At 54.6% G+C, this 57,371-nt stretch carries 55 protein-coding genes (2 of these 55 cut by a window edge); 18 read left to right on the top strand and 37 right to left on the bottom strand.

All coding sequences use genetic code 11. From position 1 onward, the window contains the following. A protein-coding gene (gene polA, locus FOV68_RS21940; RefSeq protein WP_143991543.1) for a DNA polymerase I crosses the window boundary here: on the top strand, positions 1–1,152 show its 3' end. The gene continues 1,635 nt to the left of window position 1, outside the view; the window shows 1,152 of its 2,787 coding nt (coding positions 1,636–2,787); its start codon lies beyond the left edge, outside the window; it ends in the stop codon at positions 1,150–1,152. Between the two features lie 417 nt (positions 1,153–1,569). Here polA and yihA read toward each other — a convergent pair whose 3' ends face one another. Then, on the bottom strand, positions 1,570–2,205 hold the full coding sequence (gene yihA / locus FOV68_RS21935; protein ID WP_010258448.1) for a ribosome biogenesis GTP-binding protein YihA/YsxC: 636 nt from the start codon (positions 2,203–2,205) through the stop codon (positions 1,570–1,572). 550 nt (positions 2,206–2,755) lie between these two features. Here yihA and yihI point away from each other — a divergent pair. Both yihI and hemN read left to right on the top strand, forming a co-directional pair. After that, entirely contained in the window at positions 2,756–3,280 is a 525-nt protein-coding gene (yihI, locus tag FOV68_RS21930) for a Der GTPase-activating protein YihI (RefSeq protein WP_031591925.1), read from the top strand. Between the two features lie 233 nt (positions 3,281–3,513). Then, positions 3,514–4,887 carry an oxygen-independent coproporphyrinogen III oxidase gene (gene hemN / locus FOV68_RS21925; protein WP_143991542.1) on the top strand — a complete coding sequence of 458 codons (1,374 nt, stop codon included), beginning with the start codon at positions 3,514–3,516 and terminating at the stop codon, positions 4,885–4,887. Positions 4,888–4,928: 41 nt separating this feature from the next. On the opposite strand, the gene glnG is transcribed toward hemN, so the two are convergent. From glnG to glnA, 3 genes are all read right to left on the bottom strand, one after another. Continuing rightward, positions 4,929–6,338 carry a nitrogen regulation protein NR(I) gene (gene glnG, locus FOV68_RS21920; protein ID WP_010258440.1) on the bottom strand — a complete coding sequence of 470 codons (1,410 nt, stop codon included), beginning with the start codon at positions 6,336–6,338 and terminating at the stop codon, positions 4,929–4,931. Positions 6,339–6,345: 7 nt separating this feature from the next. Beyond that, complete coding sequence (gene glnL, locus FOV68_RS21915) at positions 6,346–7,395, bottom strand: nitrogen regulation protein NR(II) (RefSeq protein WP_008926971.1); 1,050 nt, start codon at positions 7,393–7,395, stop codon at positions 6,346–6,348. 139 nt (positions 7,396–7,534) lie between these two features. After that, positions 7,535–8,944, bottom strand: coding sequence for a glutamate--ammonia ligase (glnA, locus tag FOV68_RS21910; protein ID WP_010258434.1), 1,410 nt, complete (start codon positions 8,942–8,944; stop codon positions 7,535–7,537). Between the two features lie 438 nt (positions 8,945–9,382). Between glnA and typA the strand changes: the two genes are divergently transcribed. The 5 genes from typA to fabY all read left to right on the top strand — a co-directional run bounded on the left by typA (position 9,383) and on the right by fabY (position 14,324). After that, entirely contained in the window at positions 9,383–11,206 is a 1,824-nt protein-coding gene (gene typA, locus FOV68_RS21905; protein WP_010258429.1) for a ribosome-dependent GTPase TypA, read from the top strand. A 210-nt stretch (positions 11,207–11,416) separates the two neighbouring features. Continuing rightward, positions 11,417–12,013, top strand: a complete 597-nt coding sequence (yihX, locus tag FOV68_RS21900; RefSeq protein WP_039387160.1) for a glucose-1-phosphatase — start codon at positions 11,417–11,419, stop codon at positions 12,011–12,013. A 3-nt stretch (positions 12,014–12,016) separates the two neighbouring features. Next, positions 12,017–12,886 (top strand): virulence factor BrkB family protein, encoded by an 870-nt coding sequence (locus FOV68_RS21895; RefSeq protein WP_010672108.1) that lies wholly within the window; start codon positions 12,017–12,019, stop codon positions 12,884–12,886. Further along, the gene (dtd, locus tag FOV68_RS21890) at positions 12,883–13,320 is read left to right on the top strand and encodes a D-aminoacyl-tRNA deacylase (protein WP_022624890.1); all 438 of its coding nucleotides are present in this window, start codon (positions 12,883–12,885) and stop codon (positions 13,318–13,320) included. Before FOV68_RS21895 ends, dtd begins: the two co-directional genes overlap by 4 nt. Before the next feature lie 56 nt (positions 13,321–13,376). Next, positions 13,377–14,324: a fatty acid biosynthesis protein FabY gene (fabY, locus tag FOV68_RS21885; RefSeq protein ID WP_010258423.1), complete on the top strand. Its 948-nt coding sequence runs from the start codon at positions 13,377–13,379 to the stop codon at positions 14,322–14,324. A 33-nt stretch (positions 14,325–14,357) separates the two neighbouring features. Here the strand turns inward: fabY and FOV68_RS21880 are convergent, their stop codons facing one another. The 7 genes from FOV68_RS21880 to gmk all read right to left on the bottom strand — a co-directional run bounded on the left by FOV68_RS21880 (position 14,358) and on the right by gmk (position 23,492). Then, complete coding sequence (locus tag FOV68_RS21880) at positions 14,358–16,037, bottom strand: AsmA family protein (RefSeq protein WP_143991541.1); 1,680 nt, start codon at positions 16,035–16,037, stop codon at positions 14,358–14,360. A gap of 118 nt (positions 16,038–16,155) precedes the next feature. Next, on the bottom strand, positions 16,156–17,529 hold the full coding sequence (locus FOV68_RS21875) for an NCS2 family protein (protein ID WP_010258420.1): 1,374 nt from the start codon (positions 17,527–17,529) through the stop codon (positions 16,156–16,158). A gap of 104 nt (positions 17,530–17,633) precedes the next feature. Continuing rightward, complete coding sequence (gene recG, locus FOV68_RS21870; protein ID WP_010258417.1) at positions 17,634–19,712, bottom strand: ATP-dependent DNA helicase RecG; 2,079 nt, start codon at positions 19,710–19,712, stop codon at positions 17,634–17,636. Beyond that, on the bottom strand, positions 19,709–20,407 hold the full coding sequence (gene trmH, locus FOV68_RS21865; RefSeq protein ID WP_031591913.1) for a tRNA (guanosine(18)-2'-O)-methyltransferase TrmH: 699 nt from the start codon (positions 20,405–20,407) through the stop codon (positions 19,709–19,711). Before trmH ends, recG begins: the two co-directional genes overlap by 4 nt. Positions 20,408–20,409: 2 nt before the next feature. Further along, the gene (spoT, locus tag FOV68_RS21860) at positions 20,410–22,518 is read right to left on the bottom strand and encodes a bifunctional GTP diphosphokinase/guanosine-3',5'-bis pyrophosphate 3'-pyrophosphohydrolase (RefSeq protein WP_010258411.1); all 2,109 of its coding nucleotides are present in this window, start codon (positions 22,516–22,518) and stop codon (positions 20,410–20,412) included. Positions 22,519–22,538: 20 nt separating this feature from the next. Beyond that, positions 22,539–22,814 carry a DNA-directed RNA polymerase subunit omega gene (rpoZ, locus tag FOV68_RS21855; protein ID WP_003851346.1) on the bottom strand — a complete coding sequence of 92 codons (276 nt, stop codon included), beginning with the start codon at positions 22,812–22,814 and terminating at the stop codon, positions 22,539–22,541. A 54-nt stretch (positions 22,815–22,868) separates the two neighbouring features. After that, positions 22,869–23,492, bottom strand: coding sequence for a guanylate kinase (gene gmk / locus FOV68_RS21850; protein ID WP_143991540.1), 624 nt, complete (start codon positions 23,490–23,492; stop codon positions 22,869–22,871). A 239-nt stretch (positions 23,493–23,731) separates the two neighbouring features. On the opposite strand from gmk, the gene ligB reads away from it, so the two are divergent. Next, complete coding sequence (gene ligB, locus FOV68_RS21845) at positions 23,732–25,483, top strand: NAD-dependent DNA ligase LigB (RefSeq protein WP_143991539.1); 1,752 nt, start codon at positions 23,732–23,734, stop codon at positions 25,481–25,483. On the opposite strand, the gene FOV68_RS21840 is transcribed toward ligB, so the two are convergent. The 7 genes from FOV68_RS21840 to FOV68_RS21810 all read right to left on the bottom strand — a co-directional run bounded on the left by FOV68_RS21840 (position 25,421) and on the right by FOV68_RS21810 (position 32,015). Continuing rightward, a complete protein-coding gene (locus tag FOV68_RS21840) occupies positions 25,421–26,038 on the bottom strand; it encodes a trimeric intracellular cation channel family protein (RefSeq protein WP_010258398.1) in 618 nt (205 codons plus the stop codon). The genes ligB and FOV68_RS21840 overlap by 63 nt on opposite strands. Before the next feature lie 432 nt (positions 26,039–26,470). Then, complete coding sequence (locus FOV68_RS21835) at positions 26,471–27,115, bottom strand: oligosaccharide flippase family protein (protein ID WP_143991538.1); 645 nt, start codon at positions 27,113–27,115, stop codon at positions 26,471–26,473. 82 nt (positions 27,116–27,197) lie between these two features. Then, the gene (locus FOV68_RS21830; protein WP_031591902.1) at positions 27,198–27,461 is read right to left on the bottom strand and encodes a hypothetical protein; all 264 of its coding nucleotides are present in this window, start codon (positions 27,459–27,461) and stop codon (positions 27,198–27,200) included. A gap of 434 nt (positions 27,462–27,895) precedes the next feature. Continuing rightward, positions 27,896–28,291, bottom strand: coding sequence for a hypothetical protein (locus tag FOV68_RS21825; protein ID WP_031591901.1), 396 nt, complete (start codon positions 28,289–28,291; stop codon positions 27,896–27,898). 136 nt (positions 28,292–28,427) lie between these two features. Continuing rightward, the gene (locus FOV68_RS21820; protein WP_143991547.1) at positions 28,428–29,570 is read right to left on the bottom strand and encodes an alanine racemase; all 1,143 of its coding nucleotides are present in this window, start codon (positions 29,568–29,570) and stop codon (positions 28,428–28,430) included. A gap of 234 nt (positions 29,571–29,804) precedes the next feature. After that, positions 29,805–30,728, bottom strand: coding sequence for a kdo(2)-lipid IV(A) palmitoleoyltransferase (gene lpxP, locus FOV68_RS21815; protein ID WP_031591897.1), 924 nt, complete (start codon positions 30,726–30,728; stop codon positions 29,805–29,807). 423 nt (positions 30,729–31,151) lie between these two features. Beyond that, the gene (locus FOV68_RS21810) at positions 31,152–32,015 is read right to left on the bottom strand and encodes a YicC/YloC family endoribonuclease (RefSeq protein WP_010258384.1); all 864 of its coding nucleotides are present in this window, start codon (positions 32,013–32,015) and stop codon (positions 31,152–31,154) included. 155 nt (positions 32,016–32,170) lie between these two features. Between FOV68_RS21810 and FOV68_RS21805 the strand changes: the two genes are divergently transcribed. Beyond that, complete coding sequence (locus FOV68_RS21805) at positions 32,171–32,596, top strand: DUF3574 domain-containing protein (protein ID WP_031591889.1); 426 nt, start codon at positions 32,171–32,173, stop codon at positions 32,594–32,596. Between the two features lie 38 nt (positions 32,597–32,634). Here the strand turns inward: FOV68_RS21805 and FOV68_RS21800 are convergent, their stop codons facing one another. Further along, positions 32,635–33,819, bottom strand: a complete 1,185-nt coding sequence (locus tag FOV68_RS21800; RefSeq protein WP_069025530.1) for a NupC/NupG family nucleoside CNT transporter — start codon at positions 33,817–33,819, stop codon at positions 32,635–32,637. Between the two features lie 150 nt (positions 33,820–33,969). On the opposite strand from FOV68_RS21800, the gene rph reads away from it, so the two are divergent. Together rph and pyrE are read left to right on the top strand one after the other, a co-directional pair. Continuing rightward, positions 33,970–34,686, top strand: coding sequence for a ribonuclease PH (gene rph / locus FOV68_RS21795; protein WP_143991537.1), 717 nt, complete (start codon positions 33,970–33,972; stop codon positions 34,684–34,686). A 49-nt stretch (positions 34,687–34,735) separates the two neighbouring features. Then, the gene (gene pyrE / locus FOV68_RS21790) at positions 34,736–35,377 is read left to right on the top strand and encodes an orotate phosphoribosyltransferase (RefSeq protein ID WP_143991536.1); all 642 of its coding nucleotides are present in this window, start codon (positions 34,736–34,738) and stop codon (positions 35,375–35,377) included. A 35-nt stretch (positions 35,378–35,412) separates the two neighbouring features. Here the strand turns inward: pyrE and slmA are convergent, their stop codons facing one another. The 3 genes from slmA to coaBC form a co-directional block, all read right to left on the bottom strand. Next, a complete protein-coding gene (gene slmA, locus FOV68_RS21785; protein ID WP_010258372.1) occupies positions 35,413–36,009 on the bottom strand; it encodes a nucleoid occlusion factor SlmA in 597 nt (198 codons plus the stop codon). A gap of 120 nt (positions 36,010–36,129) precedes the next feature. Beyond that, positions 36,130–36,588, bottom strand: coding sequence for a dUTP diphosphatase (gene dut, locus FOV68_RS21780; RefSeq protein WP_069025529.1), 459 nt, complete (start codon positions 36,586–36,588; stop codon positions 36,130–36,132). After that, complete coding sequence (coaBC, locus tag FOV68_RS21775; RefSeq protein ID WP_031591883.1) at positions 36,566–37,786, bottom strand: bifunctional phosphopantothenoylcysteine decarboxylase/phosphopantothenate--cysteine ligase CoaBC; 1,221 nt, start codon at positions 37,784–37,786, stop codon at positions 36,566–36,568. Before coaBC ends, dut begins: the two co-directional genes overlap by 23 nt. Before the next feature lie 180 nt (positions 37,787–37,966). On the opposite strand from coaBC, the gene radC reads away from it, so the two are divergent. The 4 genes from radC (at position 37,967) to mutM (ending at position 40,167) form a co-directional block, all read left to right on the top strand. Continuing rightward, on the top strand, positions 37,967–38,623 hold the full coding sequence (gene radC / locus FOV68_RS21770) for a DNA repair protein RadC (protein WP_031591882.1): 657 nt from the start codon (positions 37,967–37,969) through the stop codon (positions 38,621–38,623). A 241-nt stretch (positions 38,624–38,864) separates the two neighbouring features. Continuing rightward, positions 38,865–39,101 (top strand): 50S ribosomal protein L28, encoded by a 237-nt coding sequence (gene rpmB, locus FOV68_RS21765; protein WP_006121249.1) that lies wholly within the window; start codon positions 38,865–38,867, stop codon positions 39,099–39,101. Positions 39,102–39,120: 19 nt separating this feature from the next. After that, positions 39,121–39,288 carry a 50S ribosomal protein L33 gene (rpmG, locus tag FOV68_RS21760; protein ID WP_003024094.1) on the top strand — a complete coding sequence of 56 codons (168 nt, stop codon included), beginning with the start codon at positions 39,121–39,123 and terminating at the stop codon, positions 39,286–39,288. A 69-nt stretch (positions 39,289–39,357) separates the two neighbouring features. After that, a complete protein-coding gene (mutM, locus tag FOV68_RS21755; protein ID WP_031591878.1) occupies positions 39,358–40,167 on the top strand; it encodes a bifunctional DNA-formamidopyrimidine glycosylase/DNA-(apurinic or apyrimidinic site) lyase in 810 nt (269 codons plus the stop codon). Here mutM and coaD read toward each other — a convergent pair. From coaD to rfaD, 11 genes are all read right to left on the bottom strand, one after another. Next, positions 40,164–40,643, bottom strand: coding sequence for a pantetheine-phosphate adenylyltransferase (gene coaD, locus FOV68_RS21750; RefSeq protein WP_010258279.1), 480 nt, complete (start codon positions 40,641–40,643; stop codon positions 40,164–40,166). The two genes, mutM and coaD, sit on opposite strands and share 4 nt — an antisense overlap. After that, positions 40,640–41,416, bottom strand: coding sequence for a glycosyltransferase family 2 protein (locus FOV68_RS21745; protein ID WP_031591873.1), 777 nt, complete (start codon positions 41,414–41,416; stop codon positions 40,640–40,642). Before FOV68_RS21745 ends, coaD begins: the two co-directional genes overlap by 4 nt. Beyond that, positions 41,416–42,690 (bottom strand): lipid IV(A) 3-deoxy-D-manno-octulosonic acid transferase, encoded by a 1,275-nt coding sequence (gene waaA / locus FOV68_RS21740; protein WP_031591872.1) that lies wholly within the window; start codon positions 42,688–42,690, stop codon positions 41,416–41,418. Before waaA ends, FOV68_RS21745 begins: the two co-directional genes overlap by 1 nt. 92 nt (positions 42,691–42,782) lie before the next feature. Continuing rightward, positions 42,783–43,916 (bottom strand): glycosyltransferase family 4 protein, encoded by a 1,134-nt coding sequence (locus tag FOV68_RS21735; RefSeq protein WP_143991535.1) that lies wholly within the window; start codon positions 43,914–43,916, stop codon positions 42,783–42,785. Beyond that, positions 43,909–44,985, bottom strand: coding sequence for a putative lipopolysaccharide heptosyltransferase III (gene rfaQ, locus FOV68_RS21730; protein WP_143991534.1), 1,077 nt, complete (start codon positions 44,983–44,985; stop codon positions 43,909–43,911). Before rfaQ ends, FOV68_RS21735 begins: the two co-directional genes overlap by 8 nt. A gap of 73 nt (positions 44,986–45,058) precedes the next feature. Next, a complete protein-coding gene (locus FOV68_RS21725) occupies positions 45,059–46,045 on the bottom strand; it encodes a glycosyltransferase (protein WP_227028388.1) in 987 nt (328 codons plus the stop codon). Positions 46,046–46,372: 327 nt separating this feature from the next. Beyond that, positions 46,373–47,377 (bottom strand): glycosyltransferase family 8 protein, encoded by a 1,005-nt coding sequence (locus tag FOV68_RS21720; RefSeq protein ID WP_115758615.1) that lies wholly within the window; start codon positions 47,375–47,377, stop codon positions 46,373–46,375. Positions 47,378–47,386: 9 nt separating this feature from the next. After that, positions 47,387–48,463 (bottom strand): glycosyltransferase family 9 protein, encoded by a 1,077-nt coding sequence (locus FOV68_RS21715; protein ID WP_143991533.1) that lies wholly within the window; start codon positions 48,461–48,463, stop codon positions 47,387–47,389. Then, positions 48,460–49,437 (bottom strand): lipopolysaccharide heptosyltransferase RfaC, encoded by a 978-nt coding sequence (rfaC, locus tag FOV68_RS21710; RefSeq protein WP_010258262.1) that lies wholly within the window; start codon positions 49,435–49,437, stop codon positions 48,460–48,462. Before rfaC ends, FOV68_RS21715 begins: the two co-directional genes overlap by 4 nt. Beyond that, on the bottom strand, positions 49,425–50,480 hold the full coding sequence (gene rfaF / locus FOV68_RS21705; protein WP_143991532.1) for an ADP-heptose--LPS heptosyltransferase RfaF: 1,056 nt from the start codon (positions 50,478–50,480) through the stop codon (positions 49,425–49,427). The genes rfaC and rfaF overlap by 13 nt, the downstream gene beginning before the upstream one ends. 17 nt (positions 50,481–50,497) lie before the next feature. Next, positions 50,498–51,430 (bottom strand): ADP-glyceromanno-heptose 6-epimerase, encoded by a 933-nt coding sequence (gene rfaD / locus FOV68_RS21700; protein WP_010258257.1) that lies wholly within the window; start codon positions 51,428–51,430, stop codon positions 50,498–50,500. 230 nt (positions 51,431–51,660) lie between these two features. Between rfaD and FOV68_RS21695 the strand changes: the two genes are divergently transcribed. Both FOV68_RS21695 and tdh read left to right on the top strand, forming a co-directional pair. Then, entirely contained in the window at positions 51,661–52,857 is a 1,197-nt protein-coding gene (locus FOV68_RS21695) for a glycine C-acetyltransferase (RefSeq protein WP_143991546.1), read from the top strand. Positions 52,858–52,867: 10 nt separating this feature from the next. Further along, entirely contained in the window at positions 52,868–53,896 is a 1,029-nt protein-coding gene (gene tdh, locus FOV68_RS21690; RefSeq protein ID WP_143991531.1) for an L-threonine 3-dehydrogenase, read from the top strand. Positions 53,897–53,924: 28 nt separating this feature from the next. Here the strand turns inward: tdh and FOV68_RS21685 are convergent, their stop codons facing one another. The 4 genes from FOV68_RS21685 to envC all read right to left on the bottom strand — a co-directional run. Then, positions 53,925–54,836 carry a hypothetical protein gene (locus tag FOV68_RS21685; RefSeq protein ID WP_143991530.1) on the bottom strand — a complete coding sequence of 304 codons (912 nt, stop codon included), beginning with the start codon at positions 54,834–54,836 and terminating at the stop codon, positions 53,925–53,927. Next, the gene (locus FOV68_RS21680) at positions 54,829–56,058 is read right to left on the bottom strand and encodes a glycosyltransferase (protein WP_010258244.1); all 1,230 of its coding nucleotides are present in this window, start codon (positions 56,056–56,058) and stop codon (positions 54,829–54,831) included. The genes FOV68_RS21685 and FOV68_RS21680 overlap by 8 nt, the downstream gene beginning before the upstream one ends. A 104-nt stretch (positions 56,059–56,162) precedes the next feature. Continuing rightward, positions 56,163–57,065: a divergent polysaccharide deacetylase family protein gene (locus tag FOV68_RS21675; protein ID WP_052259213.1), complete on the bottom strand. Its 903-nt coding sequence runs from the start codon at positions 57,063–57,065 to the stop codon at positions 56,163–56,165. Between the two features lie 3 nt (positions 57,066–57,068). After that, positions 57,069–57,371, bottom strand: partial view of a murein hydrolase activator EnvC gene (gene envC / locus FOV68_RS21670; protein WP_064703044.1) — the end only. It continues 999 nt past the right edge of the window; the window shows 303 of its 1,302 coding nt (coding positions 1,000–1,302); its start codon lies off the right edge, out of view; it ends in the stop codon at positions 57,069–57,071.

The raw sequence follows: 57,371 nt of genomic DNA, 5'->3' as shown, positions 1-57,371 counted from the left end.
ATCGATCAGTCTATTCTGGCGCAGCACTCGAAAGAGCTGACGGCCCGACTGGCTGAGCTTGAGTTAAAAGCGCATGAGCTGGCGGGGGAACCCTTTAACCTCTCATCCACCAAGCAGCTTCAGGTGATCCTGTTTGAAAAACAGGGCATCAAACCCACGAAGAAAACACCAGGCGGCGCGCCGTCAACCAGCGAAGAGGTGTTAGCCGAGCTGGCACTTGATTATCCGTTGCCCAAAGTGATTCTGGAGCATCGCGGCTTATCCAAACTTAAGTCTACTTACACGGATAAATTACCGCTGATGATTAATCCGATCAGTGGCAGGGTACATACCTCTTATCATCAGGCCGTCACCGCAACCGGACGCTTATCCTCTGCCGATCCGAATCTGCAAAACATTCCGGTGCGTAATGATGAAGGACGCCGAATCCGTCAGGCATTTGTTGCGGCCAAAGGCCATCGCATTGTGGCGGCAGACTATTCACAAATCGAACTGCGTATCATGGCGCATCTCTCTCAGGACAAAGGATTGCTGGACGCTTTTGCCCAGGGCGAAGATATCCACCGCGCGACGGCATCCGAAGTGTTTGGCGTGGCGCTGGATAAGGTCAGCGGCGAACAGCGTCGCAGCGCCAAAGCGATCAACTTTGGTCTGATTTATGGCATGAGCGCCTTTGGTCTGTCGCGTCAGCTGAATATCGGTGCGGGTGAAGCGAAAAAGTATATGGATCTCTACTTTGAACGCTATCCGGGCGTCCTGCGCTATATGGAGAACACACGCCAGCTGGCGGCGAGTAAAGGCTATGTCGAAACGCTGGAAGGCCGTCGGCTGTGGCTGCCCGATATTAAATCCGGTAACGCCATTCGCCGGAAAGCCGCTGAACGTGCCGCGATCAATGCGCCGATGCAGGGAACGGCAGCGGATATCATTAAGCGGGCAATGATTGCCGTGGATAACTGGCTGGAACAGCAAAACGACAATGCCGTCAGAATGATCATGCAGGTTCACGATGAACTGGTGTTCGAAGTTAAAGCCGAGGCGGTTGAAGAGGCGAGCCAGAAAATCAGTGCGTTGATGGAAGGTAGCGTACAGCTCGACGTACCTTTACTGGTTGAGGTCGGTGTGGGTGACAACTGGGATGAAGCCCACTGATTCGATGCGTGTGGTCGGTTCTGAAGAACAGAATCGGCCCTGAATCAGGTATAAGAAAATCGTTTAGTTGACCGGTTTAGCGCGGTCAACGCTGGCACTGAGAGAAAGCGCTTTTCTAACTGCTTATCTGCTAAACACTTTTTTCGTCATTAAACTACATCACAACGCTATTTTTGTGACGTGCATGGTAAAAAAAGTCCTGTTTGATGTAAGTAAGCAACAAAAAAGCCTTTGTCACGCACAGAAAATCAGGTAAAGTTCGTCGCGTAGGGTACAGAGGTAAGATGTTCTATCTTTCAGACCTTTTACTTCACGTAATCGGATTTGGCTGAATTTAGCCGCCCCAGTCATTCTGTGACTGGGGCGTTTTTTATTGGGCTTTTTGTACCGTCAGCGTCACCGGCACAGGGTTTCCACTCACTCTTCCGCGTCCTGATCTTCAACCGCCGGTTCAAGCGTATTAAACCAGCTGTCCAGCTTCTGACGAACCTTATCCACGCCGATTTTCTTCAGTGATGAGAAGAGTTCTACCTGCACATCACCAACAAATTCGAGAGCGGCTTCACGCACGACATTGAGCTGCGCTTTACGGGCACCTGAGGCCAGTTTGTCTGCTTTAGTGAGAAGCAACAGCACCGGAATGCCACTTTCCACTGACCACTGAATCATCTGCCGGTCGAGATCTTTCAGCGGATGGCGGATATCCATCAGGATAACCAGTCCTTTCAGCGCCTGACGTTTTTGCAGGTATTCACCTAACGCGCGCTGCCACTTCAGCTTCATCTCTTCCGGGACTTCGGCATAACCGTAACCGGGAAGGTCGACCAGACGCTTACCTTCTTTCACTTCAAACAGGTTAATCAGCTGCGTACGTCCCGGCGTTTTACTGGTACGCGCCAGACCCTTCTGATTGGTTAACGTATTCAGCGCACTCGATTTTCCCGCGTTCGAGCGGCCAGCGAAAGCCACTTCAATTCCGGTATCGGCAGGCAGATGGCGGATATCCGGCGCGCTCATGACAAAGTGGGTAACGTGATAATTCAATTCAGACAAGGTGACACTCCAGAAAACGCATTAAGGCAATGCGGGCGATTATACGCGTTATGACGCGAAAGTGCTCAATCGCATCTCGGTAACAAACTTTGTAAGAGATTTGCCATTAATGGTGCGGGTTATTTCGCTTTTTACTTTAATTACTAAAAATAAAAAAATATGTAATTCAATGCCTTAATGTTAATCGTTCTTTTTTTGAACTAACTATTTTTGACACTGACTTGAGGCTTTTACCAGTTGGTCTACATTAGTGTGCAGTGCACGGCAGCACACATCAGGATGATGCGCTCAGGGATACCAGGAGGGTTATGAGCGATGGAATGGAAAAGGGTCAGGGATGCGGCCAGACAGGGATAAGGAATAGCTCAGGAGTTGAGCAGGCGCGGGATTAACCGGGATGTTACGAGCCGAAAAGGATTTAAAACATGATTCCTTCTTATGAAGGTATGAAATAAGGCGACAGCTTGAGCTGTCGCCTTTTTTCTTTGTCTACTTTCTGCTAGATTTCGCCGCAATTCTATACTGAATAAAAAAGCCGGGACCGAATACTATGAAGCAACCTGCACGAGCTGCTAACGGCAAACCTGCCGTCAAAGCCAAACGCAAATCGCGTGACGATATCAACCATGAAGCACGCGATCGCAAACGTGATAAAAAGCATCGCGGACATGCATCTGGCAGCCGTGCTAATCCGGCTGCGTCCGAAAACAATGGCGGACGTCAGGCGGACAGCGTGAAAGATCCGCGCATTGGGAGTAAAAAACCGGTGGCCCTGATCGCTGAAGGAAAAACCGCCGCCGTTAAACCAAAGAAAAGCGCAGAAAAACCGGCAGCAGAGAAGAAAGTGCGTCTGACACCAGAAGAAGAGCTGGCGAAGCTGGAAAATGACGAACGTCTGGATACGTTGCTGGATCGCCTGGAAAATGGTGAAACGCTGTCGGCTGAAGATCAGGGCTGGCTGGATGCCTCGCTGGATCGTATCGACGAACTGATGGAGCAGTTAGGCATTGTGATGGATGATGCCGAAGATGAGCAGGCTGAAGAAGATATGTACCGTCTGCTGAAAGGCAACTAAGCAAATTTGATCGGCATGCGTTATCCGCATGCCGCGCTTAACAGGTAAACGACAATGTTTTGGCCTGGATCAATTTTCGCGCTGCTGGCGACATGTTATCTGCTGTGGTTATTGTTTAAACTACGACGCCTGTCGCGTCTGAAGCAACGTTTACGTCGGGTCTCATCCCGCTCACCTTTTGTCTCCTCTTCTTCGCGACCTTCTCTCAGACGACGTTCCCGGAAGGAGTGAGCATGCCATCGCAGCAGATTGAGTGGGATCAGGCGTTAATTGAAAAGTACAATTATGCCGGCCCGCGTTACACCTCCTATCCCACTGCGCTGGAGTTCAGCGAGCAGTACGCCGAAAACGACTTCCAGCGTGCCGTGGCGCGTTACCCTGATCGTCCGCTGTCGCTCTATGTCCATATTCCCTTCTGCCATCGTCTCTGTTACTTCTGCGGCTGCAATAAGATAGTGACGCGTCAGCGCCACAAAGCGGACCGCTATCTGGATGTGCTTGAGCAGGAGATTATTCAGCGTGCGCCGCTGTTTCGTCAGCGTCAGGTCACGCAGCTTCACTGGGGCGGCGGCACGCCAACTTTCCTCGACAATGCGCAGATTTCCCGGCTGGTGGGCTTACTGAAGCAGCATTTCAGCGTGGCCGATGATGCCGAAATGTCGATCGAAGTGGATCCCCGGGAAATTGAGCTGGATGTGATTGATCACCTGCGATCGCTGGGATTTAATCGTCTGAGCATGGGGGTGCAGGACTTCAACAAATCGGTGCAGGAGCGGGTTAACCGGGTACAGGATGAAGAGGTGATTTTCGGTCTGATGGCGCGTGCCCGTGAACAGGGGTTCAGCTCGACCAGCATTGACCTGATCTATGGTTTACCCCTGCAGACGCCCGCCAGCTTCGCCTGGACGCTGGAGCGTGTACTGGCGCTGAGCCCGGATCGTCTTAGCGTCTTTAACTATGCGCATCTGCCGGCGATGTTCGCGGCACAGCGTAAAATCAAAGAGGATGAACTGCCATCGGCTCAGCAAAAGCTGGATATTTTACAGCAGACCATCGCAACCCTGACTCAGCAGGGCTACCAGTTCATTGGAATGGATCACTTTGCGAAGCCGCAGGATGAACTGGCCATCGCGCAGCGCAAAGGGCAGCTGCATCGCAATTTCCAGGGATATACGACGCAGGGCGACAGCGATTTGCTGGGGCTTGGCGTCTCTGCCATCAGCATGATTGGCGACAGTTATGCGCAGAACCAGAAAGACCTTAATACCTGGTACAATTGTGTGGAACAGCAGGGAAATGGCCTGTGGCGTGGCATCGCCTTAATCGACGATGATTGCCTGCGTCGTGAAGTGATAAAAACGCTGATTTGTAACTTCTCGCTGAATTTTGCCGCGACAGAAGCACAGTGGGGCATTCGCTTTGGCGACTATTTTGCTGAGGATCTGGCGCTGCTGAAACCGTTGATAGCTGATGGGCTGGTGGAACAAACCGCTACGGGGCTGGAGGTGACGGGGATTGGCCGGTTACTGATCCGCAATATCTGCATGTGCTTTGATCGCTATCTGCGTCAGAAAGCGCGTCAGCAGCAGTTCTCCCGCGTTATCTGAAGAAACGGGCTGGCAGACTGCACCAGCCCGTACTGAACCGCTTATTCCATGCCCAGCTCTTTGAGCTTGCGCGTCAGCGTGTTTCGTCCCCAGCCCAGCAAACGTGCCGCTTCCTGTTTGTGGCCCTGCGTATGACGCAGCGCAGTGGTGAGCAGCGTTCGCTCCATCTCCGGCTGTGCTTCTGACAGCAGATTCTGATGACCGGAACGCAGAGCGCGATCGGCCCACTGTGCCAGCAGCGTTGCCCAGCTGTCAGGCAGCGACTGCACCGGATTCTCCGGCGTACTGGATTCAAACAGTTCTCCGGGCAGGTCCTGAATCAGGACTTCCTGACCCGCAGCCATCACGGTCAGCCAGCGACAGGTGTTCTCCAGCTGACGCACGTTTCCTGACCAGTGCAGTCGGGTTAACGCTGTCTCGGTTTCCGGATGCAGAATCTTCGCTTCCACACCCAGCTCACGCGCCGCCACCTGCAGGAAATAACGCGCCAGACGCGGGATATCCTCACGACGCTCACGCAGCGGCGGCAGATGCACACGAATCACATTCAGGCGGTGAAACAGATCCTCACGGAACTTGCCTTCCTGTACACGTAATTCCAGATTCTGGTGGGTCGCCGCGATAATACGCACATCCACTTTGACCGGCGCATAGCCACCAACGCGATAGAACTGGCCATCGGCCAGCACGCGCAGCAGACGGGTCTGCACATCCAGCGGCATATCACCGATCTCATCCAGAAACAGCGTGCCGCCATCCGCCTGCTCAAAACGGCCCTGACGGATCTGGTTCGCCCCGGTAAAGGCGCCTTTTTCGTGACCAAACAGTTCTGATTCAATTAAATCTTTGGGGATCGCCGCCATGTTGAGCGCGATAAAGGGCGCTTTGGTGCGCGGGCTGTGGCGATGCAGCGCATGGGCCACCAGCTCTTTACCGGTACCGGACTCGCCGTTGATCAGCACACTGATCGACGAGCGCGATAATCGTCCGATGATGCGGAACACATCCTGCATCGCGGGCGCTTCACCGATGATATCGGTGGTGGGTCCGCTGACCGGCTGATTACGTGGCTGCTGCTGCTCCTGATAGTGGCTGATAGCACGCTCGACCAGCGCAACCGCTTCATCAATATCGAACGGCTTAGGCAGGTAATCAAAGGCACCCTGCTGATAGGCACTGACGGCAGCGTCCAGATCAGAATGCGCCGTCATTATGATGACCGGAAGCATCGGATGACGCTGCTTAATCTGTTTCAGCAGCGCCAGGCCATCCATACCGGGCATGCGAATGTCTGACAGTAAAACGTCCGGGGTCTTGGTTGAGAGGGCATCCAGCACCTCGCTTGCGCTGTCAAAAGTCGCACAGCTCAAACCGGCTCCAGTGAGCGCGCGTTCAAGCACCCAGCGGATGGAGCTATCGTCATCGACGATCCAGACTATCCCTCGTTGCATAGAAACCTCACTGGCGAATAGGCAGGTAAACCGAGAATTCGGTGTGTCCCGGCCAACTGTTAAATTCTATTTTTCCTGAATGTTGATCAATCAGGCTACGGGCGATGGAGAGGCCTAAACCGGTACCGCCTTCGCGTCCGCTGACCATCGGATAAAACAGCGTATCCTGCAGCTGGGCCGGAATGCCGGGGCCATCATCTTCAATATCAATACGTGCCACCAGGCGATAACGCGTGCCGTGCAGCGTCAGCTGGAAAGCCGTGCGGGTGCGGATAATAATGGTGCCGCCATCGTCGCCCAGCGCCTGAAGCGCATTGCGCACCACGTTAAGCAGCACCTGTTCAATCTGATCGGGATCGTGCGGCAGTTCCGGCAGGCTGGGATCATAATCCCGTACCAGCGAGACATTCTCCGGCAGCTCCATCGACACCAGATTGACCACCCGTTCGGCCACCTGATGAATGCTCTGCGTGATGTGCATGCCCGGCTGCTGCGGCCCCAGCAGACGATCAACCAGATTCCGCAACCGATCGGCCTGTTCAATAATGACTTTGGTATATTCATTCAGCGAGGGATCGGGCAGGGCGCGGGATAAAAGCTGTGCCGCGCCGCGTAATCCTCCCAGCGGATTTTTAATCTCATGGGCCAGGCCGCGAACAAGATCGCGAGCGGCCACCTGCTGGGCATGCTGTAACTGCTCCTGACTGAGACGACGCTGATTATCCATCGGCGCCATTTCCATCAGGATTAAGCCATCGGGTAACCGCTGGGCAGTCAGCGACATAATGTGTGCGCGACCATCTACCACCAGCGTGACCTCACTGTCAGTAAATCCCTGGCCAGCCTCAAGACTCTCGCGCATCACCTCGATATTCAGCGAAAAGTAGCCGGTTAATTCCGGTAACGGCGTGCCGAACAATTTGCGTGAGCTTTGCGCCAGTAATTGCTGCGCCGCCGGGTTGGCGTAATGAATAACCAGATCGTTATCCACCAACAAAATACTGTTGATTAACGCGTTGAGAATCTGCCCTGCATCGGGCAGAGAGCCAGTTGCCATACAACGTTCCTCTGCACTAAAGAGGTGCATTTTAGTCTTTAAGCCGAAAAGAGGGCGAATGAACGGTGAATTCGCGGAGAAAAAAGCCCATCCGAAGATGGGCTAAAAGTTTCCACGGCAACAAAAAACGTCTGACCAGTTAAACGCTGTAGTAGAGCTCGAACTCAACCGGGTGTGGCGTCATGCGAACGCGATCCATCTCTGCTTTACGCAGTTCGATGTAAGCATCGATCGATTCGTCAGTGAATACACCGCCGCGGGTCAGGAACTCGCGGTCTTCGTTCAGTGCATTCAGCGCTTCTTCCAGAGAGCCTGCAACTTTTGGAATCTCAGCTTCTTCTTCCGGTGGCAGGTCATACAGGTTTTTGTCCATCGCATCGCCAGGATGGATTTTGTTGATGATGCCATCCAGGCCAGCCATCAGCAGTGCGGTGAACGCCAGGTATGGGTTAGCCGCTGGATCCGGGAAGCGCGCTTCGATACGACGCGCTTTCGGGCTGGCAACAACCGGAATACGGATTGAGGCTGAACGGTTACGGGCAGAGTAAGCCAGCATAACCGGTGCTTCGTAACCCGGGACCAGACGCTTGTAAGAGTTGGTGGTCGGGTTCGCCAGGGCGTTGATCGCTTTAGCGTGCTTGATGATACCGCCGATGTAGAACAGCGCCATTTCAGACAGGCCGCCGTACTTATCGCCGGCAAACAGGTTCTGGCCACCTTTGGAGAGTGACATATGGCAGTGCATGCCTGAACCGTTGTCGCCAAACATAGGCTTCGGCATAAAGGTCGCGGTTTTGCCGTAAGCGTGCGCAACGTTGTGAACCACATATTTGTAGATCTGAATTTCGTCCGCTTTTTTGGTCATGGTATTGAAGCGGGTTGCCACTTCGTTCTGACCCGCGGTCGCCACTTCGTGGTGATGCGCTTCAACGACCAGGCCCATCTGCTCCATGGTCAGACACATGGCAGAACGGATGTCCTGTGATGAGTCAACCGGTGGAACCGGGAAGTAGCCGCCTTTCAGACCTGGACGGTGACCTTTGTTACCGCCTTCGTACTCTTTACCGGTGTTCCATGCCGCTTCGATATCGTCGATAGCAACGTGTGAACCGGACGTCGATGAGCCGAAACGGATGTCATCGAACAGGAAGAATTCTGGTTCTGGTCCAAACAGCACGGTATCAGCGATACCGGAAGAGCGCAGGAAATCTTCAGCGCGCTTAGCGATAGAGCGTGGATCGCGGTCGTAGCCCTGCATGGTGCCTGGCTCGAGGATGTCACAACGGATGATCAGCGTAGAATCTTCGAAGAAAGGATCCATGACCGCCGTGGTGGCGTCAGGCATCAGCACCATGTCTGATTCGTTAATGCCTTTCCAGCCGCCAATAGACGAACCATCGAACATTTTGCCTTCTTCGAAGAAGTCAGCGTTAACCTGGTGAGCAGGGATCGTAACGTGCTGTTCTTTACCTTTGGTATCGGTAAAACGCAGGTCAACAAACTTAACTTCATGCTCGTTCATCATCGAGAGAACGTGTTCAGCGGACATACTCAACTCTCCTGGAAATGGTCTTTCATTATCTACATGGCGAGGAAACGTCGTTTCCGGAATACGTTGCGGGAAAACAACTCCCTGACCTACCTCTTCCGGCACGCTCTTCAACCGACATCTGTCTGGCGTTTACGCTTGATTTAGATAAAGCGAATTCTGTGCCAACTTTTTTGATGTTGCTTAAATCGCCTTGTGGTGCACCTTTTTGTCATAAAGCGGCTGCACCATGATCGTTTTATTGCACCACTGTGGTGCTAAACGGCCATCTGGTGGCACTGTTTTGGTGCATCAGACCAACTTAGTGCATTTTCTGCACCGGTAACAGGGCAAATTGGCCTCCATGCAATAAACTTTCAGTGAAAAGTGTGATCGTGTTCAGTCTTCCGCTTAATCAGTGTACAATAACGCGCTATTTCTAATGCCTGAGGCAAAGCTGTGATCGAAAATTTGCGTAACATCGCCATCATCGCGCACGTTGACCATGGAAAGACCACCCTGGTTGACAAACTGCTGCAACAATCCGGTACTTTTGATGCCCGTACCGAAGCAACAGAGCGCGTGATGGACTCCAATGATTTGGAGAAAGAGCGTGGGATTACCATCCTCGCAAAAAACACCGCCATTAAGTGGAATGACTACCGTATCAACATCGTTGATACCCCGGGACACGCCGACTTCGGTGGTGAAGTTGAGCGCGTCATGTCCATGGTGGACTCGGTGCTGCTGGTTGTAGATGCGATGGATGGCCCTATGCCGCAAACCCGCTTCGTGACCAAAAAAGCGTTCGCGCATGGTCTGAAGCCGATTGTGGTTATCAACAAAGTAGACCGCCCTGGTGCGCGTCCGGATTGGGTTGTTGATCAGGTATTTGACCTGTTCGTTAACCTGGATGCTACTGATGAGCAGCTCGACTTCCCTATCATTTTCGCCTCTGCGCTGAATGGTATTGCAGGTCTTGAGCACACCGACATGGCTGACGATATGACCCCGCTGTATCAGGCGATCGTCGACCACGTTGCACCTCCGCAGGTTGAGGCTGACGCCCCACTGCAGATGCAAATCTCTCAGCTGGACTACAACAACTACCTCGGCGTGATCGGCATCGGCCGTATCAAGCGCGGTAAAGTTAAGCCTAACCAGCAAGTCACTATCATCGATAGCGAAGGCAAAACCCGTAACGGTAAAGTCGGTAAAGTCCTGACTCACCTGGGTCTTGAGCGTATCGACAGCGACCTGGCAGAAGCGGGCGATATCATTGCTATCACCGGTCTGGGCGAGCTGAACATCTCTGACACCATCTGTGATCCACAGAATGTGCAGGCGCTGCCAGCACTGAGCGTCGATGAGCCAACAGTTACCATGTTCTTTAACGTCAACACCTCACCGTTCTGCGGTAAAGAAGGTAAGTACGTGACTTCACGTCAGATCCTTGAGCGTCTGAACAAAGAACTGGTTCACAACGTGGCATTGCGCGTTGAAGAAACCGAAGATGCTGACGCGTTCCGCGTATCAGGTCGTGGTGAGCTTCACCTGTCAGTTCTGATCGAAAACATGCGTCGTGAAGGTTTCGAACTGGCGGTATCCCGTCCGAAAGTTATCTTCCGCGAAATCGATGGCCGTAAACAGGAGCCATTCGAGAACGTTACGCTGGATATCGAAGAGAACAACCAGGGTTCAGTCATGCAAGCCATGGGTGAGCGTAAGGGCGATCTGAAAAACATGGATCCGGATGGCAAAGGTCGCGTACGTCTCGACTACGTGATCCCAAGCCGTGGCCTGATCGGCTTCCGTAACGAATTCATGACCATGACTTCCGGTACCGGTCTGCTCTACTCTACCTTCAGCCACTACGATGACATTCGTGCGGGCGAAGTGGGCCAGCGTCAGAACGGCGTACTGATCTCCAACGGTCAGGGTAAAGCAGTTGCGTTTGCACTGTTCAGCCTGCAGGACCGCGGTAAGCTGTTCCTGGGTCACGGTGCAGAAGTCTATGAAGGCCAGATCATCGGTATTCACAGCCGTTCTAACGACCTGACAGTTAACTGCCTGACCGGTAAGAAACTGACCAACATGCGTGCTTCAGGTACTGATGAAGCCACGACGCTGGTTCCGCCAATCAAGATGACCCTTGAGCAGGCGATCGAGTTCATCGATGATGACGAACTGGTAGAAGTTACACCACAGTCAGTGCGTATCCGTAAACGTCACCTGACTGAAAACGACCGTAAACGTGCATCACGTGGTCCTAAAGACGCATAATTGCGCCTTTAGCTGATAAAGAGCCCCGCCTGCGGGGCTTTTTTTTTGCCTGAAATTCCTGCCTCTTCAGCCGGGCCAGCGATTATTTGTGGGATATGTCGCGCTTTTTAGCTGCCCGCTGCCGTTTACGCTTTTCTCTCCGCGAGTGCCTGTTCAGCCTGCCCTTTTGCCGCTAGAGTGAATACTCCAGGGAACAGAAGGAGACACACCATGCTGTATATCTTTGATTTGGGCAATGTGATTATCGATATCGACTTTAACCGCGTGCTGGGTGTCTGGAGTGACCTTAGTCGTGTGCCGCTGGCCTCGCTGCAAAGCCATTTCCAGATGGATGAGGCGTTTGAACAACACGAACGTGGCGAGATCAGCGATGAAGATTTCGCGCTGGCGCTGTGTGAAAAGCTGGAAATCGCGCTGAGCTATGAACAGTTTGCCGCTGGCTGGCAGGCGGTATTCGTTGACGTGCGTCCGGAAATCCTGGCGCTGATGAACCGGCTGCGGCTGGAAGGTCATCGGGTGGTGATTCTCTCTAACACCAACAAACTGCATTGCGAATTCTGGCCAACGCAGTATCCGGACGTGCAGCAGGCAGCCGACAAGCTCTATCTCTCCCAGCAGCTGGGCATGCGTAAACCGGAAGCCCGCATTTACCAGCATGTGCTGGACGCAGAAGGTGTGGCAGCCGATCAGGCGGTATTTTTTGACGATAATCCACAGAACATTGAGGCGGCCCGCGCCCTGGGTATTGAAAGTGTACTGGTTACTGACAGTAAAACGGTACCCAACTGGTTTGCAGGTCAACAGTAATTCATGATGTCACGTAAATTTCGTCCCGGGCTGCATGCGTTCTGGTTGTGGCTTAAGCTGTTGTGGAAACGCATTGATGAGGATGGCATGACGACCCAGGCCGGTAATCTGGCTTATGTCTCATTGCTGGCGCTGGTGCCGCTGATTGCGGTGGTGTTTGCCCTGTTTGCGGCGTTTCCGGTCTTTTCAGATATCAGCGTGCAGTTGAAGCACTTTGTCTTTACCAATCTGATGCCGGCTGCAGGTAACACGCTGCAACGCTATCTTGAGCAGTTTGTAGCTAACGTAAACCGGATGACGGCGGTCGGAGCGGTCGGCCTGATTGTTACCGCCTTACTGCTGATGCATTCCGTCGATACCGCGTTAAACACCATCTGGCGCAGCAACAAGAAGCGGCCGATGGTCTATTCCTTTGCGGTCTACTGGATGATCCTGACACTTGGCCCGTTACTGGCCGGAGCCAGTCTGGCAATCAGCTCTTATCTGCTGTCGCTGCGCTGGATTAACGCGACAGGCGTCACCAGCCTGGTCGATCAGATGCTGCGAATTTTCCCGCTCCTGCTGTCGTGGCTCGCCTTCTGGTTGCTCTACAGCATCGTTCCTACCCAGCGAGTGCCGCCGCGCGATGCGCTGATTGGCGCGCTGGTTGCCGGTGCGCTGTTTGAGCTGGGCAAAAAGGGCTTTGCGCTCTATGTTACTATGTTCCCCTCTTATCAGCTGATCTACGGCGTACTGGCCGTGATCCCCATTCTGTTTCTCTGGGTCTACTGGACCTGGTGTATTGTGTTGTTAGGCGCTGAAATAACCGTTGCGTTAGCCGACTATCGGCAGTTAAAGCAGCAACACAAAGAGGAGCAACGCGAGGAAACATGATTGCATTGATTCAACGCGTACAGCGCGCCAGCGTCAGCGTCAATCAGGAAGTGGTCGGTGAAATCGATGCCGGTTTACTGGTTTTGCTGGGCGTGGAAAAGGGCGATGACAACGCGCGTGCGGAACGTCTCGCAGAACGCGTATTGGGCTATCGCATCTTTAGTGATGAGCAGGGCAAAATGAACCTGAGTGTTCGCCAGGCGGGTGGAAGCGTGCTGGTGGTGTCACAGTTTACGCTGGCCGCAGATACCCAAAAAGGGATGCGTCCTTCCTTTTCGGGTGGCGCCGAGCCCGCTGAAGCCGAGCGGCTGTATGAATATTTCAGCGACTGCTGTCGCAAGCAGGGCATCACCACGGCTAATGGCCGTTTTGCTGCGGATATGCAGGTCTCGCTGGTGAATGATGGTCCTGTGACGTTCTGGTTACAGGTTTGAGAACGTCAGCTGAGCGGCAGGGAACAGGCCACACATCCGAGCGGGAGAAACATTACATGTATCACCTTCGCGTGCCACAGACGGCGGAAGAGCTGGATATCTATTATCAGTTCCGCTGGGAGATGTTGCGTAAACCTCTGCGTCAGCCGCAGGGGTCGGAACGTGACGCCTGGGATGCGCTGGCGCATCATCAGATGGTGGTTGATGAGCAGGGAAATCCGGTCGCCATCGGCCGTCTCTATATTAATGCCGACAATGAGGCCGCTATCCGCTTCATGGCCGTTCATCCTTCGGTTCAGGGCAAGGGACTGGGTACTCTGGTGGCGATGACGCTGGAATCCGTGGCGCGTCAGGAAGGGGCTAAGCGGGTAACCTGCAGCGCCCGCGAAGATGCTGTCGCTTTCTTCGCTAAACTCGGCTACATCAATCAGGGCGAGATTACCGCGCCGCAGACGACGCCGGTTCGTCACTTTTTGATGATCAAACCGGTCGTCACGCTTGACGATATCCTACATCGCGCCGACTGGTGCGGTCAGCTGCAACAGGCCTGGTATGATCATATCCCGCTCAGCGAGAAGATGGGCGTTCGTATTCTGCAGTTTACCGGGCAAAAATTTATCACCACCATGCCTGAAGCGGGCAACCAGAATCCACACCAGACGCTGTTCGCTGGCAGCCTGTTTTCGCTGGCAACGCTGACCGGCTGGGGATTAATCTGGTTGCTGCTGCGCGAGCGTCATCTGGGTGGCACCATTATTCTGGCGGATGCGCACATTCGCTACAGCCACCCCATCAGCGGACGGCCTGGCGCGATTGCCGACCTGGGCTCATTAAGCGGCGATCTCGACCGCCTGGCGCGCGGGCGTAAAGCGCGTGTGCAGCTTGAGGTCGAGCTTTTTGGCAATGATGAGTGTGGCGCTGTGTTTGAAGGGGTCTATATCGTCCTGCCCGCCGATCCGGATGGGCCGCTGGAAGAGGGGGGTTCCGGCGCGCGTATCAACTAATCATAAGGGCCGCATCTGCGGCCCTTAATGTTATCAATGTACCTCGCCTGCCTGCATGGTCTGCTGCAGTTGCTGACTGTCGGTTGTCACCGACAAACTGCCATTAACCGTCGGGCGCAGCGGCTGATTGGCGGTTAATGCACCGCTCAGCTGCAGTTGCATATTGCTGTCACCGGTTAACGGCAGTGCGGGCCATCCCCAGTTCTGCAACACATTCACCGGCACAGCACGACCTGTCAGTTGCAGCGTCAGCGGACGGGCTGGCTGCTGGCCTACGGTGGCCGTTCCTTCGAGCAGACCCTTATTACTGAACGCACTCAGCTCCGTAACCTGAATCTGCTGCTGGTCAGCGCTCAGCGCAATCGACGGATGACGCAGGTCGGTGCGATTAAAGGTTGATTCTGCCGCGTTCAGGCTGAGCTTACCCGACCAGATCCCCCACTGCTGCTGCTGCGCCAGCAGCAGGTTTTCACCGGATCCATCCAGTGAGGTCAGCTGGAAGGGAAAAGCCGGATTGATATCGATAATCAGGGTGCGATTAGAGGTGAAGCGCGTCACCGCTACGCTATCCAGCCACGCGGGCAGTGTCGCCTGCCAGCGGTCGCGCCAGTCCTGCGGCAGGGTATATTCCAGTCCGGCCACCGCCAGGTTTTTCAGTGTCAGGCGTTTATCGCTACGCGACCAGTCACCGTCAGCCCGAATCACCCCATTCGCCCAGCGTGAACTGAACTGCGTCAGCGCCACGCCCTGCGGTGAGAAGTCCAGGTTAACGATGGGGTCATTTAGTTCGAATCCACCGTTGATAAAATTGCTGGCATTCAGCGCCAGCGAACCATCGTTACTCTGCCAGTCATCACCCTGCCAGTTAACGTTTCTCAGCGTCAAATCCAGATCCGTTACCGCCCAGTCAGGCCCCTGCAGGCGGGCATCGGTCATGTCGAGTCGCGTAATGGCAATAGAGGGGACAACCTGCAGGCTATGCAGAAAATCTTTCAGGCTGCTGGTGGTCTGCAGACGGATGTCGTTCAGTCGCAGCTGATTAATTTTCCAGTTGCCCTTGGCATCGCGCTCACCGTTGCCGGTCATAGAGCCACGCGCCAGGTCGGCACCAATATTGTCAAAGCGCATCCGACCCTGGGAAACACTGCCCTGGATCAGTACGTTTTCACCCGGCACATTATTCAGCGTCATGCTGCCTGCACTCATCTGGAAGCGGGCATCGCGACCCAGCATATCAAGGGCAGTGGGTTTCCACGGCAGGATGCCGCCATTCACCTGCTGAGCAAACAGCGGTAACGCGCTGTTGGGGCTGTCGATACGCATATTGTTGAGTTGCAGGCGATCGGCCTGAATCGGTAGCGCGCTGCCTGCTGCCAGATTGGCCAGATTCACTTCTCCATCGCGCAGCTCAAGGCTGCTGAAATGTAGCGGATCGCTGAACTGAATCAGTGCCAGACCGAGATCGACCCGTTTCGCCACCAGAACTGCAGGCTGTCCATCGTGACCAAAGCTGAAGTCATCCAGAATGATGTGAGAGGGAGAGGAGAAATTGTGTTCAATTTTACTCAGGGAGAGATGCCATTCGGTTTTGTCACTCACCCAACGGCTAAACCAGCCTGCACCCCACTGTGTCTGCAACAGAACATAGATCACGACCAGGGTGAAAAGCAGCAGCAAAAGTAAGGTGAGGAAAAACTTTCCAATAAATTTCATAGCATCCTTCCCGAGTTAAATCCGGTGAGAGGTTGTTATGCCTGAATTACCGTTACAGCTCAACAGCCTGGATGTAAATCCGAATAATTAGCAGGCAGGCCGAAGCCTGCCTCTGGCCTTACTTCTCTGGCGGAAAAATCAGGTTGAGTACGATAGCGGTAATGCCGCCCGCCGCAATACCGGAAGAGAGCAGGGTTTTCAGCCAGTCAGGCGCAAACTGCAGGATCAGCGGCTGCTGGGAAACGCCCAGGCCCACCGCCAGCGACAGCGCAATAATCATGATGGCACGGCGGTTAAGCGGCTCGCGTGACACAATGCGAACACCCGAGGCGGCGATGGTGCCGAACATCACAATGGTGGCGCCGCCGAGTACCGGTTCAGGGATCATCTGCACCAGTCCGCTGACCGCCGGGAACAGCCCCAGCACAATCAGCATCAGCGCGACAACAAAGCCCACGTAGCGGCTGGCAACACCGGTCAACTGGATCACGCCATTGTTCTGACCGAAGCAGGAGTTCGGGAAGGTATTAAATAGCGCGGAGACAAAGGAGTTGAGGCCATTCGCCAGCACGCCGCCTTTCAGGCGTTTCATATAGAGGGGGCCGCTGACCGGCTGCTCTGACACATCCGAGGTGGCGGTGATATCGCCGATAGTCTCCAGAGAGGTCACCATAAACACCAGCATCAGCGGGATGAGCAGATTCCAGTCGAAGCCCAGCCCGTAATAGAGCGGGGTCGGCACCACGATCAGCGGCTGATCGGTGGGGATGCCGGCGGCAGGCAGCATGCCCATCGCCCAGGCCAGCAGATAGCCCACGGCCATGGCAATGACCAGGGAGGCAACGCGCAGGTAGGGATTCTTCTGCCGGTTAAGTAGCACGATCACCAGCAGCACAGCCCCTGCCAGCATCAGATTTTTCGGCGCACCAAAAGTATGATCGTTAATTGCGCTGAAACCGCCGCCAATGGAGGTCAGCCCCACCTGAATCAGCGACAGGCCGATAATCATCACCACGATACCGGAAACCAGCGGCGTAATGATCCGGCGCGCCAGGTGCAATACGCGTGACAGCACCATTTCGGTACAGGAGGCGACCATCAGCGTGCCAAACAGCGCCGCCATCATGGTGGGCACGTCAGCGCCGCCATTTTTTAGCGCCATGCCGCCCATAATCAAGGGCGTAACGAAGTTGAAGCTGGTGCCCTGAATCGACAGCAGGCCCGAACCCACCGGTCCCCATGTTTTGATTTGCAGCAGTGATGCCACACCCGATGCAAACAGCGACATGCTGATCACGTGCCGGGTATCCTCTGCGGGCAGCCCTAACGCCTGACAAATCAGAATCGCGGGGGTAATGACCGCGACAAACATCGCCAGCAGATGCTGACCGGCGGCAAACAGCGTTTGCGGCAGGGGAGGACGATCTTCAAGACGATAAATCAGTTCGCTTTGCGTGGCGGAAGGCTGTTCTGGCTGCGGATTAGTGGACATCTTCTGTTCTTCCCAAAAAATAATGTGGCGATTGTAATCATCCGCAGGCTAAAAGCAATCGTTTGCCCGGCGAGGATAAAAAAGCCGAATCAGATGGGGATCATTCAGACGTTGGTATAACGGGTATTCTCTGGCAGCCAGCGTTCAATCAATGCGCTGGCCTGCTCGGGATAATGCTGGTGGATGTGGCGCGCCACACGCTGAACTTCGGGCACCATCGCCGCATCGCGCAGCAGGTCGGCCACTTTAAATTCGGCATTGCCGGTCTGACGGGTGCCCAGTAGTTCACCCGGCCCGCGAATCTCCAGATCGAACTGGGCAATGACGAAGCCGTCATTGCTGTCGCGCAGTACCTGTAAACGCTTCTGCGCCGTCTTGCTCAGCGGCGCTTTGTAGAGCAGTACACAGTGTGATGCCACGGCACCACGACCCACACGGCCCCGCAGCTGATGCAGCTGCGCCAGCCCTAACCGCTCCGGGTTTTCGATGATCATCAGGCTGGCATTCGGCACGTCCACGCCGACCTCAATTACGGTCGTCGCCACCAGCAGCTGCAGTTCATTCGCTTTAAACGCCTGCATTACCGCCTGTTTTTCCGCTGGCTTCATCCGGCCATGCACCAGCCCGATGTTTAAGTCCGGCAGCGCAGTTTTCAGGGATTCCCAGCTGGCTTCTGCCGCCTGTGCTTCCAGCAATTCTGACTCTTCAATCAGGGTACAGACCCAGTAGGCCTGTCGCCCTTCACGGCAGGCATGCTCAACCCGCGCCACAATCTCATCACGTCGGGTATCGGGAATAGCCACCGTGGTCACCGGTGTACGTCCCGGCGGCAGCTCATCAATGGTTGAGGTATCGAGATCGGCATAAGCAGTCATCGCCAGGGTGCGTGGAATTGGTGTGGCGGTCATGATCAGCTGATGCGGATGGAAGCCCTGCTCCTCACCTTTCTCCCACAGCGCCAGTCGCTGGTGGACGCCGAATCGATGCTGCTCATCAATAATGACCAGTGCCAGACCGTTGAACTGCACCTGCTCCTGAAACAGGGCATGTGTGCCCACCACCATCGCCACCTGACCGCTGGCTATCGCTTCCTGCTGAGCCTGGCGGGCTTTGCCTTTCTGTTTTCCGGCCAGCCAGCCCACTTCAATGCCCAGCGGCGCAAACCACTGGCGGAAGTTACTGGCGTGCTGTTCAGCCAGCAGTTCGGTCGGCGCCATCAGGGCTACCTGCTTACCATGTGCGATAACGTTCAGCGCCGAAAGCGCGGCGACCAGTGTCTTACCCGAGCCGACGTCACCCTGCACCAGCCGCATCATCGGAAAGTCATTTGCCAGATCTTTCTCTATCTCCGCCACCACGCGTTTCTGCGCATTGGTCGGTGAAAAGGGCAGCGCAGCCAGCAACTGGTCACTAAGGTTGTGCCGGGGAAGCATCGGTAAAGCGTAATAGCGCTGAGCACCGGCGCGTACCGCCAGCATGCTGAGGTTGTGCGCCAGCAGCTCTTCCAGAATCAATCTGCGTTGTGCCGGATGACGACCACTCTCCAGCTCGCTGAGTTTTAGATCGGGTGGTGGACGATGCAGCGTGCGGAGCGCATCTGGCAGGCTGATCAAACCGCCGCTCAGTTCCTGCGGCAGCAGTTCGGCAATCGGGCAGCTCTCCAGCAGCGTCAGTGCCTGATCGGTGAGATTACGCAGCGTGGCCTGCCGAATACCTTCGGTGGTGGGATAAACCGGCGTTAAGGTCTCTTCCAGCGTCACATTGCTCTGTTCGCCCTGGATTCGGTATTCGGGATGGATAATCTCAGCGCCACGCTGACCGCGTTTAATTTCACCATACGCGGTGACGCGCCGGCCCGGCGACAGGTTGTTCTTCATCCCGGCATTGAAATTAAAGAAGCGCATCGTCAGTACGCCGCTGCCATCGCTAATCTGACACACCATCATCCGGCGGCGACCAAAGGTGATATCTGTGTGCAGCACTTCGCCTTCTACTGTGGCCCAGATACCGGGCAGCAGATCATCAATGGCATAGAGTTGGGTACGATCTTCGTAGCGTAGCGGGAGATGAAGCAGGAGATCCTGAATGGTATGCAGGTCAATTTTGGCCAGCTTTGCCGCCTGGCTGGCACCGACGCCGGTCAGGGTACTGAGCGGGATGGCATCCAGCAGACGGCCTTTCATCTTCTTTTACCGGTCGATTGCATGGTTGCCCACCAGCTGGGATCGGCTTCAACTTCGCCCTGCGCATTGATGCGCGGATAGGGTAAACCTTTCTGTTTTGCGACCCGCGCCAGCACCGGGAATCCGCCTTCGAACAACAGACGTTGCTGCTCATCTTCGTCCAGCAGGCTGTAGTCGCGCAGGTACAGACCCGCGTTCTGCCGCTGCCGCTGTGCTTCATACAGGATCAGCGCGCAGGCGACCGAGACATTCAGCGACTGCACCATACCCACCATCGGAATCACAATCTGCCGATCGGCCAGCGCCAGCGCTTCTTCGGTGATGCCGGTTTTTTCCTGGCCCATCAGGATGCAGGTCGGAAGGGTATAATCGATCTCACGGAAATCCACGGCATCGGCAGAGAGATGGGTCGCTAAAACCTGCATCTTCTGTTGTTTGAGCTCTTTTACAGCATCGCCGATGGTGGGATGGGTGACCACTTTTACCCAGCTGTTGCTTCCGGCAGATGCGGAAGCCTGAGTGCGCATCCGCTGGCTCGGCCAGACGGCGTGCACTTCGTGGATGCCGACGGCGTCCGCCGTGCGGATCACCGCGGAAACATTGTGCGGCTTATGCACCTGCTCCATACAGACCGTGAGATCGTGCTGGCGTAGTGCCAGCATCGCCTGAATCCGGGCAAATCGTTGATCGTTCATGCCTAATTACGGTTACGATGGACTTTGATCACATCCGGCATCACGCGAATTTTACGCATGATATTCGCCAGATGGACGCGATCACGTGCGGTCAGGCGGATAAAGGCGCTGTAAACGCGCCCATCACGCTCTTCGGTATTCAGGCTCTGAATATTGGAACCGGCCGTGTTGATTGCCGCTGTCAGGTTAGCCAGTGCGCCCTGATGGTTAAACATGTCGACTTTGATTTCCGCCACGAACTCCTGCTCGGTGACTTTATCCCACTCGACCGGCATGAATTTTTCGGGCTCTTTCTGGTAGCCGCGAATATTCCGACAGGATTCATGATGCACCACCAGCCCTTTGCCGGGACTGACATGGGCAACAATCGGGTCACCGGGAATCGGACGGCAGCATTTGGCGAAGGTAATCAACACGCCATCTGCACCTTTGATCGGCAGTTTACCGCGCTTGCTGTTGCTGCTGATGGCGTTGCTGTCAGCCTGCAACAGGTTCTTCGCCACCACCACGCTCATCGCATTGCCCAGACCGATTTCTGCCAGCAGATCGTCAAGCGAGGTCAGCTTCATACGATCCAGCTCCTGCCTGATATTCTCAGGCGGGATCTCAGCCAGTTTACGGCTGCCGCCCAGCGCATGGCTGAGCAGGCGGCGACCCAGATTGACGGAGTCTTCGCGCTTGAGGTTTTTCAGCAGCTGACGAATTTTTGCGCGGGCTTTGGAGCTGACGACAAAGTTGAGCCAGGCGGCGTTAGGACGGGCGCCTGGCGCAGTGATGATCTCAATCGTCTGACCGCTGGTCAGGGTTTGCGACAGCGGATAAGGCTGGCGGTCAACGCGTGCGCCAACGCAGGCATGGCCGATATCGGTGTGGACCGCATAAGCGAAGTCCACCGGCGTCGCACCGGTTGGCAGCTCAACAATGCGGCCTTCAGGTGTAAAGACGTAGATCTCATCGGGAAAGAGATCGGACTTCACGCTTTCAATAAATTCAAACGAACTGCCCGCACTCTGTTGCAGCTCCAGCAGGCTTTGCAGCCAGCGCTGAGCGCGAATCTGTGCGGTGGTGCCACTTTCGCCCGCCTGTTTATAAGCCCAGTGCGCAGCGACCCCCATTTCCGCCATCTGATCCATATCCTCGGTGCGAATCTGTACTTCGACCGGCACGCCGTGCGGACCAATCATTGAGGTATGGAGCGACTGATAGCCGTTCGCTTTGGGGATGGCGATGTAATCTTTGACGCGGCCCGGACGCGGTTTATACAAACTGTGCATCTGGCCCAGAACGCGATAGCAGGTATCCAGATCTTTCACGATGACGCGAAAGGCATAGATATCCATGATCGAGTGAAAACGCTGCTCTTTCAGCGTCATTTTGCGGTAAATCGAGTAAAGATGCTTTTCACGCCCGCTGACGCGGCAGGGAATGCCCGCTTCCTGCAAACGGCCATCGATCTCAGAAAGAATCTTCTGGATCATCTCTTTACGATTACCGCGCGCGGCTTTCACCACCTCTTTAATGACCCGATAACGGTTCGGATAGAGGGCCTCAAAACCGAGCTCTTCCAGCTCCGTTTTAAGATGATGAATACCCAGGCGGTGCGCCAGCGGACTGTAAATCTCTAACGTTTCCAGCGCGATGCGGCGACGTTTGTCCGGACGTAATGCGCCGAGAGTGCGCATATTGTGGGTACGGTCAGCCAGCTTGATGAGAATGACGCGGATATCCTGCACCATCGCCATAATCATCTTGCGGAAGTTCTCTGCCTGCGCTTCTTTCTTGTCGCGGAATTTCAGCTTATCCAGCTTGGAAACGCCTTCGACCAGTTCCGCCACGCTTTTACCGAACAGTTGTTCCATGTCCTGGTAAGTGGCAGGCGTATCTTCGATCACGTCATGCAGCAGCGCGGCCATGAGAGTTTCATGGTCGAGCTTCATTTCCGCCAGAATACAGGCCACGGCAACCGGATGGGTGATATAAGGCTCACCGCTGGAGCGTGTCTGTCCCTCGTGGGCATCACGTGCGACAAGGTAGGCTTGCTGGAGGCGCTTGATCTGCTCCTCTGGCAAGTATTTTTCAATCAGTTGATTGAGACTTTCAAACAGATACAAGGGCGACCTGCAGGTGGCTGTTAACGACGACCTTCAGCGATAGCGGTAACGGCCTGTAACTCAGCGGCTTCCTGCTCTTGCTGTTCCTGACGATCACGCACATCTAAAATCTGATTGGTGACCAAACCTTCTTCGATTTCGCGCAGGGCGATAACGGTAGGTTTATCGTTCTCTTCCGGAACCAGTGGATCTTTGCCGCCTACCTGCATCTGACGTGCACGACGTGCAGCGACCAACACCAGGTCAAAACGATTACCAACTTTTTCTACTGCGTCCTGAACGGTTACGCGTGCCATAGGTGTGCTACTCCACAGATGAAGAAATGACTGCGCATCATACTGAAACTGTATTCAGACTGCCAACAGTTTGCTGATTAAAGCATCGTGACGCGCCTTCTGACGCGCCATACGCAGACGTTCTGCGCGAATAATGGTTTTCAGATCGGACAGCGCCAGATCGAAATCATCATTCACAATTAAATAGTCGTACTCAGCGTAGTGGCTCATTTCCGCTACCGCCTGAGCCATGCGGCGCGTGATCACCTCTTCGCTGTCCTGGCCACGACCGCGCAGACGGCGATCGAGCTCTTCTTTCGAAGGCGGCAAAACAAAGATGCTGCGTGCGCCAGGCATTTTGGTGCGAATTTGCTGCGCACCCTGCCAGTCGATGTCGAGAAACACGTCAACGCCGGTTGCCAGCACCTGCTCAATAGCATGGCGCGAAGTACCGTAATAGTTGTCGAAAACTTTGGCATGTTCGAGGAAAGCCTCTTCCGCGATCATCTGCTCAAATTCATGTTTCTCAACAAAAAAGTAATGTTCGCCATGGGCTTCACCCGGACGCATACCGCGCGTCGTGTGCGAAACAGAGACCTGCGTATCATACAACGGCTGGGTCTTTAACAGCGCCTGAATCAGGCTGGATTTACCTGCGCCGCTGGGAGCAGAAACAATATAGAGCGTGCCTTGAGCCATGGTTTTCTTGAATTGATTAAAAGCGGAGTCGATTTCCTGCACAGTATACACAGCTTCCCGCTGCCACGCAGCGTTTGCGCAGCGGCAACCCTCAACTTTTGCGCATCTTCGCTCAAATCTCTGTCGGACGACTGTAATTATTCCCTGATTGCGACGGCATCCCTTCCATAACTGAACATCACCTCTGGCTGACGCTGAAGCACCGGTATTGAATGCTGCAAAACGTCAGGAGAGAGATCATGAAAGTATTCGGCTGGCCGCTGTTTGCGGCTGCTCTGTGGATTGCCATATGGCCTGCGCACAGCGCCCTTTGTCCCGTCTGGACACCCACCCGGGCGTCAGAAGAGATCCGTCGTCTGCAACAGCAACTGCAGCACTGGGATGATGCTTACTATCGTCAGGGGCAGAGTCCGGTGGCTGATGCAGATTATGACAGTCTGCAGCAGCGACTGAATCACTGGCAGCACTGCTTTAACCCTCTGCAGCCCGCTTACGCACCGCAACTGCCGGGTGAGGGTGAGCACCTGCATCCGGTCGCCCACACGGGCGTAAAAAAGATGCGCGACAAGCTGGCCCTGGCTTACTGGATGCAGGGACGGCACGATCTCTGGGTGCAGCCGAAAGTGGATGGCATTGCCGTTTCCCTGGTTTATCGCCACGGCAGGCTGGTTTCACTGTTGAGTCGTGGTGATGGATTACGCGGTGAAGAGTGGCTGGCTAAAGCCGTCTGGATCCCTGCAATTCCGCTGCGGATCGAGACCGGACTTGAAGAGGTTGTGCTGCAGGGTGAGCTGTTTCTGTCGATGACCGGTCATCAGCAGGCGGTTGATGGCGGCAGGAATGCGCGCTCACAGGTCGCTGGCGCCATGATGAGCAAGCAGCGGGTTCCTCTGCTGGATTCGCTCGATATTTTTATCTGGGCCTGGCCAGATGGCCCCGCCACGATGACGGAACGCCTTCAGCAACTCAGCCGCTGGGGACTGGGCGTTGCCGCAAACTGGAGCCACAGCGTTAAAGACGAAGAGGAGGTTGCAGCGTGGCGGGAACGCTGGTTTCATGCTGCGCTGCCCTTTGTCACTGACGGCGTCGTCGTTCATCAGAGCCTGCGTCCTGCGGGCAAAAACTGGCAGCCTGGAGAGGGAACATGGGCCGTTGCCTGGAAATATCAGCCTCCGGAAGTCAGCGCTGAAGTACTCTCCGTCGATTTTCCAGTCGGCCGAACCGGGAAGATAGCCGCGGTACTTAATCTGCAGCCGGTACAACTGGATGATAAGACGGTCAGGCGGGTCAATGTTGGATCGCTGCGTCGCTGGCAGGAGAGCAATATCGTGGCGGGAGATGTCATCACACTGAGTCTGGCGGGCCAGGGCATTCCCCGGCTGGAGCGGGTGATCTGGCGCGTGGCAGAGCGGCACTATCCTCAGCCTCCCGACGCGTCGCGCTACACGCCGCTGAGTTGTTACACCTTCAGCGCTGAATGCCAGAAGCAGCTACTGGCAAAATTACGCTGGCTCAGTCAGAAAACGGTACTGAATATTCCTGGCGTTGAGCGCAGCACCTGGCTGCACTTACTGGAAACCGGCAGTATGACGCACCTGTTCGGCTGGCTGACGTTAACACCAGAACAGATCGCCGCCGCAACGGGCCTCTCTCCGAAGCGGGCGGGTCAGCTCTGGCACCGTTTTAATCTCACCCGTCAGCAGCCGCTTCGTCGCTGGGTGGATGCCTTAGGTGTTTCACTGCCGCGGAAGGCCCTCAATGCGCTGCCCGATCAGCATTGGGAGAGTTTAATGCAGCGGGATGTCGGGGACTGGCAAGCTTTACCGGGTGTCGGTGCGGCGCTGGCAAAGCGCCTGGTTACGCAGTTCCATGATGCCCGCCTGCAGGCGCTGATCGCTTTTCTGAGACAGCAGGGAATTCCCGCAGACTCAATGCTCGGGATGGGGATAGTTGAAAATCGGCAAACCAAGACGGAAGCGCAGCGCCAGTAAACGGGCGAAGAATCCGAACAGCAGGGTGATGATAATCACCGCCTCATGCGCCAGCGTGGTTTTCAGCAGCAGGATATACATCCAGCCAGAGGCGAAAGCGATACCAGCGTAGAGTTCCTTCTGAAACACCAGCGGAATGCGATTACAGAACATGTCACGCAGTACGCCGCCAAAGACGCCGGTAATGACCGCACTTATCGCGGCAATAATCATGGCGTGTCCTGAATCGAGCGCAACCTGCGCGCCGATAATAGAAAAGACCACCAGTCCTAACGCATCAAGCACCAGAAACACTTTGCGCAGATGCGTCATCAGGGGTGCCAGGAAAGTGGTTACTACCGCCGCCGCTGCAACAATCATGATGTATTCGGGATGTTTCACCCAGCCCAGCGGATAGTGACCCAGCAGGATGTCGCGCACCGAACCGCCACCAATGGCGGTCACGGACGCAATAATGATGACACCGAACAGATCCATTTTGCGGCGCCCCGCCGCCAGCGCACCCGTCATGGCTTCAGCAGTAATACCAATAATGTAGAGAACGGTCAGTAACATAGCAGACTCCAGTAATACGGCGGCAAGACTACGGCATTGCCTGAGAAACGGCGACTGAGCTTTTCTGGCGATCGGCGTCCGGGATGAGCGCAGTTTATACCAGCCAGCGCTGGCGTCAGCATAGAAAGACTTTTTTGCGAAGGGCCTGCGGCAGGTGATTGAAAAAGTTGAGAGGAAACAACGTACAGAGGGTTTGCGCGTTCCGGCGCGGGGTTTTCCGACTCAGGGCGGACGGTGAACTGACGACGATCGCCAGATAGTCGCTGGTCGAAAACCAGTTTATACAGGAGATAAAAAAGGTCTGGATGCTGCGGGCAAAGAATCGATCAGAGAAATAATGTGACAGACTAAATAAAAAGAAAAGGCGTGCTGGTTAACAGCACGCCAACGCATCGTTTCGGATGCTCAGAGCCCATCTACAGACTTATTTTATTATTTATTTTTTGCACGAATTTTAGAAAATGTATTCAGGCTAAAACGGTATTCCGGCTGGAACCATGAACGACCATAGTAGCAGTAAATCAGCATACGAATGGATGCCATCGCCAGGTAACCCCAGATCGCACATAATACTGAAGGGGTCAGCCAGACGGTAAATAAGGTAACGGCAAGTCCGGCTAATACCGAGGAGGTTTCAGCAAAAGCGATACGGGTATATTGTTTTTCGCGCTGTAATATCGCACGGTAATGCTGACCCTGTGGGATGATAATAAACACCACTGAGACCATCTGCAGCATTAATGCCAGTTCAGGCTGATCAAAAAGGCTGATCAGCAGATGGCTGCCAGTAAATAACAGACCAAACACCGCGACGCCCATCAACATATTCCCCCAGTAGATCGTGGAGAGGTCATTGATAGAGAGAATCGAGCGGCGGATCAGTGTATTTGAGAAGCCCCGATCGGCCAGAGTATCGATAGCCAGTAAAGCAATCACGGCGATCGCCAGCAGATTGAGTTCATTCGCCTGCAGAATCTGCGCCAGCAACGAGAGTTGTAATACGCCGATACCAATAATTTTGATTGAAGAGAGCAGAGACCATTTTGCGCTATTCAGACTGTTTTCACGTATTGCCATAATATACTCGTTAGAGTCCATCGACTCTGTGAGAATTAAATAGTTGTGTAACGGCAAGGAGAGGTTGCTGTAACACCGTTAGTTAGTGCAATTTTTCCGGCCGAAGTCCTGAAAACGCTTTACAGGCTTGCCATGTTATTATGGGTTCAATCAAATGATGCCTGGATAAAAAGATATCCCTGGTAAAATTGCTGTTTCGTGTCATGGCGGAATCCCCTGCAGCGAATAAGAATTCCGCCAGATCACGAATAAATCCTGTTGTAGTTTTATATTCTCCTGCCAGCATCCTTGCGGCAATCTCAATGCATTCTTTTTCTGATAACAAAGGATACGTTGAGCGGTCCATGACTTTTTTCCTGCTTTATCATTATGGGTATTGCTGTGTGTGGAATGATTTATACATTGTTTTATTTAATTTAACACCATAAGAAAAGTCTGATTACTCGACCGCAGAAATAAATGGTTTCACTTTATGCATGATAAATATTAAATCCCCAGCAGATTGCTAATAAACGATTGTTAATGATTAATGTATGGACCAGTGAGAAATTGTTTATGCGGCAAACCAGCAGGCCCGGAATCAGAGGGAGTCGCCTGCCTTTCAGAGGGTTTTGCCAGGATTTTTCCTGGCAACGATGCTTAAGCAGGGTTGGTGATAAATGCGTAAGGATGATGAGTAATCAGATAAGCGCTTTATGCTTTATCGTCGAAAGTTTTTCTATATTTTTTCATTAACGGCCAGTGATAAATGCAGAGAAAAAGGCGCGCTAAGTCATTGATTTATTGTGTAAGAAGCTGGTTGAGTTTCTCAAGATCGTTGCTAACCCATTCAATATCCTGCTTAAATTTCTCATCTGAAGTAAATGGCTGGCGATAGACCGTTACCATCACCTCGGCGCCCTGTTCGTTTGCTATCACGCGCATCGGTACGTAGATCTCCTTTCCTGAGCCGCTATCAATCCAGTGATCCATTACCCCAAACGGATTATGTGGCGAGAACCGGATCTTCACACTGCCCTGGGGGCCTTTAGCACGCCAGCGATTGCCATCGGGTTCTAACGCACTGTGCGTCAGCCCGGAAGCCCACTTTGGGAAAAATTCTGGCTTCCAGATGGTTTCATAAAGATCTAACCAGTGACGTGGAATCGTCAGGCTCAGAGTGCGAGAGGAGAGCATGTAACCTCCAGTGAATAAGCTAAAAAAGCATTAAAGCATGGGGCCAGGCTTGTTAAAACGTTGTAACAGCAGAACTGTGGTGTTGAAAGGGTTTCGTACAAATGGCAGACAACTGGTGATGATGTCTGCCACTGACTCAGATGAAATTGCCGCGCGCAGAAACCACATGATCTTCGCTATGGCCGTTAGCGTGCCGCAGAACAAAGCCGTCCGACTGCGCCATCACGGCACAACTGTGATTAGGGAATATACGCAGCAGCGTGCCGACTTCAGGGCGGCGATCCTGATAAAGCAGAAAACCGTGCTCCTCAGATAATTTTGTCACTTCATAAGTATGACCCGCTTCGTCGGCTGCCACACCAAAGCCGCTGGCATTGGTGCCGTGTGGCCCTTTATCCGAACTCAGCATTTTTGACCCGGCATCCACAATCGCGAAATGATCGTTCACCGCCACGACACGGGTAAGGACGCTCATTGCCAGCTGATCGACGTGACTTAATCCGAGACGGCAGGCGGTTAGGTCCAGTAGTGCATAGTTTCCGGGCCGGATTTCATGAATGCAGGGTGCAATCTCTGCTGCCAGCGCCGTAGGCGTTGAACCCACAGAGAGAGGGCAGTCGGTAAAACCAGCCGCCTGCAGTTTTGCCTGTACTCGCTGCATCAATGCCGTTTCCTGCCGGGCGACATCCGCAATGGCCGCGGCATTCCCGGCACCATAAGCGTGGCCGGCATGTGACACTAATCCGGCAAAGCGTAACCCTTTCTCCTGCAGCGCCTGAGCAATCAGCACCGCTTCATCTGTATCAGGATTGACACCTATCCGATGTAATCCAACATCAACCTTAATCGCTACCGCAAGGTCGCATTCCGGTTGCTGCTGACAGGCATCAGCAATAGCCGCTACGCCCTGCAGCCTGTCCGCAATCAGAATGAGCTTTACCTGATGAAGCACGGCGTGGCGCAGCAATTCAGCCACGCTTTGCGGTTGCACAATCGGGTAGGCTAATAGCAGATCACGAACGCCGCCCTGAATAAAACTGATGCCTTCGCTGGGCTTTGAGACGGTAACACCCTGGGCGCCGGACGCGATCTGACGCTGCGCAATCCAGACGCTTTTATGCGTTTTGATATGCGGTCGCAACGCGACGCCTGCCGCACTGGCTTTGCGCTGCATATGCTGCAGGTTCTGCTCCAGGCGCTCTGCATCCACTTCAATATAGGGCGTAAGGCGATCATCAATCAGCGGACGCTGCCACTGCTGTGTATCGTTGATATCCATAAGATTGTCCGGCATTGACGAGGTAAGAGGATTCATCATTCCTTAATTATCTCTTTGATACCAGCCTGCCGGACGCAGACAGGTGTGCTGAACAGCTGAAACTGCAGGGGTAGCTATAACGGCAGAGTCAGTATGAGAGCACAGCAAACGAGGATGAGAGAGTGGACGTAGAGCAGATGTCGTTCAGCAGATTAAAACAACAAAGCAGGCGCGAGGCCTGCTTTATCAGTTAACTCAGACGTAGAGCGACTCTTCACCCGGTGGCCGGGTTTTGAAGCGACGATGCAGCCAAAGATACTGTTCGGGTGCACGAAGTATCTGATTTTCGATCACTTTGTTCATATAAGCTGCAGCAGCAGCCTCGTCCGTATGAGGATAATTTTCCAGCATCGGTTCGATGATCAAATGGTAGCCATCATTTCCTGGATTACGAATCAGCATAATCGGCACCATCGCTGGCTTCGCCAGACGCGACAGAACAAAAGTCCCGTTAGTCGTGGCGGCTTTTTCCACCGCAAACAGCGGCGCAAAGGTGCTGCCTTTGGGGCCGTAATCCTGATCAGGCGCAAACCAGACCGATTCACCCTGTTTCAGGGCATTAACCATACCGCGTAGATCACGACGGTCGATCATCGCTTTATTTGAGCGCATCCGCCCTTTAGTCTGCACATACTCCATCGCCTGGTTATTGTGTGGGCGATACATCGCCATCATTGGCTGACAGAGTCCGCTGATGCGGCCGCCCAGCTCCAGTGACATGAAATGCACACCAATCAGCATCACGCCTCGCTTTTCTTTCTGCGCGGCATGCAGATTTTCCATTCCCGACACTTTAAACAGACGTCTTACCGCACGGTCAGACCAGAACCAGGCAATACCGGTTTCAGCCAGCGCCATCCCGAGCGACGCAAAATTACCGGCGATCATATGTTCTGTTTTTTCTTCGCTGATGCCCGGAAAGCAGAGTTCGATGTTACGACGGGTAATACGCTCGCGGCGCTGCAGGAAATGGCGAGAGATTTTGCCGGCACCGGCACCGAGACGCATAAGAACAGGATAGGGGAGCTGGACCAGCAGCCAGAGTACGCCAAGGCCAAACCAGGTAAACCAATAACGCGGATGCAGCAGCGAACTGCTAAATTTTCCGGTGTTTTTCATTAACAACCTTCATGGGATAGGGGGATGCATCGCACAAAGAGCACTTCCATGAGTCTTAAGGCGGTACAGCTGTACTGATTTCGACCAACATTTTATCAAAAAGTGCCTTCAAAGAAAGGGAAACTCCGGCATCTACAGGATTGACCTGTTTCATGGATATGCGGCAAAACCGGCTATAAAAGTACATATATCCTGTAAAATTATTATTTTTCAAATAATTAACATAAACCTGAAAGAAGCTTTATTTGTAAGCGAGGCCGTTTCAGGAACAGTCTGGAAATGATTATTTATTTATCTTTACCTGATTCTGATGCTGGCCGCGCTGAAAAAGCGAGCAACTGGCATAAGGAGCTGACTCTTTAAGTGTTGACTGCGCCTGAAAGGGCAACAAAGCGCCACTGCGAGCGCTTTGTTGAGTGGAAATTACTCGATATTCTGAATCTGCTCGCGCATCTGCTCAATCAGCACCTTCAGTTCAATGGCTGAAGTCGTGATTTCTGCATTGATCGACTTCGATGCCAGCGTGTTCGACTCACGATTGAACTCCTGCATCATAAAGTCGAGACGGCGGCCCACGGCCTCTTTCTTTTTCAGGATGTTGTAAGTCTCTTTAACGTGCGCATCCAGACGATCCAGCTCTTCAGAAACATCAACCCGCTGCGCCATCATCACCAGTTCCTGCTCAAGGCGATTGTTTTCCAGCTGGACTTCAGCATCTTCCAGTTTGGCGACCAGCCGCTCACGCTGCCATTTGATTACTTCAGGCATCTGCGCACGCACTTTGCTGACTTCCTGCGAGACGCCTTCCAGACGCTGCTCAATCATTGCTTTCAGGGCGGTACCTTCGCTTTCGCGTGCCGCGATAAAGTCATCAAGCGCCCCATCCAGTGCCTGCAACAACTGGGTGTTAATGGCATCCAGATCCTGTTCCTGCGCAGACATTACACCCGGCCAGCGCAGAATATCCAGCGGATTAATCGCGCCTTCGTCGCTCTGCATTTTTACCCAGTTGGCAGCCTGCACCAGCTGTTTCGCCAGCGTTTCGTTGAGCATCAGTTCGCCCTGCGCGCTGGGATCGGCATCATAACGAAGGTTGCACTCAATTTTACCGCGCGTCAGACGCTGGCGAATGCGCTCGCGGATAACCGGCTCCAGCCCACGAAACTGTTCCGGCAGGCGGATGTAGGTTTCCAGATAACGCTGGTTCACGGAACGCAGCTCCCAGGCGGCGCTGCCCCATTCGCCTTTGGCTTCGCTGCGGGCATAAGCGGTCATACTGCGGATCATAAGCGGTACTCATTTGCGGAAAGATGGGTGAAGTATAGCGAGGCGAGCCACGGCATAACAGGCATAAGCGTCGCACAGGAAAATAACGAACCATTTCCGCTTTCAGCGACAGCCACTTATGATGACCATTGACCCTTTGTGAGGATGACTGATCTATGTCTCGCGTTATTGCCCTTCCTGTTGTGATGGCTCTGCTGCTGGCTGGTTGCCAGGCACGCCACTCGCCGCCCACTAAACCGCAACCCATCTGTGCGGGTGGCGACATGATGATGCAGACCACGTTGTGGTTTGGACTGAGCAAGCCTGATGGCGGCAGGGTGAGTTCACTCGACTGGATGAACTTCGTGGATAATGAGGTCACGCCACGGTTTAAAGCGGGGCTGTCGGTCTATGATGCCAAAGGGCAATGGCTGGGCGAGAATGGTCAGCTGGCACGGGAGAACAGTAAGGCGTTGATGCTGATCCACGGGATCGATCCCGCCACCAACGGTGATATAGAGGCGTTACGCAGCCTCTATAAAAAACGGTTTGGTCAGGAGTCGGTTATGCGGGTGGATGCACCCGTCTGCGTCGGATTCTAAGGCGAAAGCGGGCGGCAGAGCTGCCGCCCGTTGAATAATCAGATAAACAGACCGGCAAAGGCTGCGGAGAGCAGACTGACCAGAGTGGAGCCATAGACCAGCTTCCAGCCAAAACGGGAAACCACATTTCCCTGTTTCTCATTCAGGCCTTTTATTGCGCCTGCCACTATGCCGATAGAGGCAAAGTTAGCGAACGAGACCAGGAACACCGACAGAATACCCAGCCCACGCGCACTCATGCCTGCCGCGACTTTCTGCAGTTCAATCATCGCCACAAACTCGTTCGCCACCAGTTTGGTTGCCATGATACTGGCCGCCTGCAGGGCATCGACTTTGGGAATGCCAATCAGCCAGGCCAGAGGATAGAACAGGTAGCCGAGCAGTTGCTGGAAGCTGTAGCCGAACACCGCCGCAAACAGCGCGTTGACGGCAGCAATCAGGGCAATAAAGCCAATCAGCATGGCCAGAATAATCATCGCAACTTTGAAGCCTGCCAGGATGTATTCGCCCAGCATCTCAAAGAAGCTCTGCTCTTCATGCAGTTTATCCAGCGCGATAGGCTGCTCATCCTGGCTTTTCATCGGGTTGATGATCGACAGGATAATAAAGGTGCTGAACATGTTAAGCAGCAGTGCCGCAACCACATATTTCGGTTCGATCATCGACATATAAGCACCGACAATCGACAGCGAAACGGTAGACATCGCGGTCGCTGCCATGGTGTAGAGCCGGCGCGGCGGGATATCACCCAGAATCCCTTTATAAGCGATGAAGTTTTCCGACTGCCCAAGAATCAGCGTGCTGACGGCGTTGAACGACTCCAGCTTGCCCATGCCGTTAATCTTCGACAGCAGCGTCCCGAAAATACGGATCAGCAGCGGCAGGATGCGCCAGTGCTGCAATATGCCGATCAGTGCCGAAATAAAGACAATCGGGCAGAGCACGCCAAGGAAGATAAATGCCAGCCCCTGCTTACTCATTCCGCCAAACACGAACTCCGTGCCCTGTGCGGCAAAACCCAGCAGCGTCTCAAAGAAACCGGCGAACGAGCCGACCAGCGCCAGACCCCCGGCAGAGTGAAGGAAGAACCAACCCAGCGCGGCTTCCACCACAATCAGTTGAATAATAAAGCGCAGACGAATCTGTTTACGGTCATGACTGACCAGCAGCGCAAGGGCGAAGATCACCACCAGCGCCAGCAGGAAATGAAGAATGGCGGCCATATGTCTTTTTTATCAGAGAGAAAGGAACGCGCATTTAGCCACAGCTGGCGGGGAATTTCATCTGATGCCTGCGTCAGACCAGCGCAAGAGACAGCGGGCAAGGAAGTCCGTATAATGCGCAGCCAATCATTAGCAAGCCGGAGAATACCCATGCGTCCAGCAGGCCGTAGCGCACAACAGGTGCGTCCAGTCACATTGACCCGCAATTACACCAAACACGCAGAGGGTTCCGTTCTGGTGGAATTCGGCGAAACGAAAGTGCTTTGCACTGCCTCGGTAGACGAAGGGGTTCCGCGTTTCCTCAAAGGCCAGGGCCAGGGTTGGGTAACGGCCGAATATGGCATGCTGCCGCGTTCGACCCACAGCCGTATGGCGCGTGAAGCTGCAAAAGGCAAGCAGGGCGGACGTACGCTGGAGATTCAGCGTCTGATCGCCCGTTCACTGCGCGCCGCGGTTGATCTTAAAGCGCTGGGTGAATTTACCATTACGCTCGACTGTGACGTAATTCAGGCCGATGGCGGCACTCGCACCGCATCAATCACCGGAGCCTGCGTGGCGCTGGCTGATGCGCTGAACAAGCTGGTGGCCAGTGGCAAACTGAAAGCGAACCCGATGAAGGGCATGGTCGCGGCGATTTCAGTGGGCATCGTCAAAGGCGAAGCGCTGTGCGATCTGGAGTATGTTGAAGACTCAGCCGCAGAAACCGATATGAACGTCGTGATGCTGGAAGATGGCCGCATGATCGAGGTGCAGGGCACCGCTGAGGGCGAACCGTTCAGCCATGAAGAGTTGCTGACGCTACTGACGCTGGCACGGGGCGGAATTGAGGAATTAATTCAGGCGCAGAAAGCAGCGCTGGAAAATTGATGTAACAGGCGACCTCAGAGTCGCCTTTTCTTTATTTGAGGAGTGAGAAATGAAAGCCTGGCAGCGTCAGTTTATTGAATTTGCCCTGAACAAGCAGGTGCTGAAGTTCGGTGAGTTCACTTTGAAGTCCGGGCGTAAAAGCCCCTATTTCTTTAATGCTGGTCTGTTTAACAGCGGACGGGATTTAGCGCTGCTGGGACGCTTTTACGCGCAGGCGCTGGTGGATGGCGCTGTTGATTTTGATCTGCTGTTCGGCCCGGCCTATAAAGGCATTCCGATAGCCACCACCACGGCGGTGGCGCTGGCGGATCATCATGACCGCGATGTGCCTTACTGCTTTAACCGTAAAGAAGCGAAAAATCACGGCGAAGGTGGCCTGCTGGTTGGCAGTTCGCTGCAGGGCAAAGTGATGCTGGTGGACGATGTGATCACCGCAGGCACCGCGATTCGTGAGTCGATGGATATTATCGGCGCGCACAACGCTACTCTGGCAGGCGTGCTGGTCTCGCTTGATCGTCAGGAGCGTGGACGCGGAGAAATGTCGGCGATTCAGGAAGTGGAACGTGATTACGGCTGCAAAGTGACCGCGATTATAACGCTGGCAGACCTGATTGCCTGGCTGGAAGAGAAGCCTGAGATGGCCGATCATCTGGCTCAGGTACGTGCCTATCAGAAAGCGTACGGGATTTAACAGAGGCGGGCGCAATGCCCGCCTTCTTTTACGCTTTACGCCAGCTGCGCGGCAATCAGCGGCCAGCGAGCCTCAAAGTCTGCGGTAGGACTGAAACGAAACTCAGAACGGACATACCGTGACAGTAAACCCTCACAGAAAGCCAGCAACTGACTTGCCAGCAGCGCCTCATCAGCCTGAAAGGCTTCGCCCTCGCGCATTTTCCGTTCCCGCATCACCTGTCGCAGCTGCACTTCAATCCGCTCAAACAGCTGATTGATGCGTCCCTGCAGTCGGTCCTGCTCAAACATCAATGCATGGCCGGTCAGAATGCGTGTCAGTCCCGGATTACGCTCACCAAATCCCAGAATCAGTTGCACGATCAGACGCAGACGCGTCATGGTCTCTTTTTCATCCTTGAGGATCAGATTGATGCGGGTAATCAGACTGTCTTCGATAAACTCAATCAGGCTATCGAACATTCGTGTCTTACTCGGGAAGTGACGATATAGCGCCGCTTCGGAAACGCCCACCGTGGCTGCCAGTTTGGCTGTGGTAATGCGCTGACTGCCATCACCCGACTCCAGCATCTGCGCCAGCGCCTGCAAAATCTCTTCGCGACGATTCCGCTTCGCGACTTTTTTTTCTGCCATGACCTTAAAGACCCCTGAAATTCACCTAAAAACAGGCAACACCTACGCATCTGCCACAGGAACGCGTCCTGTGGCGATGAGGAAAAAATAACGGGCGTAAGTGAAAGTCGGTAATGCGGGTTACTGGCGGCCGGAGTGGCCGAAGCCGCCTTCGCCGCGCAGGCTGGCGTCGAAATCTTCGACCAGGTTAAATTCCGCCTGCACCACCGGTACAAAGACCAGTTGTGCCATGCGATCGCCGGGCTGCAGCGAGAAGCTTTCCTGGCCGCGATTCCAGACCGAGACCATCAGCTGTCCCTGATAGTCGGAGTCAATCAGACCCACCAGGTTGCCCAGCACGATGCCATGTTTATGGCCAAGGCCTGAGCGCGGCAGGATCACAGCGGCCAGATCGGAGTCGGCAATATGAATCGCCAGGCCGGTCGGAACCAGCGTTGTGGTGCCTGGTGCGATGTCGAGAACATCATCAATGCAGGCGCGTAAATCTAACCCAGCGGAACCTGAAGTCGCGTAGGTCGGCAGTGGAAACTCTTTGCCGACGCGCGGATCCAGAATTTTAACGTCTATTTTTTTCATCATAACGGCTGACAATCTCGTCTATTAATTGTTGGCCAAGGAGAGACTTATCGCTGAGCGGTAAGCGTTTTTCTCCATCCTGCCAAAAAAGGTGAAGAGCATTGGTGTCGCTATTAAACCCCTGTCCGGCTTTAGCGACGTCGTTAGCGCAGATCAGATCCAGATTCTTGCGCACCCGTTTTTGCCGGGCGTATTCTTCCACATTCTGTGTTTCAGCAGCAAATCCAACGACGAATGGCCGGTTTTCCTGAAGTGCAGCGACGCCGGCAACAATATCGGGATTCTTTACCAGGTTCAGCGTGACGTTATCATCGCCGCCCTGTTTCTTGATTTTATCGGCCGCAATATCGGCTGCCCGGTAGTCTGCCACGGCTGCGCTTGCAATGAAAATATGTTGTTTATCTATCTCACTCATGACGGCGGCCTGCATCTCCAGCGCGCTGGTCACATCAATTCGCCGCACACCCGCTGGCGCAGACAAGGTGACCGGGCCGCTGACCAGCGTGACCTGTGCACCGCGTCTGGCGGCGGCGTCGGCAATGGCAAAGCCCATTTTGCCGGAGCTGTGGTTAGTGATGTAGCGCACCGGGTCCAGCGCCTCACGGGTAGGGCCGGCGGTAATCATAATGTTGAGATGTTGCAGATCGTTGACGGGCGAGGCCCACTGCACCGCATGGTCAACAATCACCAGCGGGTCGAGCATCCGGCCTGGCCCGACATCGCCGCAGGCTTGGCTGCCGCTGTCCGGTCCCCAAATCAGCACGCCACGCGCCTGCAGGCTCTGCAGGTTATGCTGGGTCACCGCCGCACGATACATCTGCTGATTCATAGCGGGCACCACTGCCACGGGTGAGGCCGTCGCTAACACGGCGGTCGTCACCAGATCGTTTGCCATACCGGCAGTAATACGGGCAATCAGGTCAGCAGTGGCCGGTGCCAGCACAATAAGGTCGGCCCATTTTGCCAGTTCAATATGACCCATGGCCGCCTCCGCTGCCGGATCAAGAAGATCGTCAAATACCGGATAGCCGGAGACAGCCTGCAGGCTGAGCGGAGTAATAAATGCTTTCGCACCCTCTGTCATCATCACGCGGACATCAGCACCGCGATCGCGCAGGCGGCGCACCAGCTCAGGTGCTTTATAAGCAGCAATACCGCCGCTCACGCCAAGAAGAATTTTTTTGCCGGCTAATCCCATCATGATGTTGGCCTCACTAAGCTCTCTGCCGCTCGCGGCGGCGAATGCACGGACTTTATCACAAAAGCGCGGATGCGCCTTTTCACTGACTGCGTTTGCGAGCTGTCTCGTAGATTGCAGCTTCACTCATAGCCGCACGCTTCATGATGGGCCATGCTGAGGCTCATCTCAGGGAGAGCGGACATGAAAATAAAGGGACCACGGGAAAAACTCCAGAAGCTGGGTGCGCATGCCCTCAGCGATACCGAACTACTGGCCATTTTTCTCCGTACCGGATCGCCTGGACAGAACGTCCTGGAGCTGGCCGGTCAGATGCTGGACGGTTTTGGCTCGCTTTATCAGCTCATGACGTCAGACAAAGCGGCATTCGGTGAAATCAAAGGGGTCGGCGATGCCAAGCTGGCACAACTTCATGCGATTGCCGAACTGGCGAAGCGTTTTTTCGCCAGTAAGCTGGCCCGCGAAAGCGCAATGGAAAATCCACAAATCACGCGCCAGTATCTGCAAAGTCTGTTAGCCCATCAGGAGCGTGAGATCTTTATGGCACTGTTTCTGGATAATCAGCATCGTGTGCTGCGGGCACAAAATATGTTCTCTGGTTCCATTAACAGCGTGGAAGTTCACCCCCGCGAGATTGTCCGGGAAGCGCTGAAGCTCAATGCCGCCGCCCTGATACTGGCGCATAATCACCCGTCGGGCATGGCAGAGCCGAGCCGTGCAGACCGTGAAGTGACCCATAAAGTCAGCGAAGCCTGCCAGCTACTCGACATCCGTCTGCTCGATCATCTGGTGATTGGTCATGGCGAATATGTCTCCTTTGCCGAGCGGGGATGGCTTTGACAGCGGGAAATTTCACGCCAGGTGGCGGCTTTTTGCCCGATCATTCGGGATCTTTATCTGTTCGGGACTTGAGCACTTGGGCTGAGCGGCGTATACTACGCCACCTTTGAGAATCTCGGGTTTGGCGGTTAGGCCAGCTTAGCGGGTTCCATGGAATTCGCCTGGCGGGCTGCAAGCCTGACGAGGCGGCCCAAACCTAATTTTTAAAGCTCGAGCTGATTTGATTTTTGGAGATATTGACATGTCACGAGTCTGCCAGGTAACTGGAAAGCGTCCGGTGACGGGTAACAACCGTTCCCACGCAATGAACGCGACGAAACGCCGTTTCCTTCCGAACCTGCACTCACACCGTTTTTGGGTTGAGAGCGAGAAGCGCTTCGTTACTCTGCGTGTATCTGTTAAAGGTATGCGTATTATTGATAAAAAGGGCATTGATACGGTGTTAGCCGATATGCGTGCCCGTGGTGAGAAGTACTAAGGTACTAAGGAACTGAATCATGGCTAAAGGTATTCGTGAGAAGATCAAGCTGGTTTCCTCTGCTGGTACAGGTCACTTCTATACCACCACGAAGAACAAGCGTACTAAACCAGAGAAGCTGGAACTGAAAAAGTTCGATCCGGTTGTACGTCAGCATGTGCTCTACAAAGAAGCTAAAATTAAGTAATTTTAGTGTTCTGCTAAAAACCCGGCTCCGGCCGGGTTTTTTGTTTGTGTAAAACGCTGAGGAGAGGGTATGCCAGAGTTGCCAGAGGTTGAAACCAGCCGTCGCGGTATCGAGCCGCATTTGGTCGGTGAAACCATCCTTCACGCCGTGGTGCGTAATTCACGTTTGCGCTGGCCCGTTTCGCAGGAGATCCTGGCGCTGAGCGATCAGCCGGTGCTCAGTGTGCAGCGCCGGGCGAAATATCTGCTGCTGGAACTGCCGCATGGCTGGATCATTATCCACCTTGGCATGTCCGGTAGCCTGCGCGTGCTGTCAGAAGAGCTGCCAGCGGCGAAGCATGACCATGTTGATTTAGTCATGAGCAACGGCAAAGTGCTGCGCTATACCGACCCGCGCCGCTTTGGTGCCTGGCTCTGGAGCAGCGATCTGGCGGGCAGCAGCGTGCTGGCACATCTCGGGCCGGAGCCGCTTAGCGAGGAGTTTGACGGCGCTTACCTGTTTGAGAAGTCACGCGGCAAGCGGACGCTCATCAAGCAGTGGCTGATGGATAACAAAGTGGTGGTGGGCGTAGGCAACATTTACGCCAGCGAGTCACTGTTTACCGCCGGGATCATTCCCGATCGTGCTGCCGGCAGTCTGTCGCAGGCCGAAGCGGAACTGCTGGTCAATACCATCAAAGCGGTGCTGTTACGCTCCATTGAGCAGGGCGGAACCACACTGCGTGACTTCTTACAGAGCGACGGTAAACCCGGCTATTTTGCACAGCAGTTACAGGTTTATGGGCGGGCAGGCGAACCCTGCAGGGCATGCGGTACGCCGATTGTCAGCGGCAGACATGGACAGCGCAGCACCTACTGGTGCCCGAACTGCCAGCATTAAGCCAGTTTAGCCAGCAATGCCTGATGCACCGGCGCGGGCAGGAAGGCGGTAACATCGCCGCCGTGACGCGCCACCTCTTTGACCAGCGAAGATGAGATAAACGAGAAGCCTTCAGACGGCATCAGGAAAACACTCTCCAGCGTTGGCAGCAGATGACGATTCATCTGGGCCAGCTGCATTTCATATTCAAAGTCTGACACTGCACGCAAGCCACGGACCAGCACATTCGCCTGCTGGTCACGGGCGAAATTCGCCATCAGGTCGCTGAATCCGACCACCTCAACGTTGGGCAGATGGGCTATCACTTCACCAGCCAGCGCCACGCGCTCATCCAGGCTGAACATTGGTTTTTTACTGGGGCTGGCGGCAACGGCCAGAATGACCTGATCAAACATCTGCGCTGCCCGCGTCACGATGTCGAGATGACCGAGCGTCACAGGATCAAACGTTCCGGGATAGATGGCTTTCGTGATCATACTCGCCCTTTTGCCGAAGCATGATTCAGCGCCCAGAGGGCTGAATATTTATTGAAGGTATATTGCGCATTGACCACCGCCAGAATCCAGCCCTGTTTTCCGTCGAGAAAACCGGCACGCAGCAGCAGGGTTTTCACAAACGCGCCCAGCGTATGGCTGAACAGAGAAAACAGGCTGCAACGCTTACCGCGCCGATGGCGTTCCGTAGCCCAGGCTTCGGCATAAGCCAGCTGCTTGCGCTGAAAGGCGATTAAATCGCGGCAGGTCAGATGCTGCAGATCGCCGGGTAATGCCACCACTGGCGCGCCGTCACTCTGCAGTGATTCATGCACCAGATTGTCATTGTAGCGGAAGGTGCGTGGATAGAGTCGCATGACGCGGTCAGGATACCAGCCGCTATGACGCATAAAGCGGCCGAGAAACAGATTACTGCGGCCAAGACTATAAACCGTACGGCTGGGTGGCGCGACCAGCACCTGCTCAATCGCGGCGCGCAGTTCAGGTGTCACGCGTTCATCCGCATCGATCATCAGAATCATGTCGCCGGTGGCATAGTGCTGCGCGCGCTGGCGCTGGATGCCATAGCCCTGCCAGTCATCATTGTGGTAGACCTTCGCCCCAGCCTGCGTGGCGATGTCGACACTGTTGTCATGGCTGCCTGAGTCCAGCACGATAATTTCATCGGCCCAGCTGACCGAGGCCAGGCAATCAGGCAGCAGTTCCGCTTCGTTTTTGGCGATCATCACCACGGAAAGACGTTGGCGTGCTGACATTAGTGGGCCCGTGGTGGCAGATGCGGTTCGAGTAACTGTAGCAGACGCTGTAGCGCACCCTGATTCTGGTGCAGCACGTCTACCGCATGACGTCCGTAATAACGGCGGTAATCATCATCCTGTAACAGGTTGGTGACCTCTTTTTCCAGCGAAATCACGTCGGTGACGGTGATCAGCCCCTGGCCTTCCTGCAACTTGCTGCAGATATCTTTGAAGTTCCAGATATGGGGTCCCATCAGAACCGGAAGAGCATGGGCAGCAGGCTCCAGCGGGTTGTGTCCACCCCGTTCAACCAGGCTGCCGCCGACAAAGGCCAGATCGGCAATGCCGTATAGCAGCATCAGTTCGCCCATTGAGTCTCCGATGACCACCTGCGTTGAGCCAGACGGGATCTCGCCGCTGCTGCGCAGGATAAAACTGAAGCCGCGTTCCTGCGTCAGTTCACGGGCATCGTTAAAACGTTCGGGATGGCGGGGCACCAGAATCAGCAGCAGATCCGGGAAGGTCTGCAGCAGGCGGCGATGGGCATCCAGCACAATGGCCTCTTCACCTTCGTGCGTGCTGGTGGCGATCCACACCGGACGGCGCGGCGCCCACTGACGACGCAGCGTTACCGCTCTGGCGGCCAGTTCTGGCGTCACGGAAATATCAAACTTCAGGCTGCCGGTAATCGTTAGTTGAGAACGTTTCAGGCCCAGGCTCAGGAAGCGGTCGCCATCTTCCGCATTCTGCGCCGCGATAAGCGTGATGCTCTGCAACAGCCGGCGCATGAATTTACCCAGCTTGCGGTAGCCTTTAGCCGACCGGGCCGAGAGGCGGGCATTGGCGATCACCAGTGGAATATTACGCTGGTGCAGAATGCGGATAATGTTCGGCCACAGCTCAGTTTCCATGATGATCACCAGGCGGGGGTTGACCGTATCCAGAAAACGATTAATTGAACCCGGCAGATCATAAGGCAGATAGACGTGATGCACATCTTTGCCAAATGCAGATTGCGCGCGTTCAGAGCCGGTAGGCGTCATGGTGGTGACGGTAATCGGCAGGGTCGGGTAACGATGACGCAGAGCGCGCACCAGCGGGATCGCGGCCAGGGTTTCACCCACAGAGACCGAGTGCAGCACAATGCCGTCGGGCTTAACTTTGCCGACACAATAGCCATAGCGTTCTGCCCAGCGTTTGCGATAGGCAGGCGCTTTACGACCGCGCAGCCACAGGCGCAGCCAAATCAGTGGCTGAATTAAGTAGAGCAATGCGGTGTAAATGGTCGTCATAGTTACCGTTACAGCAAATTCGCGTCTAAAAGCAGATTAAAATCAGATGGCGGCATGTTATCAGAAACCCCGCATGCACTCATCCCACATTGTCAGTTGCTGCTCAGGACCTGCTGATAAAGCGAAGTCAGCGCCTGCGCCAGCCGTTGTGGACCATAAGGTTCAATTTTGCGCCGCGCCGCGTCACCCATTCGTGAATCGACAGAAAGCGCCGGTAGTGCATTAACAGCCTGATTTAACCCCTTGATATCCAAGGCATCACAGACGAAGCCTTCCTGACCAGCGGTAATAAATTCTGCGCCACCACAGCCGGTGCTGGTAATCACCGGTAAGCCGCAGGCCATCGCCTCCAGCACCACATTAGGAAAAGGATCGTAGAGGGTGGGCAGCAGCAGGCCATCAGCTGCGTGATAGAACGGCTGCACATCCTGCTGTACGCCGACAAAGCGCAGCCGGTCCAGACAGTTAAGCTGATTTGCCAGCTGCTGATACCGTTGCAGTTGCTTATCCTGACCCACCACAATCAGATAACGGTCGCTGGCAGCCAGCGCCTGTATCGCCGCTTTCAACCCCTTGCGTTCAAAGCCGGAGCCGACATAAATCAGTACGGTCGCCGCATCAGGCAGCGCCAGCTGCTGACGGGTAGCGCGACGTGCTGCTTCCGTGGCGGGCTGGAAACGGCTGGCGTCGATAGCATTATGAATAACGTGGATTTTTCCGGCGTCGAGCGAGAAACAGCGCAGGATATCGCGCTTTACCATCTCAGAATTACAGATCACCGCTTTCAGCGTCGGAGAGTTAAACATCTCCGCTTCCGCCTGCAGAACATAGCGATGATAAGGGCTGAGCACAGCACTCAGTCGTTGCCACGATGAGACGATGCGGGCGCGCTGTTCCAGCCAGACGCGATGAACACCATCACCCGCGCGAAAAATATCACAGCCCGCGATGCGCTCGTGGCTTTGCACAATATCGAACTTCTCGCGCTCCCAGCAGGTGCGTGCAGCACGGGCAAAACCACGCTCACGGGATACCCGGCCCAGCTTTGCCGGATTACAGATATGCAGATGCCAGTCAGGATTCGGTGTGCCCTGCCAGTTGCGGGTAATGATGTTGAGATCGAGCTGCTCGCTGCCCAGCGCTTCCAGCGCGCGCGAGATAAAACGCTCGGCACCGCCATCCGGACGATATTTCTGCCGGACAATCGCCAGCCGTAACTTACTCATTCAGATAGCTCCTCGCTGCCGCGACCACATCCTTCACCGGAATGGCCGACAGATAACGCTGGTCTGTTTTGGTGTCGATGGAATCGGGTGAGGGCAGCGGGCCATAGTCACCCGCCCAGATGACATGATTGTTGTCGCCCCATGGCCGCCAGTGCTGCAGCTTGGTCGGGCCAAACAGCGCAATGCAGGGCGTTTCAAGTGCGGCGGCCATGTGCATTGGTGCAGAGTCGACACCAATAAACAGCCGGGCATGATCGATAAGCGCCGCCAGTTGCGGCAGGGTAAACTGACCGGCCAGCGAAACCACATCCGGCGACGCACACAGCGCCCGAATGCGGTTAATCATCGCCAGCTCCTGTTTGTCCGGCCCGGCGGTCAGCACCACCTTGCGGCCCGGCTGCGCCAGCTGATCGAGCGTGGCGGCAACACTCTCCTCTTCCCAGCATTTAAAGCCCCAGCGTGAGGTCGGCTGCACCACAATATAGGGCGCAGTGACATGATGTTCCGCCAGTCGTGTCAGCACAGTTTGCTGGTCAGCGTCGCTGTAGTGCATTGAGACACGTGCGCCGTTGCTGCTGATGCCGAGGGGTGCCAGCGCCGACATATTCTGCTCAACGGTATGCAGTTTGCTGTGATTATGTGTGGGGACCAGGCAGTTGTGACACCATCGCCACAGGACGTTATCGCGTTTTTTATAGGCAAAACCGATGCGAACGGGTGCCGCAGAGAGCCGCGTAATCAGGGCTGCCCGCCACTGATCGGCCAGATTAATTACCAGATCATAATAGGCGGCACGTATGGCGCGAATTAATGCACGCTCATGGCCCAGCTTGCGCCAGGTGCCCTCCTGCTTCCATTTACGATCGATGACGTGCAAATGGCGGATAGCCGGATGCGCTTCCAGCATCGGACGCGTCTCCTGATAGAGCAACACGTCGATGCTGGCCTGCGGATAACGCTCATGAAGCGCATTGATGGCGGGCGTTGTGAGCAGCATGTCACCATGATGGCGCAGCTTAATCAGTAATATATTTTTTGGAGAGATGTTTGCTGGAGTCAGGCTGGCCATAAACAAGAGTTCTCAGAATTCAGTGAACCGATTGTAGGGCAAACCCTTTTTAGGATAAAGCCAGCCTCAAAGGTTATTTATCACGCCAGCGATAGAGTCGGGCCAGCCACAACAGCAACTGATACCACTGCTTAATTCCCCGGGCATTGCGTAACATGCGCAGGTGTGTCCGGGTGGCGAACAGCTCGGCAATGATTGCCTGGCGTGCGCGTGCGTCAGGCTCACGTCTTACACTGTGGCAAACGCTGAGCGCTTCATGAGTCACCTGATAGTGAAACGACGGGTAGATCTTCACGCGGTCACGATAGCGGTCATTGAGCTCTTCCAGCAGTCGCGCAATCTTCATGTAGTGGCGCTGATACTCAACGTTGCGCTCGCCGGTACGTTTGCGATTGCTGATTGAGGCGTCATGCATGTAGTAGCGATAGAGCACCGCTTCGGTATAACGCACGCGTTTTGCCAGCAGCATAAACTCGGTGGTCCAGGGAATGTCCTGATGATGCAGGCCGGGCTCAAACTGCAACTGGTGCTGCTCAATCAGTTCCCGGCGATAGATGCCCAGCCAGACCACATGCATATAACGATGGGTTTTCAGCGCGGTATTCAGCCAGTCGGCACCGTTCAGCACCGGCGTGCTGCGCAGGCGATCCAGCGGAATCAGCGGCTTTACCCGCTGGCTGTGTTTGAAAAACCACTCGGCGTTGCACTGTGCCGCATCCAGATTATCTGCTTCCGCCAGCGTCACCAGCGTCTGATACATATCGGGTTTCATGGTGTCATCTGCATCAGGGAAGGTGACATATTTCCCGCGGGCAATCGCCAGCCCGGCGTTACGGGCGCGCGAGACGCCGCCATTTTCCTGATGAATCACACGAATGTGAGAATGCTGCTGTGCATACTGATCGGCGCGCTCGCCTGAGCCATCGGTTGAACCGTCATCGACGATAATGATCTCAAGCAGAGTCAGCGTCTGCGCCAGCAGTGACTGCATGAACTCATCAAACATGCTGCCCGCATTGTACATCGGGGTAATGATACTCAGCAGAGGAGAAGTACTCATGACAATATCTGCACCAGCATTGTATTCACTGCGAAAGGGCGTTGCCTCGTCATAAATCATTTCCAAATCAGCAGAGTGAAATCAGGGAGTTCACAATTATAAAACGATGTTGCATCCCTGCTTTACTAAAAACCACGCCCGACAATAATAATGCGCTATATGCGCTTTTTTTACGCAATGTGGCCGTGCAGGTAAACAGATTATTATGCTGGCTTGCTGTCAGCGTCGTTATTACAGAGGTCGTGGCAAACAGCTGGCGGGATAAATGGCGGGAAAGTCAGGCGCTGAAATAACAGCGCCCGCATCAATCTGATAAACCTGAGTGTGCTATTGCTCACTCTGCTTAAAAAACTTGAGACTGACATACTTCATCATCCAGCTCAGGCTTTCAGCATACTGTTTCTGATGCCACTTTACGCGGGCGAATCGCTTCATCTCTTTATAATGCTTTGGCGTATCAAGTGGTTGTGAAGCCCAGGGGGAGCGCTGGTAATAGCTGTAGTAGCGCTGGGAAAGATCGCTGCCAGCCCATGCATGCCAGGGTTTGCATTTACCGGTGTAGTGAATCATCACCGTCTCTTCAGGCACGCCCGAGTGATCCCAGACTTTATTGGCGATGATATCGTAAATGTAGTTATAGCGGTCTGGCAGGATCAGGACCTCATCCTCCAGCACGATATTCAGCGCATCCTGATCGGGAAAACCAAACTCTGCGCCCCGCGTTACCAGCACGTCGGTAATGCGCGCGGTGGTCTGCCTTTCGAGCCAGCGTGGAATATTAATCAGCATAAAGCCGGAGTTGAAATAGTGATGATGCTTCAGCCCCAGCCTTGCGCACTGGTTATGTCGCGCTCGCGGTGTGTCATTACAGGCCGCCAGCGTGTAATCAGTGATATCCAGCGTGAACAGGGGAGAGTAGTCGCCTACCACCAGGGTGTCAGCATCAATATAGATCACCCGATCGCTGTAGCTCGCCACGGTTTCCGGAATCAGGAAACGGTAGTGGATACTTTTGGGATAGCGTCCGACCGCAGGCAACTGATCAACCCAGGCTCGGTTAAAGATATGCAGCGTGATCGCCAGACGATGGCCTTTGGCCAGCGATCGCAGTTTTTCCACATCCTCTTCGCAAAGCGAGTCTGAAAAAACATGGGCGTGGAAAGCGGTATCAGGATGATGGCTGAGAAGTGAAAACAACGTAATGCCCATGCCACGCGCGTAGGCGTAGTTGATGCCAAACGCAACATGAACCGGATTATCATCCGTGTCAGCAAGCGTGTTAACCAGCAGCTGACTTTGCTGAACGGCCTCAGCAAGAGGGGTAATTGCCATTACGCTTCACTATTCCAGATTATGAGTAATAAACGTTTGTATTCTAGTCAGTTTATCGTGATCCAGCCCGAATAATTTTTCAGCAGGCTGATCAAACTGAAAACGGGTGGCAAAAACGAACGTCGACGCAGCAATATTATCCGGTCCGATAAACAAAACGTTATTGACCGGGCGCTGTTCCCGGACTTCACACGGCCCGTAAAGCATGATCACCGGTATCTGCTGCGCATCCGCAATATAAGCATTGCCAGAGTCAGAGGAGATGTAGAAATCCATCTGTGCAATGGCCCACGGAACCTCTTCCAGTTTTAGCTCACCAATCAGACTGACGATATTGTCTTTCGGGCCGGTCAGGCTCAGTAACTCATCCAGCCACGGCTGCTCAGCCGGTGGGCCAAACACATAAAAGGTACAGGGCAGGTCAGCCAGCGACGCCATCAGCTGCTGCCAGATGCTGGCAGGAATGGTTTTAGCCCGGTTACCGGCAGAAATACTGATGCCAATTTTAATACCGCCGCGCGGATTAACCAGCGCGGCGGGCGGCGCAGGCGGCTGCCAGAGCGGAGAGGTCGCATGCTTGGGGAAATCGGTGTAGCGGTAGTCTCGATTAATCAGCTTCAGGTAGCTGTCGAGCGTTAAATCCGTTTTGGTGTGGTCGACAATACCGCTGGCGCTGCGATAGAAGGTCTTATGGTAGGACTTACGCACATAGGTGCGCAGAAACTGCTTGTTCGGTGCGTTGCAGAGCGCGGCGAAAAACAGGTTCACGCTGTTTGGCTGCACCAGATAGACGTTGTCATAGCGGTTCATCAGAGTGAACGCGAGCTTCAGTTTAGCAAAAAAGCTGCGCTTCGCCTCTTCAATCAGGAAATAGCGGCTGACCGTGTCATCATGACGCGCCAGCGGCTCCACCGCTTTGCTGATCAGCAACTCAGACTGACCCAGTGCGCGCAGCATCGGGGTGATATTAATAAAATCACCAATCTTTGCCGTCTGGATGATCAGGCTGCGTCCGGTTGGCCGGTAAAACAGCCGCATTATGGCCCGGAAAGGCAGCAGAAGCAGGTAGATCAGCACATAGTTCATGGCATGTTTTCCGTAATAACGGCCCGCAGTTTCTCTGCCACCGTGTCAGCAGTCAGCTCTGCCAGATTATGATTCGGGGCGCTCAGTGCCTGTTGGTTCTGCCCGTAACCGCCAATCAATCCAGGATCGGTCGGACCATACAGCGTGAGGTTGGGGCGATCCAGTGCCGCCGTCAGATGGCTCAATCCGGTATCCACTGAGACCACCGCCCGTGCGCCCGCCAGCTGTTGTGCTATCGCTTCCAGCGTCAGCTTAGGCAGCACATCGACATGCTCAAATCCTTCTGCAAGGCGCTGCGCACGCTGATGCTCATGTTCAGCACCCCAGGGCAATTTCACCCGCAACCCGCTGGGCTGCATCTGCTCAATCAGCTGTCGCCAGTGTGATTCCGGCCAGTGCTTGTTGTCACGCGTCGTGGCATGCAGAAAGACCAGGTAATGATGTGCGTCAGCGGGCAGATGATGCAGGAAGTGTCCGGCAATCGCGTAGTCACCCTGACTTTGCGGCTTTTCATAGCCCAGGCTTTTGGCGAACAGTTCGCGCGTCCGCTCAACCGCGTGCTGCCGCTTACTGACCTCATGGCGGATGTCATACCACCAGCTGGCGAACGGCTCACGCGCGCTACGGCTGTCCTGCCCATGTTTCACCCCTTTCGATAAGCGGGTGACCAGCGCGGCACTTTTGATCAGGCCCTGTGCATCAATCACGATATCGTACTCACGTGACTGTAACGCGCGCTTAAACAGCACGCGCTCTTCACGCTGCTGACTGCCAAACCAGTGTTTGCGCCAGCGGCGAATCGCGACCGGTAACACTTTATCTACTGCGGGATGCCAGCCAGGGATCTGTGCGAAATTCTCTTCCACTACCCAGTCGAAACGGATGCCGGGAATGGCATGCATTGCATCGGTCAGTGCCGGGAGCGAATGCAGCACATCGCCCATTGATGAAGTTTTAACAATCAGGACGTGCATGGCACCTCCTGTGGCGCGAGCAGTTCGCTCAGCGTCTGATGTACGCGTTCAGGCTGAATATCGATCAGGCTCTGATGATAGCCCTGTTCGGCATCGCCTTTGCGTACTTTGTGATAGCCGGTAATCAGGCGAATAATTCGCGCCTGCTTTGCCAGCGGCGGCGTAAAGTCAGGGCTGCTTGGTCCATAGAGCGCCACCAGTGGACGATCCAGCGCCGCGGCGATATGCATCAGGCCGGAGTCGTTGCTGACCACGGCACGGCATTGCGCCAGCAAAATCACCGCCTGTTCCAGCTGAGTTTCACCCGCCAGATTACGGCAGTGGCCACGCGCCTCTTCGGGCAGCGCAGCGATAATCTCTTCGCCGGTCGGGCGATCTTTGGCGGAGCCAAACAGCACGATCTGAAAGCCTTCAGCAATCAACTGGCGGGCCAGCGTGGCGTAGTGATAGTGCGGCCAGCGTTTGGCCGGACCAAATTCAGCACCCGGACAAAAACCGATGACCGGACGGGTCGCGGCGAGCTGAAACTGTGCGGCCGTTTCAATTTTTTCCTGCTCTTCAACCTGCAGTTTTGGCCACAACAGCGGCTGTGGCAGCTGCGCCGCCGAAGCAACAGGTGTGTCGTAGCCCAGCGCAACGTAGCGCTCAACCATAAGCGGAAACGCGGCTTTATCCAGCACCCGCAAATCATTCAGCAGGCCATAGCGCATTTCACCGCGCCAGCCGACGCGGCGTTTTATTCCGGCAAAGAAGGGGACCAGCGCCGACTTGAAGGAGTTAGGCAGCACATAAGCACGGTCGTAGTGACTGACGCGCAGCACTTTGCCCAACCGGCGACGCTCACCGATTTCCAGCGCGCCATGCCCAAGCGGCATCGCCAGCGCCTGATTCACCTCCGGCATGCGTGACAACAACGGACGGCACCATGCAGGTGCCATCACGTCAATTACCGCATCGGGATGTTCGGCCTTGAGGGTGCGATAGAGACTTTGCGACATCATCATATCGCCGACCCACGACGGGCCGATTACCAGAATTTTCATCGCCGGAGCAGCTTCCTTTATGCGTTACGGTTCAGCCAGACCATATAGTCAGCGACGCCCTGCGCCACCGTTTTAAATGGCTTGTCGTAGCCAGCGGCACGCAATTTAGTGAGATCGGCCTGAGTATAGGCCTGGTACCGTCCTTTGAGCTTTTCCGGGAACGGGATGTACTCGATCTGACCTTTCTGGTGGAACTTCAGTACTGCGTCAGCCACTTCCTGGAAGGACTCGGCGCGGCCTGTGCCACAGTTGTAAATCCCGGAGACGCCATTTTCCCAGCACCACAGGTTCACTTCCGCAACATCATCAACGTGGATGAAATCACGTTTAAAGCCGTCGCTGCCTTCAAAGAGTTTTGGATTTTCATCGTTGCTGATCTGCGTGTTCAGATGGAAGGCAACGCTTGCCATGCTGCCCTTGTGGCCTTCACGCGGTCCATAGACATTGAAATAGCGGAAGCCGCATACCGGCGAGTTCGCTTCCGGCAGCATCTGACGGACGTAATGGTCGAACAGCATCTTGGAGTAGCCATAAACATTAAGCGGCTGCTCATACTGACGCTCTTCAATGAAATTCTCATTGCGTCCGCCGTAGGTCGCTGCGGAAGAAGCGTAGAGGAACGGGATCTCGCGCTCAAGACAGAAGTGCAGCAGCTCTTTGGAGTACTGATAGTTGTTTTCCATCATGTACTTGCCATCCCACTCGGTGGTGGAGGAGCAGGCGCCCTGATGGAACACCGCTTCGATCGGGCCTAAATCATCGCCCGCCATCACGCTCATCAGGAACTCTTCTTTGTCCATGTAATCGACGATATCCAGGTCGACTAAATTGGCAAACTTGGTGCCATCCTTCAGATTATCCACCACCAGAATGTCGGTGTGACCGCGATCGTTCAGCGCTTTGACAATGTTGCTGCCAATCATTCCTGCGCCGCCAGTTACGATAATCATGTTGTTACCTTCAACGTTGTGGGGTGAAACAGGAGGTTTCACACACGAATACCTCACATCATAACATTTCATCAGGGTGCAGACAGCCAGATGACTCTGTAACGCTTTGTGCGTACATCCTTGCGGCGTGAACTATGCTGCAAAAATGACATTCTGTTGGGCGATTTATCGTGAAGAAGCGGCCTGTTCAGTAAGATATGCCAGATTTTTGCCATCTGAGGAGAGCAATGATGCCTGCGCAATTTTATCAACAACTTCGTCAGCAACTTGATGATGCACATCAGGAAGGACTGTTTAAACAGGAGCGGATCATCACCTCTGCCCAGCAGACGGAGATCGCGGTTGGCGATAATCCGGCGGTGATTAACTTCTGCGCCAATAACTACTTAGGTTTAGCGAACCATCCGGCGCTGATTCAGGCGGCGAAAGAGGGGATGGATTCGCATGGTTTTGGCATGGCGTCGGTGCGCTTTATTTGCGGCACGCAGGATAGTCATAAGCAGCTGGAAAAGCGGCTGGCAGACTTTCTCGGCATGGAGGATGCCATTCTTTACTCCTCCTGTTTCGATGCCAATGGCGGCCTGTTTGAAACCCTGCTCGATGCGCAGGATGCCGTCATCTCTGATGCGCTGAACCACGCTTCCATTATCGATGGCGTCCGGCTGTGCAAAGCGCAGCGTTACCGCTATGCCAATAACGATATGGCGCAGCTGCGCGCCTGTCTGCAGGAAGCGCGCGATAAAGGCGCGCGTCATATTTTGATCGCCACCGATGGGGTCTTCTCAATGGATGGGGTGATTGCGAATCTGCCCGCTATCTGCGATCTGGCCGATGAGTTTTCTGCGCTGGTGATGGTGGATGATTCCCATGCGGTGGGCTTTGTGGGGAACGCCGGACGCGGAACCCATGAATATTGCGATGTGATGGGCCGGGTCGACATCATTACCGGCACGCTGGGTAAAGCGCTGGGTGGCGCCTCCGGTGGCTACACCGCAGCAAAAGCAGAAGTGGTGGAGTGGCTGCGCCAGCGTTCCCGTCCCTATCTGTTCTCTAACTCGCTGGCCCCGGCCATTGTTGCCGCCTCGCTGCGGGTGCTGGATCTGCTCAGCGAAGGCGACGGGCTGCGTCAGCGTCTGTGGGACAACGCCCGTTACTTTCGGGAGCAGATGACGGCGGCGGGCTTTACGCTGGCGGGAGCCGATCACGCCATTATCCCGGTAATGCTGGGTGAAGCCAGCGTCGCCCAGGAGTTCGCCCGCCTGCTGCAACAGGAAGGCATCTACGTTACCGGCTTCTTCTATCCGGTGGTGCCAAAAGGACAGGCACGTATTCGCACCCAAATCTCTGCGGCGCATACCCAGCAACAGCTGGAACGTGCGGTGGCGGCCTTTACCCGTATCGGCAAACAACTGGGCGTTATCGCCTGAGGAGTCCGTCATGAAAGCACTCGCCAAACTGAAGAAGGAAACGGGCATCTGGATGGTGACCGATGCGCCGGTTCCGGAGCCGGGCCACAACGATTTGCTGATTAAGATTCGTAAAACCGCCATCTGCGGTACCGATGTCCATATCTACAACTGGGATGACTGGTCGCGCAAAACCATTCCGGTACCGATGATTGTCGGTCATGAATATGTGGGGGAAGTGGTTGCGATAGGACAGGAAGTGAAAGGCTTTACGATTGGCGATCGGGTCTCGGGCGAGGGGCACATTACCTGCGGACATTGCCGCAATTGCCGTGCCGGGCGAACGCATTTATGCCGTAACACAATGGGTGTAGGTGTTAACCGCCAGGGCTGCTTTGCGGAGTATCTGGTTATCCCGGCCTTCAATGCGTTCAAAATTCCCGACAACATTTCCGATGAGCTGGCGGCAATCTTTGATCCGTTCGGCAACGCCGTGCATACCGCCCTATCGTTCGATCTGGTGGGTGAGGATGTGCTGATATCCGGCGCGGGTCCTATCGGCATCATGGCCGCCGCGGTCTGTCGCCATGTCGGCGCACGCAACGTGGTGATCACGGACATCAATGAGTATCGTCTGGCACTGGCGCGCAAAATGGGCGTCACGCGCGCGGTGAATGTGGCGAATGAGGATCTGCGAGACGTGATGCACTCGCTGGGCATGACAGAAGGATTCGATGTCGGGCTGGAGATGTCTGGTGCACCACCTGCCTTCCGTTCATTGCTGGAGGTAATGAATCACGGAGGGCAGATTGCACTGCTCGGCATCCCGCCGGGTGAAATGGCGATCGACTGGAATCAGGTGATCTTCAAAGGGCTTTTTATCAAGGGCATTTATGGCCGGGAGATGTTTGAAACCTGGTATAAAATGGCGGCGCTTATCCAGTCCGGGCTTGATTTAACGCCGGTTATTACCCATCGCTATGGAATCGACGATTTCCAGCAGGGCTTTGATGAGATGCGTTCTGGACGCTCGGGAAAGGTGATACTGAGCTGGGATTAAAACAGCGGCCGCCAGGGCGGCCGCATGATTAGCTTTGTTTTTTCTCTTCATCGGTCAGGTAGCGCACTTTACGCGTGTAGTCCTGGCCTTTAAAGTTCAGCGGCTGTTGCGGATCGGCGAGGTATTTTTGCCATTCCGACAGCGGAAAGCCGCCATGTGCGCCTACCACTTCAGGCGGGATCACCGCCGACTGACCGCCAATTTTCTTTGAGACCGGCCAGTTAGCCCATTCGCCCAGATTGACGGTTTTAATATCCAGCATGTCCAGCAACACCGCCAGCGGCAGCTGGTCAGTAGGCGGCTGGCTGTCGTTCATTAAATTCCAGGTATCATTAAACAGCGTCAGCCACAGCGGCGAAATGCGCTGCCAGACATCACGGGTGGCGGCCAGGTAAGCCCCATTCACGTGATCCACCAGCCAGGGCCGGATACTGTGCGGGTAGTAGGCGGGAATCGCCTCTTCCGGCGCATCAGCCAGCTTGGCAATCATTTTCCCCTGACGAAAACTGGAATAGAGATGGCCGGACTTCATCATGATCTCCGGCATCTTAAGCAGATTGAGGTCGGAATCGATCATCAGAATGCCGTCGCCTTTAGCCTGTAAGGGCGCCTGCAATTTAATCAAACGACTGCGATAGATCTGCTTGTAGCGATAACTCTCTTCCCGATGCGGGACATCCAGCGTAGCGACACGGGTTTTTACTGGCAGGCTGCCAAAGGCGTGAGCCGGCTGATCGCTGACAATTACGATCTCTTCAGCCTCTGTCGCAAAGCGCGCCGCAAAATCGGCACTGAGCAGGGCTTCTTCGATATAGTCCGCGCCGGTGCAGGGGATCACGACAGAAGTGACCGGTACAGTACCCTGAACCTCTTTATGCGAATAAGGCAGGTTATGACTCGCCCTGATATGGCGATAACGGGGATTTAAAAAATTAAGCATGAGGTTTCTTTTTCACGACGCTTTGTAAAATATTCTCGACGCCGCTGATATAAGTTTCAATAGCGTACTGTTCACGTACGCGTTTCGCTGCCGCATTGATCAGGCGTTGACGTAAATCCGCATCCTGCCACAGTGCGGTCAGATGCTGGGTCAGTTGCACCACGTTGCCATAATCAAACAGCAGCCCGGTTTCGTCATGACTGATCAATTCGGCAGTACCGACCACGCGGGATCCCACTACGGCGGTATTCACCAGCATCGCCTCCAGCACAACCCTTGGTAAGCCCTCACTGCGTGAGGCAAGAATAAACGCATCAAAGGCAGTGAGGTAATCCAGCGCGTTGTTCTGAAAGCCGGTAAAGACCACGTGCTGCTGGATGTTCTCTGCGGTAGCGAGTTGCAGCAGATGCTGAAGTTCCGGACCCGCTCCGACCACCACCATCTTCCAGTCGGCATCGGGATTAGCACGTTTAAAACGGCCCAGTGCCTGCAGAATATGGTGATTAGATTTACGCAATATCAGCGAGCCAATCGTGCCGAACACAAAGGTTGAAGGGGAGAGTTTAAAGCGCTGGCGTACTTCAAGGCGGTCGGGCAGAGGCTGGTGGATGTCGATAGCGTTATTGACGGTAAAACAGCGTTCCGCATCAACACCGTGGCTGCGCAGGGTGTTATTCACGCCCTGTGACACGGCAATGATCGCCTGGCAATCCTGATTGACCATGCTGACCAGCCGCGGTTCCAGAACCGGATCGATACGGCAGTGTTGCACTACCGCAACATCCAGGCTGCGCGCCGCCAGATAACCTTCCACATTGGTGCTGGGCTGGTTATTCATATAGAGCGTGTCAAACTTCCCCAGCTGCAGCAGTGAATTGATTTTGCTGGCATTGGGCATAATGCGCCAGTGTGTATCAATCTGATCGATGGCGCGCTTCTTGAGCTTCTTATTAAAAAACAGCAGTGCCCGCGCGACTTCTTTAACAAACTTTGCCCAGCGTGGCTGCCTGATTTGCGGAATAAAAAAGACCGGGATAGCCAGCGCATTCAGCGTGGCCTCAATGGTTTCGTCGTTGCCACGGCTGTAGTTGTGATAGAAGCAGCAGGTGATATCAAACTTTTGACGATCGATACGCTTCAACAGCTCCAGCATACTGTTGGTGCCGCCGCCCCACTCTCTGCCGTTATCCAGTAGCAGGATTTTTTGTTTAATAATCGTCATCCCTATCACTGTTCCCGCACAGCACGTTATCGCCCGACCGAGGATTATAGTAATTTCTGCGTATAAATGAACGCTAAGCTGAACACTTAGCATTCATAGCAAATTCAGAACAGATTTTTTAGCGTGTTAAACAGCGGGCTGTTATTCACACTTTCCGCTATTACCGTTAAGGCTCGGGTGGCAGGAACCGGCGCCAGCGGCTGTTTCGGTTTACACAGGTCTGCAGGCTGGAAGCGCGGTGTCGCCGGTTTTGCCGGTGCCACAGGCGTCCGTGAGCCGCTGCGGAGTGATTCGTTCAGCAGCTGACTGGGGCGAACCAGCGTAACGTCGGCTGGCAATGTGGGTAACATCTGCTGCAGCACCCGCACGGTGTTAGGGTGGGGATGACCAATGGCAATGGCGTAACCGTCGCGCTGCGCCAGTTTCACCGCCCGACTGAACTGCTGGCGGATGGCATTAATATCCTGGCTGTCATCCAGAAATACCCGGCGTTTTAATACCCTGACCTGGGTGCCCTGTGCGGCAGGAACAGCCTGACTGTTAGCGATGGTCATGCTATCCAGAAAGTAGAGATTATAGTGGTTCAGCGCCTGCATCACTTTCTGCATGCCGGGCAGGCTGGAGGTCATCCTGCTGCCCATATGGTTGTTCAGACCTACGGCATAAGGCACGTTGTTAACCGCATTGCGCATGATGCGGGTAACCTCTTCGCTACTCATCTCCGGCGTTAAGGTATCTTTTTCCAGCGGCTGTTTGCTCAGCGGCGCCATGGGCAGATGGATCAACACTTCGTGACCACTCTGGTGCGCTTTGGTGGCCATTTCACGGGCATGTGGCGCGTTGGGCAAAACCGCCACTGAAATGGCCTGCGGCATCTGCAGGACCTTGTTCTCTTCGGCAGGGCGATAGCCTACGTCATCGATGACAATGGCCAGTTTGCCCGCCTGCGCAGCGTAGCTGAACAGCAGGGCGCTCAACAGAACGGGGATTTTTCGAAGTTGCAGCAAAACCTATTTTCCTAACCACGGGAGTGGATTGACGGCCTGTCCCTGACGTCGGATTTCAAAATAGAGCGACGGGGTACCGCGGCCACCACTGGTGCCCACCAGTGCGATAGGCTGTCCTGCCTTCACCTGCGTACCCACGCTCACCAGCGCACTTTGGTTATAGCCATACAGGCTCATATCGCCTTTACCATGTTCCAGCACGACCACCAGGCCGTAACCCTGTAACCAGTCGGCCATCAGCACGCGGCCATCGGCGATAGCTTTCACCTCGGTACCTTCGCGCGCATCAATCACCAGTCCTTTCCA

Origin of the sequence: Pantoea sp. paga (assembly GCF_007558755.1) — a bacterium.
Taxonomy (GTDB): Bacteria; Pseudomonadota; Gammaproteobacteria; order Enterobacterales; family Enterobacteriaceae; genus Pantoea; species Pantoea agglomerans.
This window is presented reverse-complemented; position numbering and strand designations above follow the sequence as displayed.

Bases quoted from the DNA above. Each gene is read 5' to 3' on its own strand.
- yihI (WP_031591925.1), top strand. From the start codon at position 2,756: ATGAAGCAACCTGCACGAGCTGCTAACGGCAAACCTGCCGTCAAAGCC.
- hemN (WP_143991542.1), top strand. From the start codon at position 3,514: ATGCCATCGCAGCAGATTGAGTGGGATCAGGCGTTAATTGAAAAGTAC.
- glnG (WP_010258440.1), bottom strand. From the start codon at position 6,338: ATGCAACGAGGGATAGTCTGGATCGTCGATGACGATAGCTCCATCCGC.
- glnL (WP_008926971.1), bottom strand. From the start codon at position 7,395: ATGGCAACTGGCTCTCTGCCCGATGCAGGGCAGATTCTCAACGCGTTA.
- glnA (WP_010258434.1), bottom strand. From the start codon at position 8,944: ATGTCCGCTGAACACGTTCTCTCGATGATGAACGAGCATGAAGTTAAG.
- yihX (WP_039387160.1), top strand. From the start codon at position 11,417: ATGCTGTATATCTTTGATTTGGGCAATGTGATTATCGATATCGACTTT.
- FOV68_RS21895 (WP_010672108.1), top strand. From the start codon at position 12,017: ATGATGTCACGTAAATTTCGTCCCGGGCTGCATGCGTTCTGGTTGTGG.
- dtd (WP_022624890.1), top strand. From the start codon at position 12,883: ATGATTGCATTGATTCAACGCGTACAGCGCGCCAGCGTCAGCGTCAAT.
- fabY (WP_010258423.1), top strand. From the start codon at position 13,377: ATGTATCACCTTCGCGTGCCACAGACGGCGGAAGAGCTGGATATCTAT.
- FOV68_RS21880 (WP_143991541.1), bottom strand. From the start codon at position 16,037: ATGAAATTTATTGGAAAGTTTTTCCTCACCTTACTTTTGCTGCTGCTT.
- FOV68_RS21875 (WP_010258420.1), bottom strand. From the start codon at position 17,529: ATGTCCACTAATCCGCAGCCAGAACAGCCTTCCGCCACGCAAAGCGAA.
- recG (WP_010258417.1), bottom strand. From the start codon at position 19,712: ATGAAAGGCCGTCTGCTGGATGCCATCCCGCTCAGTACCCTGACCGGC.
- trmH (WP_031591913.1), bottom strand. From the start codon at position 20,407: ATGAACGATCAACGATTTGCCCGGATTCAGGCGATGCTGGCACTACGC.
- rpoZ (WP_003851346.1), bottom strand. From the start codon at position 22,814: ATGGCACGCGTAACCGTTCAGGACGCAGTAGAAAAAGTTGGTAATCGT.
- gmk (WP_143991540.1), bottom strand. From the start codon at position 23,492: ATGGCTCAAGGCACGCTCTATATTGTTTCTGCTCCCAGCGGCGCAGGT.
- ligB (WP_143991539.1), top strand. From the start codon at position 23,732: ATGAAAGTATTCGGCTGGCCGCTGTTTGCGGCTGCTCTGTGGATTGCC.
- FOV68_RS21840 (WP_010258398.1), bottom strand. From the start codon at position 26,038: ATGTTACTGACCGTTCTCTACATTATTGGTATTACTGCTGAAGCCATG.
- FOV68_RS21835 (WP_143991538.1), bottom strand. From the start codon at position 27,115: ATGGCAATACGTGAAAACAGTCTGAATAGCGCAAAATGGTCTCTGCTC.
- FOV68_RS21830 (WP_031591902.1), bottom strand. From the start codon at position 27,461: ATGGACCGCTCAACGTATCCTTTGTTATCAGAAAAAGAATGCATTGAG.
- FOV68_RS21825 (WP_031591901.1), bottom strand. From the start codon at position 28,291: ATGCTCTCCTCTCGCACTCTGAGCCTGACGATTCCACGTCACTGGTTA.
- FOV68_RS21820 (WP_143991547.1), bottom strand. From the start codon at position 29,570: ATGGATATCAACGATACACAGCAGTGGCAGCGTCCGCTGATTGATGAT.
- lpxP (WP_031591897.1), bottom strand. From the start codon at position 30,728: ATGAAAAACACCGGAAAATTTAGCAGTTCGCTGCTGCATCCGCGTTAT.
- FOV68_RS21810 (WP_010258384.1), bottom strand. From the start codon at position 32,015: ATGATCCGCAGTATGACCGCTTATGCCCGCAGCGAAGCCAAAGGCGAA.
- FOV68_RS21805 (WP_031591889.1), top strand. From the start codon at position 32,171: ATGTCTCGCGTTATTGCCCTTCCTGTTGTGATGGCTCTGCTGCTGGCT.
- FOV68_RS21800 (WP_069025530.1), bottom strand. From the start codon at position 33,819: ATGGCCGCCATTCTTCATTTCCTGCTGGCGCTGGTGGTGATCTTCGCC.
- rph (WP_143991537.1), top strand. From the start codon at position 33,970: ATGCGTCCAGCAGGCCGTAGCGCACAACAGGTGCGTCCAGTCACATTG.
- pyrE (WP_143991536.1), top strand. From the start codon at position 34,736: ATGAAAGCCTGGCAGCGTCAGTTTATTGAATTTGCCCTGAACAAGCAG.
- slmA (WP_010258372.1), bottom strand. From the start codon at position 36,009: ATGGCAGAAAAAAAAGTCGCGAAGCGGAATCGTCGCGAAGAGATTTTG.
- dut (WP_069025529.1), bottom strand. From the start codon at position 36,588: ATGATGAAAAAAATAGACGTTAAAATTCTGGATCCGCGCGTCGGCAAA.
- coaBC (WP_031591883.1), bottom strand. From the start codon at position 37,786: ATGATGGGATTAGCCGGCAAAAAAATTCTTCTTGGCGTGAGCGGCGGT.
- radC (WP_031591882.1), top strand. From the start codon at position 37,967: ATGAAAATAAAGGGACCACGGGAAAAACTCCAGAAGCTGGGTGCGCAT.
- rpmB (WP_006121249.1), top strand. From the start codon at position 38,865: ATGTCACGAGTCTGCCAGGTAACTGGAAAGCGTCCGGTGACGGGTAAC.
- rpmG (WP_003024094.1), top strand. From the start codon at position 39,121: ATGGCTAAAGGTATTCGTGAGAAGATCAAGCTGGTTTCCTCTGCTGGT.
- mutM (WP_031591878.1), top strand. From the start codon at position 39,358: ATGCCAGAGTTGCCAGAGGTTGAAACCAGCCGTCGCGGTATCGAGCCG.
- coaD (WP_010258279.1), bottom strand. From the start codon at position 40,643: ATGATCACGAAAGCCATCTATCCCGGAACGTTTGATCCTGTGACGCTC.
- FOV68_RS21745 (WP_031591873.1), bottom strand. From the start codon at position 41,416: ATGTCAGCACGCCAACGTCTTTCCGTGGTGATGATCGCCAAAAACGAA.
- waaA (WP_031591872.1), bottom strand. From the start codon at position 42,690: ATGACGACCATTTACACCGCATTGCTCTACTTAATTCAGCCACTGATT.
- FOV68_RS21735 (WP_143991535.1), bottom strand. From the start codon at position 43,916: ATGAGTAAGTTACGGCTGGCGATTGTCCGGCAGAAATATCGTCCGGAT.
- rfaQ (WP_143991534.1), bottom strand. From the start codon at position 44,985: ATGGCCAGCCTGACTCCAGCAAACATCTCTCCAAAAAATATATTACTG.
- FOV68_RS21725 (WP_227028388.1), bottom strand. From the start codon at position 46,045: ATGAGTACTTCTCCTCTGCTGAGTATCATTACCCCGATGTACAATGCG.
- FOV68_RS21720 (WP_115758615.1), bottom strand. From the start codon at position 47,377: ATGGCAATTACCCCTCTTGCTGAGGCCGTTCAGCAAAGTCAGCTGCTG.
- FOV68_RS21715 (WP_143991533.1), bottom strand. From the start codon at position 48,463: ATGAACTATGTGCTGATCTACCTGCTTCTGCTGCCTTTCCGGGCCATA.
- rfaC (WP_010258262.1), bottom strand. From the start codon at position 49,437: ATGCACGTCCTGATTGTTAAAACTTCATCAATGGGCGATGTGCTGCAT.
- rfaF (WP_143991532.1), bottom strand. From the start codon at position 50,480: ATGAAAATTCTGGTAATCGGCCCGTCGTGGGTCGGCGATATGATGATG.
- rfaD (WP_010258257.1), bottom strand. From the start codon at position 51,430: ATGATTATCGTAACTGGCGGCGCAGGAATGATTGGCAGCAACATTGTC.
- FOV68_RS21695 (WP_143991546.1), top strand. From the start codon at position 51,661: ATGCCTGCGCAATTTTATCAACAACTTCGTCAGCAACTTGATGATGCA.
- tdh (WP_143991531.1), top strand. From the start codon at position 52,868: ATGAAAGCACTCGCCAAACTGAAGAAGGAAACGGGCATCTGGATGGTG.
- FOV68_RS21685 (WP_143991530.1), bottom strand. From the start codon at position 54,836: ATGCTTAATTTTTTAAATCCCCGTTATCGCCATATCAGGGCGAGTCAT.
- FOV68_RS21680 (WP_010258244.1), bottom strand. From the start codon at position 56,058: ATGACGATTATTAAACAAAAAATCCTGCTACTGGATAACGGCAGAGAG.